The 51621-nt window shown below is 33.5% G+C and carries 49 protein-coding genes, 1 rRNA gene and 1 pseudogene; 19 read left to right on the top strand and 32 right to left on the bottom strand.

Translation table 11 applies throughout. The features are described from left to right. Together IM755_RS12420 and IM755_RS12425 are read right to left on the bottom strand one after the other, a co-directional pair. The coding region (locus IM755_RS12420; RefSeq protein WP_194097367.1) for a choice-of-anchor L domain-containing protein at positions 1 to 2235 on the bottom strand (2235 nt) is incomplete at its 3' end. Between the two features lie 3 nt (positions 2236 to 2238). Then, on the bottom strand, positions 2239 to 5595 hold the full coding sequence (locus IM755_RS12425) for a T9SS type A sorting domain-containing protein (RefSeq protein WP_194097369.1): 3357 nt from the start codon (positions 5593 to 5595) through the stop codon (positions 2239 to 2241). A gap of 168 nt (positions 5596 to 5763) precedes the next feature. Here IM755_RS12425 and IM755_RS12430 point away from each other — a divergent pair, with 168 nt between their 5' ends. The 10 genes from IM755_RS12430 (at position 5764) to IM755_RS12475 (ending at position 15884) form a co-directional block, all read left to right on the top strand. After that, complete coding sequence (locus IM755_RS12430) at positions 5764 to 7203, top strand: hypothetical protein (protein WP_194097371.1); 1440 nt, start codon at positions 5764 to 5766, stop codon at positions 7201 to 7203. Positions 7204 to 7688: 485 nt separating this feature from the next. Beyond that, positions 7689 to 9806 (top strand): ribonucleoside triphosphate reductase, encoded by a 2118-nt coding sequence (locus IM755_RS12435; RefSeq protein WP_194097372.1) that lies wholly within the window; start codon positions 7689 to 7691, stop codon positions 9804 to 9806. Next, on the top strand, positions 9787 to 9951 hold the full coding sequence (nrdD, locus tag IM755_RS12870) for an anaerobic ribonucleoside-triphosphate reductase (RefSeq protein WP_111567273.1): 165 nt from the start codon (positions 9787 to 9789) through the stop codon (positions 9949 to 9951). Before IM755_RS12435 ends, nrdD begins: the two co-directional genes overlap by 20 nt. Beyond that, on the top strand, positions 9908 to 10630 hold the full coding sequence (locus IM755_RS12445) for an anaerobic ribonucleoside-triphosphate reductase activating protein (RefSeq protein ID WP_317172461.1): 723 nt from the start codon (positions 9908 to 9910) through the stop codon (positions 10628 to 10630). The genes nrdD and IM755_RS12445 overlap by 44 nt, the downstream gene beginning before the upstream one ends. Positions 10631 to 10663: 33 nt before the next feature. Beyond that, on the top strand, positions 10664 to 11098 hold the full coding sequence (locus tag IM755_RS12450; protein WP_111567272.1) for an RrF2 family transcriptional regulator: 435 nt from the start codon (positions 10664 to 10666) through the stop codon (positions 11096 to 11098). Between the two features lie 36 nt (positions 11099 to 11134). After that, positions 11135 to 12070: a quinolinate synthase NadA gene (gene nadA / locus IM755_RS12455; protein ID WP_194097374.1), complete on the top strand. Its 936-nt coding sequence runs from the start codon at positions 11135 to 11137 to the stop codon at positions 12068 to 12070. A 6-nt stretch (positions 12071 to 12076) separates the two neighbouring features. After that, on the top strand, positions 12077 to 13600 hold the full coding sequence (gene nadB / locus IM755_RS12460; RefSeq protein WP_194097376.1) for an L-aspartate oxidase: 1524 nt from the start codon (positions 12077 to 12079) through the stop codon (positions 13598 to 13600). Continuing rightward, entirely contained in the window at positions 13600 to 14031 is a 432-nt protein-coding gene (locus tag IM755_RS12465) for a c-type cytochrome (RefSeq protein WP_194097378.1), read from the top strand. The genes nadB and IM755_RS12465 overlap by 1 nt, the downstream gene beginning before the upstream one ends. Then, complete coding sequence (locus IM755_RS12470; protein WP_194097381.1) at positions 14028 to 15353, top strand: cbb3-type cytochrome c oxidase subunit I; 1326 nt, start codon at positions 14028 to 14030, stop codon at positions 15351 to 15353. The genes IM755_RS12465 and IM755_RS12470 overlap by 4 nt, the downstream gene beginning before the upstream one ends. Positions 15354 to 15446: 93 nt before the next feature. Next, on the top strand, positions 15447 to 15884 hold the full coding sequence (locus tag IM755_RS12475) for an RrF2 family transcriptional regulator (protein ID WP_194097383.1): 438 nt from the start codon (positions 15447 to 15449) through the stop codon (positions 15882 to 15884). Between the two features lie 27 nt (positions 15885 to 15911). Here the strand turns inward: IM755_RS12475 and IM755_RS12480 are convergent, their stop codons facing one another. The 3 genes from IM755_RS12480 to IM755_RS12490 all read right to left on the bottom strand — a co-directional run bounded on the left by IM755_RS12480 (position 15912) and on the right by IM755_RS12490 (position 19296). After that, positions 15912 to 17897: a TonB-dependent receptor plug domain-containing protein gene (locus tag IM755_RS12480; protein WP_194097385.1), complete on the bottom strand. Its 1986-nt coding sequence runs from the start codon at positions 17895 to 17897 to the stop codon at positions 15912 to 15914. A gap of 61 nt (positions 17898 to 17958) precedes the next feature. Then, complete coding sequence (locus tag IM755_RS12485; RefSeq protein ID WP_194097387.1) at positions 17959 to 18804, bottom strand: hypothetical protein; 846 nt, start codon at positions 18802 to 18804, stop codon at positions 17959 to 17961. A 117-nt stretch (positions 18805 to 18921) separates the two neighbouring features. Further along, positions 18922 to 19296: a hypothetical protein gene (locus IM755_RS12490; RefSeq protein WP_228063946.1), complete on the bottom strand. Its 375-nt coding sequence runs from the start codon at positions 19294 to 19296 to the stop codon at positions 18922 to 18924. Between the two features lie 121 nt (positions 19297 to 19417). Here IM755_RS12490 and IM755_RS12495 point away from each other — a divergent pair, with 121 nt between their 5' ends. From IM755_RS12495 to IM755_RS12505, 3 genes are all read left to right on the top strand, one after another. Then, positions 19418 to 20005, top strand: coding sequence for a Crp/Fnr family transcriptional regulator (locus IM755_RS12495; protein WP_194097389.1), 588 nt, complete (start codon positions 19418 to 19420; stop codon positions 20003 to 20005). After that, positions 20005 to 21222: a hypothetical protein gene (locus IM755_RS12500; protein WP_194097391.1), complete on the top strand. Its 1218-nt coding sequence runs from the start codon at positions 20005 to 20007 to the stop codon at positions 21220 to 21222. The genes IM755_RS12495 and IM755_RS12500 overlap by 1 nt, the downstream gene beginning before the upstream one ends. A 79-nt stretch (positions 21223 to 21301) precedes the next feature. Further along, positions 21302 to 21856 carry a fasciclin domain-containing protein gene (locus IM755_RS12505; RefSeq protein WP_194097393.1) on the top strand — a complete coding sequence of 185 codons (555 nt, stop codon included), beginning with the start codon at positions 21302 to 21304 and terminating at the stop codon, positions 21854 to 21856. A 68-nt stretch (positions 21857 to 21924) separates the two neighbouring features. Here the strand turns inward: IM755_RS12505 and IM755_RS12510 are convergent, their stop codons facing one another. The 18 genes from IM755_RS12510 to IM755_RS12595 form a co-directional block, all read right to left on the bottom strand. Further along, complete coding sequence (locus tag IM755_RS12510; protein WP_026726055.1) at positions 21925 to 22368, bottom strand: copper resistance protein CopD; 444 nt, start codon at positions 22366 to 22368, stop codon at positions 21925 to 21927. Further along, entirely contained in the window at positions 22368 to 22739 is a 372-nt protein-coding gene (locus IM755_RS12515; RefSeq protein WP_111567259.1) for a group III truncated hemoglobin, read from the bottom strand. The genes IM755_RS12510 and IM755_RS12515 overlap by 1 nt, the downstream gene beginning before the upstream one ends. 23 nt (positions 22740 to 22762) lie before the next feature. After that, positions 22763 to 23530 (bottom strand): ABC transporter permease subunit, encoded by a 768-nt coding sequence (locus IM755_RS12520; protein WP_194097395.1) that lies wholly within the window; start codon positions 23528 to 23530, stop codon positions 22763 to 22765. Continuing rightward, positions 23514 to 24236 (bottom strand): ABC transporter ATP-binding protein, encoded by a 723-nt coding sequence (locus IM755_RS12525; protein WP_194097397.1) that lies wholly within the window; start codon positions 24234 to 24236, stop codon positions 23514 to 23516. Before IM755_RS12525 ends, IM755_RS12520 begins: the two co-directional genes overlap by 17 nt. Continuing rightward, positions 24233 to 25465, bottom strand: a complete 1233-nt coding sequence (locus IM755_RS12530; protein WP_194097399.1) for a nitrous oxide reductase family maturation protein NosD — start codon at positions 25463 to 25465, stop codon at positions 24233 to 24235. The genes IM755_RS12525 and IM755_RS12530 overlap by 4 nt, the downstream gene beginning before the upstream one ends. Next, positions 25465 to 25890 carry a nitrous oxide reductase accessory protein NosL gene (locus IM755_RS12535; RefSeq protein WP_194097401.1) on the bottom strand — a complete coding sequence of 142 codons (426 nt, stop codon included), beginning with the start codon at positions 25888 to 25890 and terminating at the stop codon, positions 25465 to 25467. Before IM755_RS12535 ends, IM755_RS12530 begins: the two co-directional genes overlap by 1 nt. A gap of 2 nt (positions 25891 to 25892) precedes the next feature. Continuing rightward, complete coding sequence (locus IM755_RS12540) at positions 25893 to 26486, bottom strand: hypothetical protein (protein ID WP_194097403.1); 594 nt, start codon at positions 26484 to 26486, stop codon at positions 25893 to 25895. A gap of 53 nt (positions 26487 to 26539) precedes the next feature. Next, positions 26540 to 28519: a Sec-dependent nitrous-oxide reductase gene (nosZ, locus tag IM755_RS12545; protein ID WP_194097405.1), complete on the bottom strand. Its 1980-nt coding sequence runs from the start codon at positions 28517 to 28519 to the stop codon at positions 26540 to 26542. A gap of 61 nt (positions 28520 to 28580) precedes the next feature. Further along, positions 28581 to 29063, bottom strand: a complete 483-nt coding sequence (locus tag IM755_RS12550; protein ID WP_194097407.1) for a c-type cytochrome — start codon at positions 29061 to 29063, stop codon at positions 28581 to 28583. Positions 29064 to 29265: 202 nt separating this feature from the next. After that, the gene (locus tag IM755_RS12555; protein ID WP_194097409.1) at positions 29266 to 31056 is read right to left on the bottom strand and encodes a hypothetical protein; all 1791 of its coding nucleotides are present in this window, start codon (positions 31054 to 31056) and stop codon (positions 29266 to 29268) included. 121 nt (positions 31057 to 31177) lie between these two features. Continuing rightward, entirely contained in the window at positions 31178 to 31417 is a 240-nt protein-coding gene (locus IM755_RS12560) for a cytochrome C oxidase subunit IV family protein (protein WP_194097411.1), read from the bottom strand. A 10-nt stretch (positions 31418 to 31427) separates the two neighbouring features. Continuing rightward, a complete protein-coding gene (locus IM755_RS12565) occupies positions 31428 to 31997 on the bottom strand; it encodes a cytochrome c oxidase subunit 3 (protein ID WP_194097414.1) in 570 nt (189 codons plus the stop codon). Further along, positions 31994 to 32656, bottom strand: a complete 663-nt coding sequence (locus IM755_RS12570) for a carbonic anhydrase (protein ID WP_051604450.1) — start codon at positions 32654 to 32656, stop codon at positions 31994 to 31996. The genes IM755_RS12565 and IM755_RS12570 overlap by 4 nt, the downstream gene beginning before the upstream one ends. An 11-nt stretch (positions 32657 to 32667) precedes the next feature. Then, on the bottom strand, positions 32668 to 33639 hold the full coding sequence (locus tag IM755_RS12575) for a DUF438 domain-containing protein (protein ID WP_194097416.1): 972 nt from the start codon (positions 33637 to 33639) through the stop codon (positions 32668 to 32670). Position 33640: 1 nt separating this feature from the next. After that, a complete protein-coding gene (locus IM755_RS12580; RefSeq protein WP_194097418.1) occupies positions 33641 to 35407 on the bottom strand; it encodes a nitric oxide reductase activation protein NorD in 1767 nt (588 codons plus the stop codon). Between the two features lie 11 nt (positions 35408 to 35418). Further along, positions 35419 to 36204 carry a CbbQ/NirQ/NorQ/GpvN family protein gene (locus tag IM755_RS12585; RefSeq protein ID WP_026726068.1) on the bottom strand — a complete coding sequence of 262 codons (786 nt, stop codon included), beginning with the start codon at positions 36202 to 36204 and terminating at the stop codon, positions 35419 to 35421. Between the two features lie 108 nt (positions 36205 to 36312). Beyond that, the gene (locus tag IM755_RS12590) at positions 36313 to 37647 is read right to left on the bottom strand and encodes a cbb3-type cytochrome c oxidase subunit I (protein ID WP_194097421.1); all 1335 of its coding nucleotides are present in this window, start codon (positions 37645 to 37647) and stop codon (positions 36313 to 36315) included. Positions 37648 to 37663: 16 nt separating this feature from the next. Beyond that, entirely contained in the window at positions 37664 to 38095 is a 432-nt protein-coding gene (locus tag IM755_RS12595; protein ID WP_194097423.1) for a c-type cytochrome, read from the bottom strand. A gap of 153 nt (positions 38096 to 38248) precedes the next feature. On the opposite strand from IM755_RS12595, the gene ric reads away from it, so the two are divergent. Then, positions 38249 to 38971: an iron-sulfur cluster repair di-iron protein gene (gene ric, locus IM755_RS12600; protein ID WP_194097425.1), complete on the top strand. Its 723-nt coding sequence runs from the start codon at positions 38249 to 38251 to the stop codon at positions 38969 to 38971. A 120-nt stretch (positions 38972 to 39091) separates the two neighbouring features. On the opposite strand, the gene IM755_RS12605 is transcribed toward ric, so the two are convergent. From IM755_RS12605 to nirK, 5 genes and pseudogenes are all read right to left on the bottom strand, one after another. Next, positions 39092 to 40369, bottom strand: a complete 1278-nt coding sequence (locus IM755_RS12605; RefSeq protein WP_228063947.1) for an alginate export family protein — start codon at positions 40367 to 40369, stop codon at positions 39092 to 39094. 28 nt (positions 40370 to 40397) lie between these two features. Next, positions 40398 to 40991, bottom strand: a complete 594-nt coding sequence (locus tag IM755_RS12610; protein ID WP_194097427.1) for an SCO family protein — start codon at positions 40989 to 40991, stop codon at positions 40398 to 40400. A 23-nt stretch (positions 40992 to 41014) separates the two neighbouring features. Beyond that, positions 41015 to 41800 carry a formylglycine-generating enzyme family protein gene (locus IM755_RS12615; RefSeq protein ID WP_228063948.1) on the bottom strand — a complete coding sequence of 262 codons (786 nt, stop codon included), beginning with the start codon at positions 41798 to 41800 and terminating at the stop codon, positions 41015 to 41017. A 25-nt stretch (positions 41801 to 41825) separates the two neighbouring features. Next, positions 41826 to 42137 (bottom strand): annotated as a pseudogene (locus IM755_RS12620) (c-type cytochrome); the annotation flags it as partial. Positions 42138 to 42277: 140 nt separating this feature from the next. Next, positions 42278 to 43747: a copper-containing nitrite reductase gene (gene nirK, locus IM755_RS12625; RefSeq protein ID WP_194097432.1), complete on the bottom strand. Its 1470-nt coding sequence runs from the start codon at positions 43745 to 43747 to the stop codon at positions 42278 to 42280. 496 nt (positions 43748 to 44243) lie between these two features. Between nirK and IM755_RS12630 the strand changes: the two genes are divergently transcribed. Further along, positions 44244 to 44801 (top strand): 2'-5' RNA ligase family protein, encoded by a 558-nt coding sequence (locus IM755_RS12630; protein WP_194097434.1) that lies wholly within the window; start codon positions 44244 to 44246, stop codon positions 44799 to 44801. On the opposite strand, the gene IM755_RS12635 is transcribed toward IM755_RS12630, so the two are convergent. Genes IM755_RS12635 through IM755_RS12645 form a run of 3 tightly spaced genes read right to left on the bottom strand, consistent with a single transcriptional unit; the run spans position 44802 to position 47226 of the window. After that, the gene (locus tag IM755_RS12635) at positions 44802 to 45020 is read right to left on the bottom strand and encodes a hypothetical protein (RefSeq protein WP_026726077.1); all 219 of its coding nucleotides are present in this window, start codon (positions 45018 to 45020) and stop codon (positions 44802 to 44804) included. It abuts the gene before it with no gap. 7 nt (positions 45021 to 45027) lie between these two features. Beyond that, positions 45028 to 46635 (bottom strand): class I SAM-dependent methyltransferase, encoded by a 1608-nt coding sequence (locus tag IM755_RS12640; protein WP_194097436.1) that lies wholly within the window; start codon positions 46633 to 46635, stop codon positions 45028 to 45030. A 45-nt stretch (positions 46636 to 46680) separates the two neighbouring features. Next, positions 46681 to 47226 carry a hypothetical protein gene (locus IM755_RS12645; protein ID WP_228063949.1) on the bottom strand — a complete coding sequence of 182 codons (546 nt, stop codon included), beginning with the start codon at positions 47224 to 47226 and terminating at the stop codon, positions 46681 to 46683. An 84-nt stretch (positions 47227 to 47310) separates the two neighbouring features. Between IM755_RS12645 and IM755_RS12650 the strand changes: the two genes are divergently transcribed. The 4 genes from IM755_RS12650 (at position 47311) to IM755_RS12665 (ending at position 51253) form a co-directional block, all read left to right on the top strand. Further along, positions 47311 to 47943 (top strand): Crp/Fnr family transcriptional regulator, encoded by a 633-nt coding sequence (locus IM755_RS12650; protein WP_026726080.1) that lies wholly within the window; start codon positions 47311 to 47313, stop codon positions 47941 to 47943. Further along, positions 47943 to 48719, top strand: coding sequence for a sulfite exporter TauE/SafE family protein (locus IM755_RS12655; RefSeq protein ID WP_194097437.1), 777 nt, complete (start codon positions 47943 to 47945; stop codon positions 48717 to 48719). Before IM755_RS12650 ends, IM755_RS12655 begins: the two co-directional genes overlap by 1 nt. Before the next feature lie 62 nt (positions 48720 to 48781). Further along, positions 48782 to 50191, top strand: coding sequence for an MBL fold metallo-hydrolase (locus tag IM755_RS12660; protein WP_194097439.1), 1410 nt, complete (start codon positions 48782 to 48784; stop codon positions 50189 to 50191). 183 nt (positions 50192 to 50374) lie between these two features. Next, positions 50375 to 51253: a hypothetical protein gene (locus tag IM755_RS12665; RefSeq protein ID WP_194097441.1), complete on the top strand. Its 879-nt coding sequence runs from the start codon at positions 50375 to 50377 to the stop codon at positions 51251 to 51253. A gap of 282 nt (positions 51254 to 51535) precedes the next feature. Here the strand turns inward: IM755_RS12665 and rrf are convergent. Then, positions 51536 to 51621 (bottom strand): 5S ribosomal RNA (rrf, locus tag IM755_RS12670); the annotation flags it as partial.

Here is a 51621-nt window from a genome sequence, read left to right on the forward strand (position 1 = left end):
ATTCGCTGCATTATATCCTGTGATTTGAAAACTTCCTGTTGCAACTGAACATGTTGGTTGCGTTACTGCCCCAACTGTTGGCGCTACTGGTGTTGTTGGCTGCGCATTTACCACAATATTTGCTGATACAGTTGAAGTACAACCCGATGCATTCGTTACGGTAAAAGTATACGTTCCTGAGTTAGCGGTTACTAATCCTGCTGCTGAAATACTCACAACACTTGGTGTGAAAGTATACGTATTCGCTGCATTGTATCCTGTGATTTGGAAACTTCCTGTTGCTACTGAACAAGTCGGTTGCGTTACTGCTCCAACTGTTGGCGCTGTAGGTGTTGTTGGTTGAGCATTTACCACAATATTTGCTGATGCAGTTGAAGTACAACCTGATGCATTCGTTACGGTAAAAGTATACGTTCCTGCGTTAGCGGTTACCAATCCTGTTCCTGAGATACTCACAACACTTGGTGTAAAAGTATACGTATTCGCTGCATTATATCCTGTGATTTGAAAACTTCCTGTTGCAACTGAACAAGTCGGTTGCGTTACTGCTCCAACTGTTGGCGCTGCTGGTGTTGTTGGTTGCGGATTTACCACAATATTTGCTGACGCTATAGAAGTACAACCTGATGCATTCGTTACTGTAAAAGTATACGTTCCTGCGTTAGCGGTTACTAATCCTGCTGCTGAAATACTTACTACACTTGGTGTGAAAGTATACGTATTCGCTGCATTATATCCTGTGATTTGAAAACTTCCTGTTGCAACTGAACATGTTGGTTGCGTTACTGCCCCAACTGTTGGCGCTACTGGTGTTGTTGGCTGCGCATTTACCACAATATTTGCTGATGCTGTTGAAGTACAACCTGATGCATTCGTTACGGTGAAAGTATAGGTTCCTGCGTTAGCGGTTACCAATCCTGTTCCTGAAATACTTACTACACTTGGTGTGAAAGTATACGTATTCGCTGCATTATATCCTGTGATTTGAAAACTTCCTGTTGCTACTGAACATGTTGGATGCGTTACTGCTCCAACTGTTGGCGCTGCTGGTGAAGTGCCTACAGTAATTGTTATTTCATCAAAACATGATAAATCTGAAGCTGTCCATCTCAATACATTTGTACCTAAAGCTAAACCATTAACTGTAGTCGATGGATTTGTTGCAGAAACAAAGGTTCCAGAACCTGATTGTACAGACCATGTACCCGTTGCTGGTGATGTAGCTGCTAAAGTTGCGGATGTTGTGTCGCACAAACTTTGATTTGACCCAGCGTCACAAGTAGATTCTGTTGTAAAACTTCCTGCTTCTAAATAAACAACACTATCATAAGTTCCATCATTTACATCTGTAACAATTAATTTTATATGATAAGTTTGACCAGGAGTTAAACCTGTTTGTGTAGCTGTTAAAATTCTTGTATTACCATTAAGTTGAGTTCCATCAATAATTCCTAAGTATTCAGGTGTTGGGGTGTTTAGAACCCAACTTCCATTTGCAGCAATACAATTAGCAGAACTTGGAGCACCTCCACTTGATCCAACAACTCCATTATTTACAGAATTGATAGACACTTCTGAACCATTTGATAAACGAGCAATATTTCTGGCATTATTAGTAAAACCTTGACCTCCAGCAATTCCTGGACCGCTAATTAAAAAACCAAATTTATCATTATAAGACGAACACTGATAATTGATAAAGCCACTATTGTCAGTATATTCCTCTGAACCAAAAACATATCTAAAAGAAACCGAATTTTCAACAGGAACAAAGTCAAACTCCAAAACAGCTGCATTGAAATAATTTTGTGCACCAGCTAAAACATCTAAATCATTAATTCCGGCAGGACAAGTACCGCCTTGTCTAATTTCGCCTGTTGTACATGATGAATAGCTTGTTGCCATCTGTCCAACAGAACCTGGATGAACTCCTAATGTTAATGGAATTGTAGAGGTGTGACCTGTAGTTAAAACAACTCCATTTGTGAAGCCTAATTGCGCTAAAGTAGTAGTTGCTGTTGAAAAATATCCAACCTGATAGCGTCCAGCATCATTATAAACACCTCTAAATACAACATTTGAAATTGTTGTTCCACTACCTGTAGGCACTAAAACACCATTCACCAATTGAGTTGGAGTATATAATGTATTATTAATTGTAATTTGAGAATAAGCTGGTAATAATGCAAAAAGAAAAATTATTATTAGTATTATCGATTTGAGAAACTTTTTCATATTCTAATTTTGATTTAAAATTTTTATTGTCTTTTTTACTCCATTTGCACAAGTGATATTCACAATATAAACACCAGATGCTAGATCAATATTTTTATTAAAAGTTAAAACTTCTTCTTTAATCAAAGTATTAACAATCAATCTTCCATTAATATCATATAATTCGATTTTTAAAAGTGGCGTATTACTCAATACTTCGAATTCTGAATTTAATATTGAGGCTTGAACAGTAGTTACAACTTCATCAATCTCATCGTTTTCTCCATTTAATTTGTAAATTATTTCAAATCTATTCTGTGTATCATCAGGATAAAAGAAGTAATTTGCTTGACTTAAATCGTGATAAAAATTTAATTTTTTATCATGTAAATAAATACTTTGCGTATTGAAAACACCCTCTTTTTTACTTAAACTAATAGTTAACATTGATGATGGATTTTGTAACGAATAATCCAATGCAACTTTATCTGTTAATTGAAATGCCTCTCTTCCTTGGATAACTAATTTTTCATCCCCTAAAACCGAATAAAATTTAACTGGTGACAACGAATTAATTGGTCCATCGTATGCTTCATCAAAATCATTAGTTGCTCCCGATATGTAACCTACTAACAATTCATTATATCTTCCCTCTGCATCAGCTAAACGCAACCAATATCTATCTTTTTCATCATTTGCCCCTTTGTAAAATTGGTTGTTACTTGGAATGTCTTTTGTTCTCTGTTTATTAGTGAACAACACAGTTCCATTGACTTTAGGACGTACCATAAATCCTTGAGCAGAAGCAATATATCCATTTGGCAAAATACCATTTGGTGATTGAGTGGTAGCACTTGGAACCCCAACTCCCCCTGTTAAATTAAAGGACGCATAGTCAGCTTGCTGATAAAGTCCACTCCCCGGATAAGGTGTATTAGCCGACCATAAATAAACCGTACCATAAATTTTATCACTATTTTCATTATAAAAATCTTCAAATTTAATTGCTCCAGGATATGGATTTCCTAACAAAGTGAAATTTCTAAATGCATTATGTTCATTATCATAATACTTTACAGTTGCATTATAATTTCCGTTATTAGATGTACCTGAATAATTTAAAGTTATATTGGCTGGAGTTGTTCCAACACTTGTTTTTACTCTTGTAATGAAACCAGTTGCAACTGTTGGCTCACTTACTAGCGACCTCCAACCTTGATAACTAAAATTCACTCCATTAACACAAAAATCAGGATCCCAATAATATTTAATATCAAAGTTTGTATTAAACACAGGAAGAATGGCATTACTCACTGGCTTACTCCAATAAACATAATCCCAACGAATTTTATTCCCTGTATCTTTAGTAAAGTTTATATTGGGCGTTACGATAGATTCGTTATTTAAATCTAACGGATAGTTTACCTGAACTAAATTACCTCTACTCTTTACGTTTATTATACCATTATTAAAAATGGAATTTACTACATAAACATAAGTACCTAATTCATCTGCACCTACATTTGATTTACTATCGTTATCAATTACAAGTGTTTTTCCCGTTTTTACAGTCATAACACAAGCGTCAATATTACCATAAGTTGATGTATTATAGTCGTAATCAATGATTACATGTTCATCAACTGTTGGAATTGTTTTTCTTGACCATCCAATAGGTGTACCTTTTGTAAATGTTCCTAAAACTGTAGTAGTTCCTGGGTTTGTTGTTTTAGCAACTCTAAAAGTTCCGGTTGTAGGAACAGCTGTAACTTTATAATATCCATTATATCCTGCCGGTGTAAATCCTTCAATTACAACCCAATTGCCGACAACTAAACCATGAGTAGCTTTTGTAAAGGTAATTACAGAAGTAGCCCATGTTGCTGCTGTAATGGCATTTGGTAGATTTGCTCCCTTATCGAAAGTTATTACATCTGCATCTGTGGCAGTTGTGGTTACATCTCCCCATGTATTCAATGTTGAACAAATAAATGTTGCTGAAGCAGCACCACAAGTACCTGTGAAACGATCGTTACAAATGGTTAGCGGTAAGCTAGATGGAAGTGCTGTAGAATTTTCCGTATATCCCGGAGCTGCTACTATGGTAGTATCTGCACCAAATTCAGGTTTACTAACTGACACTCCTAAGCCATCTGCAACCATATCACCATTACCACCAATTCCTGCACCTAAATCATTTATTTTAATTGAATTCTTAGGAATATCTTTATTATAAAGATTTACTTGAGTACCTGAATAAACTGAATTAAATGTATTATTTTCTAAAACTACATCGAAAACAGGCGCAGTACTACCCTTATCAAAACTGATATCTTCACCTTTATCAACAGCATTATTATTTGTAAATGAACATGATTTTATATTAATATTAGATGTAACATCGCTTGAGTTAGTTATTGTAATAGCGCCACCATCGGAAGAGGCTGCTGTTGTGGAATTATTAGAAAAACTACAATTAGATATAGTTACATTTGAATCTACAGAAGGGTTAATTATAATAGCCCCTCCTCCAAAGGCACTCCCTCCTCCAGCAGTAATATTACTATCAAAACATGAATTCAATATTGTTAACGTACCCCCTTTATGAGCAATTGCGCCTCCAGTTGTAGCACCATTTGCATCAAAAGTAGAATTTGTGATAGTTACATTTGCAGAGGCTCCTTGAATTAAAATTGCTCCTCCATCTAAAGCACTTATCACATTATTATTCATGCTACAATTTTCAATATTAACAGTAGCATTATTTATTTTTAATGCACCTCCATAATTTGCTGAAGCAACTCTATTACAGGGTAAAGAAGAATTCTTAATTGTAACACTTGTAGTTGAACCTGAAATATATAACGAACCTTGACCTCCAGACCCAACATTAGCATAAATAATGACTTGATCAAAAATTATACCTGTTCCAGAAGAAATTGTCATAGCTATTCCATCAGATGCACAGTCATATTTTGTTATTTGAATTCCTTTGAAAACCGCATTATTTGCAGTAAGATTTCCCCATCTAACAGTACCAGTTACAGAACCAGATTCAAAAATTGTGTTTGCAGCTCCTGCGCCTATAATTTGAATATTATTTTTATTAAATGCAATTGTTCCTGTACTAATATATGTTCCTGAATCAACATAAATAATATCACCACTAGTTGCAATTGCGTAAGCAGCAGCAAGTGTTAATTTAGGAGAACCTGCTGTTAATCCTGAATTTGCATCATTTCCAAAAGCAGAACAATAAACATCGTTGAGAGCTGAACCATCATTTACATATATATTGGCTGAAAACACATCAGAACAGAAAAAGAAAGCTACAATGAATACAATGATTCTAAATCTAAATAAATAGTAATTTTTATTCATATGGTGTTCAGATTAATTTATTAGCAATTATTTAACGTGCTGTTAATCATTTGTTCAAAAGTAAGTAAACATGATTCACGTAATAATAAAAAAAATAACTATTTTTGGATTTTAGAACATATACATATGATTATAGACGAAAGCAAAAAACTCATAGAATCAATGTCTATGAACGAAAAAAGGTATTTTAAAATATTTATAAATAAAAATATTTTTGGAAGTCAGAATAAATACCTATTACTTTTTGATATTATCAACAGTAACACAACAATCACTGAAGATACTTTAAAAAAACATGTAAAAGAACAAGATTATTCGGATAAAAATATTTCTTATGATATTAATTATTTAAACAAAATCATACTACGCTCTTTAAATGAATTTCATCACGAGAAAACGATTAGTCTTAAACTTCAAAACCATATCAAATCGGTTGAAATTTTATTCTATAAAGGATTATATGATGAATGCTTAAAAATTATTAGAAAAGCAAAAAAACTAAGTCTCAAAAATGAAAATGAAATCTTAATTCTTGAATTATTGAATTGGGAAAAAAAATGCATGGGATATTCAAAAGGATTCTACGGTGCTATGTCGGTTAATGAAAAAATAGATAATTACTTTAATTACATAAAAGAAAACAGAGAAATTACCGATTTATATTATCACAGTTATTTCTTAAAAAACAACGTTGGAAAAATACCTTTCGAGGGAATTCTTGAAGAATTCAATAAAATTATTGGAAATGCTATTTTTAAGAGAGATGGATCGAGCCTGCATTCAGTTCAATCTAAAATATTTTATTTTTTAACAATAGCAAATTACTTTCACGTTATTAATAAAAAAGAAAAAGAACTACTTAACCTAGAAAAAACGATTGATGTTTTCGACAACAACCCTTTTTATAAAGAAGAAAACCCATTAGACTATATTTCTGTTTATACGCGAATTATTGACATCTATAAAAAAAGTGACGATACAACTTTTCATAACAAAATCGAAGCTTTACGTGGATTTGAAAACATTTTAGATTTTCAAAAAAGTGTAGCACAAGAGCGTATTTTCTTTCACACCAATCAAGCTGAATTAGAATTTTTAATTTTTAATAATAATTTTGAAGAGGGTTTAAGAATGATGCAAATAGTAGCAAAATCTTTGAAGGAAAACAAATTCAATATTGAACCCTACTATTTCATTGGGATGTATTATCAGTTTGCTTGTATATTACTAATCAATAAAAACCTATCACAAAGCTTAAAATACATTAACTTAATTCTGAATGAATTCAAGTTGGAAGATCGACCAAAAACATTTATCAAAACGGAGATTATAAATCTCATCATTCACTACGAATTGAAAAACTATAAATTAGTACTTCACAATCACAGTACTTTTAATAAAAAATACAAGCGTGTTTTTAAACTAAACTTTATTGAGAAAAATATAATACAAGCAATTATTCAAATTTCTGAAAATCCCTTTAGTACTAATGAAACAGTAGAATTCAAAAAATTACATACCAAAATTCAGAAAAAAAATGATTTAGAGGATAACATTTCAAATAAAATTTATAGAAAATACATAGACTCAAAATTAAATCGCAACTGATTAAAACTAATTAATACTTTTGCAAAAAAACATTTATTAATCAAGTTCTATTCCTGAACACGAAATTGAACACGATTTTATAAAAAACTAGTAAATTTTGGTCTCGGAAGCCCAGTAAATACGTTTAAAATTTACTGATTGCCGAATTCATAACCCTGAGGTCACGGGTTCAACTCCCGTCTTCGCTACGAAAAGTAAAACCCTAAACAGCAATTGTTTAGGGTTTTTTTATTGCTTTTTAGTTCTTAAAAATCTTAGACCTCAAACTCTTGGAGTGAGGAATTTTTAAAGTTAGAAACCAAACCTCCTTTAGATTTTTAATTTATATAATTTTTCAAAACTGTATTAATCATTATTATTACTTACAAAATCAAACTTATCAACAAAAATACATTATAATTTGTTGATTACTATTTATTCAAACAAGACCAAAAAGTCTTTTTAATATTTAAATTTGTTCCATACCACAATAAAAATTCTACAATATGGACAAATTTGTAATAAAACGAAATGGCACGTATTTACCATTTGAACCTTTCAAAATAGAAGAAGCCATTACAAAAGCTTTTGCCAGTGTAAGTGAAACTTTAAATCCAAAAGTAATTGAAACCGTATTCCAATTGTTATCACACGAAGACACTTGGGCAGTTGAAGATATACAAGATAAGATTGAAAAAACGCTTTATGAATATGGTCATTATGAAGTGATGCGTTCCTTCATGTTGTTCCGTCACACCCGAAAACTGCAGCGCGAGCACGTTTTAGGATTAAATGATGACACCACTTATGTCGATAGCACCCAAACCATAGAAGAATACACCAACCAAACCGATTGGCGCATCAATGCCAACGCCAATACTTCGTATTCGAATGCAGGTTTAGTGAATAATGTCGCTGGAAAAATCATTGCAAATTATTGGTTAGACAAAGTTTATTCGAAAGAAGAAGGTTATGCACACCGTAATGGAGATATTCACATTCACGATTTAGATTGCTTAACGGGTTATTGTGCGGGTTGGAGTTTACGTGTTCTATTAAATGAAGGTTTTAACGGCGTTCGTGGTCGAGTAGAAAGTCGTCCTCCGAATCATTTTAGAGAAGCATTAGGACAAATGGCGAATTTCCTTGGGATTTTACAAAGCGAATGGGCAGGAGCTCAAGCGTTTAGTTCGTTTGATACGTATTTGGCTCCTTATGTTTTCAAGGATAATTTATCGTATGAAGATGTTTTAAAAGCAATTCGAAGTTTCGTCTACAATTTGAATGTGCCTGCACGATGGGGACAATCTCCGTTTACGAATATTACATTGGATTGGGTGGTTCCAGATGATTTGAAAGAGCAAATCCCAACACGAAATGAACAGCATCTTTTTAAAGGAATCACTTCAGAAGATTTTATAAAAAGAGCTAAAGAAAGAGGCGTTTCAGACATAACCGAAATGCGTTACGAACATTTTCAAAAAGAAATGAATCTCATCAACAAAGCGTATTACACTGTCATGACCGAAGGCGATGCGCATGGAAAGCCGTTCACCTTCCCTATTCCAACAGTTAACATTACCGAAGAGTTTGATTGGTACGGAGAAAACACCAATATTCTTTTTGAAAATACAGCTAAAATTGGTTCGTCTTACTTCCAAAATTTCATTGGAAGTCAATATACATATGATGAAAACGGCAATAAAGTTGAAAATCCAAATGCCTACAAACCGAATGCCGTACGAAGTATGTGCTGCCGTTTACAACTCGATTTACGCGAATTATTAAAAAGAGGAAATGGCTTATTCGGTAGTGCGGAAATGACGGGAAGTATCGGTGTCGTAACTATTAATATGGCGCGTTTGGGTTATTTGAACAAAGGCAATAAAGCCAAATTATATTCCGATTTAGATCGTTTGTTAGAAATTTCGAAAGCAACTTTAGAGAAAAAACGCGTTTTCATTCAGGAAATGTATGATAGAGGATTATTTCCGTATACCAAACGTTATTTGCCTCATTTTAGAAATCACTTTTCTACAATTGGTGTGAACGGAATTAACGAAATGATTCAAAATTTCACCGACAAAAAAGAAGACATCGTTTCGGATTACGGAATGGCTTTCGCTACCGAAATTTTGGAACACATTCGAACCAAAATGAGAGCTTATCAAGAAGAAACTGGCAATTTATACAACTTAGAAGCCACTCCTGCAGAAGGCACGACGTATCGTTTTGCTAAAGAAGATAAAAAACGTTATTCCGATATTATTCAAGCAGGTGAAGGCGAAAATATTTACTACACGAACAGTTCGCAATTACCAGTAGATTACACCGAAGATCCGTTTGAAGCTTTGTTGTTACAAGACAATTTACAATGTCAATACACTGGAGGAACGGTTTTGCACTTGTATATGAACGAAAAACTAAGTTCGGCAGAAGCGTGTCGTAATTTCATTAAAAAAGTAATTACGAATTTCAAATTACCTTACATCACAGTGACTCCAGTTTTCAGCGTTTGTCCGAAACATGGCTATTTGAATGGCGAACACGAATATTGTCCAAAATGTGATGAAGAATTATTAGCAACCTTAAATACAACCTCTTATGCAAACACAAACCACTGAAGCTCTGCTTCAACACAATGAAAAAAGAACCAAATGTTTGGTTTATACACGAGTAATGGGCTATCACAGACCCGTAGAAAGTTTTAATATTGGAAAAAAAGGTGAACATAAACAACGAACCCACTTTAGAGAATGTAAATCTTGATTTTCTAAACAAAAAAGCCATTCATAGCTTTACACCCTTCACACTGTTAGATTATCCCGATAAATCGGCTTGTATCTTATGGTTTGCAGGGTGTAATATGAAATGTGATTATTGTTACAATCCCGAAATAGTTTTCGGAAAAGGGGCTTTTTACTTTTCCGAAATTGTTTCATTTTTAAAATCGAGAAGAAATTTGTTGGATGCTGTAGTTTTTAGCGGTGGCGAATGTTTGATTCACAAAAACATTATCCCATTCATCAAATTAGTAAAAAGTTTAGGATTTTTAATCAAAGTAGATACGAATGGAAGTCAGCCCAAAGTACTCGAAAAACTAATAGAAGAACAGCTAATCGATTATGTGGCTTTGGATTTTAAAGGTCCTAAAGAAAAATTCTTTACGATTACAAAATCGGATTTTTATGCTCAATTTTTAAATTGTTTTGAATTGCTTCAATCGAGTTCCATTCCATTTGAAGTCCGAACCACTTATCATTCTTCATTATTGAATCCAGAGGATATTGTTACAATGCAAAACGTTTTATTGGAATTAGGCTACGATAGAAACTATTACATTCAAAATTTTAGAAATTATCAAAACACGATTGCACCACTACCCGATTCGCAATCCATTTCGGAAAAGGATATCCACCAGAATATGACTAAAATCATATTTCGATGATTTAAAATCCCTAACTTTGTGTAAATTTTATCTATGTTTTCAAAAACCTGTGAATATGCCATACGAGCTACCATTTACATTGCCTCAGAATCGTCTGCTGGCAAGCGTTGCGGTATTCGAGACATTGCCAGAAAAATAGAATCGCCAGAACCTTTTACAGCTAAGATTTTACAACGTTTGGTAAAAGCCGACATCATAAAATCGATTAAAGGAAATGGCGGTGGTTTTGAAATCGAAAAGGTACAATTGAAACACATCAAATTAGAACAGCTTGTAAAAGCTATCGACGGAAATGACTTATTTGACCGATGCAGTTTAGGACTTCATGATTGTTCCGACAAACAACCGTGTCCTTTTCATCATAAGTACAAGCCATTACGTGAAAATTTGAAGAAAACGCTGAAAGAAACCTCTCTTTTGGATTTAATTAGTGAATTCAACACTGGAGAGACTTTCCTTAAGCTTTAAAAAATTTAATTAAATAAAAGATAAAAATATCCTCTAATGAAAACAACTTCGGATTTAAAAGAGAAAATTCTTGAATTGAAAAAAAGAAAAAATGCGGTAATTCTAGCGCATTATTATCAAGAAGAAGCTATTCAAGAGATTGCTGATTTTGTGGGTGATAGTTTAGAATTATCGAGAAAAGCATCGCAAGTTGATGCCGATATTATCGTTTTTGCAGGCGTTTATTTCATGGCAGAAACAGCTAAAATTGTCAATCCAAATAAAAAAGTAATCGTTCCCGATGTAAAAGCAGGTTGTTCCCTTGCCGATGGTTGTCCGCCAGATGAATTCAAGAATTTCTTAGAAAAATATCCGAATCATACCGTTGTTACTTACATCAATTGCACAGCAGAAGTTAAAACCTTTACCGATATTGTTTGTACTTCTTCCAATGCAAAAAAAGTAATTGCATCCATTCCAGAAGACCAACCTATTGTGTTTGCTCCTGATAAAAATTTAGGCAAATATTTAATTGCTGAAACAGGTCGTGATATGGTTTTATGGGAAGGTTCTTGCATTGTTCACGAAGCGTTTTCTTTAGAAAAATTAATCGATTTATATAAAAAACATCCAACCGCTAACATCATCGCGCATCCTGAATCGGAAACGCATATTTTGAAAGTAGCGCATTACATTGGTTCGACTTCAGGCATGTTGAATCATGTAAAAAACAGTCCAAACGACACTTTCATCGTAGCCACAGAAGCGGGAATTTTACACCAAATGCAATTGAATAATCCAACCAAGACATTAATTCCAGCGCCTTCAAAAGAAGACAATACTTGTGCGTGCAGCGAGTGTGCGTTTATGAAAGTCAACACCTTAGAAAAACTCTATCAATGTTTACAAGATGAAAGTCCGGAAGTGCATTTGGACAACGAAATCATCGAAAAAGCTTTACTTCCAATTCAAAGAATGTTAGCGCTAAACTAAAACATCATGCAAAATTTAGAAACCGATATACTCATAGTAGGCACAGGATTAGCGGGATTATCTCTAGCGAAATATCTCAGCGAGCAAAATCCGAACCTACAAATTACCTTACTTAGCAAAACTTCCATTGACGAGTGTAATACCTATTACGCTCAAGGAGGAATTGCCGTAGTACACGATTTTATCAAAGACAGTTACCAACAACATATTCAAGACACTTTACTTGCTGGAAAAGGCATTTGCGATAAAAAAGTAGTCGAACACGTAATTACAGAAGCTCCTGCCCGATTACAAGAATTGATTCAATGGGGCGTGGAATTAGACAAGAATAATTCAGGCGAATTGGATTTAGGTTTAGAAGGTGGTCACTCCCAAAATCGCATTGTACACCACAAAGACAAAACAGGATTAGAAATTGAAACCAAGTTGATTCAAGTCGTTCAGAATTTACCGAATGTTACTATCAGAACTTCCTTTTTTGCCACAGACTTATTATTAGACAATCAAAAATGCATCGGAATCATAGGATTTGATGAAAAAAGCGAAGTGACTTCCATCGTAGCAAAAGCAACCGTTTTAGCTACTGGCGGTTCGGGACAAGTGTTTGGTGTGACATCAAATCCTTTTGTTTCTACGGGTGATGGTGTGGCAATGGCATATCGAGCGGGAGCAAAATTGGAAAAAATGAAATACATTCAATTTCATCCCACAGCGCTTTACGAACCTAAAAAAAGTCAAGCGTTTTTAATTACCGAAGCGATTCGAGGTTTTGGAGCTCATATTTTGAATCAAAAAATGGAACGTTTTGTTTTTCAATATCATCCTGATGGCGAATTAGCAACTCGCGATATCGTTTCGAAAGCCATTTCGGATCAAATGAAAAAAGAACATTCGCAACACGTTTGGCTGGATGTTAGACATTTGCCAATAGAAACATTTAAAACAAAATTTCCAAAAGTTTATAACTATTGTTTTGAAAATGGCATTGATGTTTCCAAAGATTTAATTCCGATAACTCCTGCTGCACATTATCAATGTGGTGGAATTGTCGTGGATGAAATGGGTGCTACTTCTATCAAACAATTGTTCGCTATAGGAGAATGTTCGCACACCGGACTTCATGGTGCCAATCGATTGGCTTCGAATTCATTATTAGAAGCGATTGTTTATGCTCATGATTTGGCAAATCATCTGATTTCATCAGTAGATGCGATTAAATTGAATAAGTCTGAAATTACGCCCATTCGTTATAAAAACATTCATCACGATCAAATTTTGCAATTCAAAAACCAACTGCAACATTTCATGAAATACGATGCTTTGTACGCTTCGGGAAAAAACACTGAAAAAGTATATGAAATGGTCACCGAGATGAGCAAACGCTTCAAAATGAAGTTCAAATTTTATAATTCGCATCCGTTTTTATGTGAAACTTATAATTTGATTCAAACCGCAGAAATTATTTTAAAAGATTGTTTACCAAAAAGATATCGTGTAAAATCGGTTAAAAAAGAAAAAACTATTTCGTAATGCTGAATCTATTTGCCCATCCAAAACGCATTTTTTTTGTGCTTTTCGTTTGTTTTCTAGCGTTTAGCATTTGGATTTATGCCATTCCGCTTTTTAGCCCAACTCCTTATTCTGAAAAAGAACTTCATTTAGTAGCCGAAGGTCGATTGGTTTGGCAAAAACACAACTGTCATACGTGTCATCAATTGTATGGTTTAGGCGGTTATTTGGGTCCGGATTTAACGAATGTGTATTCGAGAACTGCGAATAACGAAGCATATATCAAAGGCATAATAAAATCGGGAGTAAAACAAATGCCTGCTTTTAAAATTTCGGATGACGAAATGAAAGCGCTTTTACACTTTTTAAAAAATGTAGATGCCACAGGAACATCAAATCCGCAAGATTACCAACCTGAAATAATAGGAACTTTTAGTTTAGAAAAGAAATGAAGAATTTTGGAATTTGGCTCATCAGAATAGCCCTTGTGTTGTTTGTTTTAGGTTTGTTTTTTGGACATTTGGCTTCCGAAAGTTACCGCATTACCCAACCAAAATCGGGTGTTATGGGATTTTTATCGCTTCGTCCGCTTCATGTGAGTAGCGCATATTTGGGCATCATAACTGCTGGATTAGGTTTTGTAACACTGATTATTGCGAAAATGAAAACCACACGTTTTGGTACTTTTTTACAATATCTTCATTTTTCACTTTGGTTAATTGCTTTGCTGGGAATTTTCTACAGCTATTTTACAGGTGATTTTGGAGGAAGAGAATATTGGGAATTCAATCCCGTTTGGGCTTTACCGATATTTATTTCTTTTATTGTCTTCTTAGTTTTCTATCTGCATCAAATTGGTTTTTCGATAAAATGGCCTGTTTATTACTGGATGTGGCTAACCGGATTGGTATTCTTCATTTTTACTTTCATTGAAAATTATTTGTGGATTTTTCCTTATTTCAGAGAGCATTTTATTGCCGATATGACGATTCAGTGGAAAGTAAATGGTTCGCTAGTAGGTGCTATAAATCAAATCATTTATGGTGTTGCATTTTACTTGATGGAAAAAATTAGTAGCGATGAAAAATCGTCCTATCAAAAACTTTCCTTTGCGATGTATTTTTTGGGAATGTTTAATTTGATGTTCAATTGGGGACATCATATTTACTTACTTCCAACCGAAAAATACATTCATTACATCGCCTACGTAGTAAGCATGACCGAATGGATTATTTTAATTCGTATTTTCTACAAATGGAGTCAACAAATCAAAGAAAACAAACAATTTTACTACTTTTTCCCTTATCGCTTTTTAATGGCTTCTGATTATTGGGTAACGCTAAACTTAACCCTCGCCTTATTCATGTCGATTCCAGCCATCAACTTATATACGCACGGAACGCATATCACGGTGGCGCATGCTATGGGAACTACCATTGGGATTAACACGATGATTATTTTGGCAGGTGTTTTCTACTTTATTAAACCAACTTTCAACTCGGCAAAATGGCGATTGTATGGAAGTATTGCATTTTGGATAGTACAAGTTACCTTATTACTTTTTCTAATTTCCTTAATTGGAATGGGCGTTCAACGTGCAATTTGGCAAGCTGGATTAACTTCGGAAAGCTTCAGAAAAATGATTAGTTCTAGTGGGAATTGGGTTTTACTTTTCATCATTTTGGGAACGATTTTAATGTTCAGTATGGCGAGTTTTTTTATATATCTGTTTATTCAATCTTGGAAGAAAAATAAATTGAATATTGAAGAATAAATTTATCCTAAAAATACGATGATAAAAATCAGGTGAAATTTGATAATTCCATTGTATATTTGGCCCTTAATTCTTTCAAATTTATCATTGCTTATGTTTTCAAAATCATGCAATTATGCTATAAAAGCCACCATATTTATTGCTAAACATTCCTTAGAAGAAAAAAAGGTAGGTTTTGTTGACATCTCCAAAGAAATCGATTCGCCACAAGCGTTTACAGCTAAAATATTACAAATACTAGTAAAAGCTGGAATTATTGAATCGGTAAAAGGCGTAAATGGTGGATTTTATATTCCGAAAAAGAGAATTAAAAAAACTTTCTTAGTTGAAATTGTTGATGCTATTGATGGCGATGCCGTTTTTCATGGTTGTGGATTAGGTTTATCTCATTGCTCAGAAACACATCCTTGTCCGGTGCATGATAAATTCAAAAGTATTCGTGATGAATTAGCGCATATGCTAGAAACTACGAATTTAGAAGAATTAGCTTTAGGAATTAAATCAGGAGAAACTTTCTTGAAATCGCTATAAAACCAATTCTTCTAATTTGTAGTATTTTTAAAACTGAAACATCAAATTAATAAAGATATTTCGTCCCATTCTTGGAAGATTTTTCCAATCGGTGTAAGTAGTATAATTGGCATCGAACATGTTTTCAACACCTGTATTTAGTATCATTTTTGATTTTTCAAAAGTGAATTTATAACCTAAATTAGCATTTACAATTGCATAATCTGGTGTTTTGTCTTCACCATAAAAAGCGTTGTATTCGGTTTGTGTGGCATTTCCTTTTAGTTGTAATTCCGAACTGAATTTTCCAGGTCTAAAGCCTAAAGAAGTCATGTAATTAAACGGACTCATAAAAGGCAAACCGTTATTCTCATTGTCTTTTCCTAAGTTATAGACGAATTGTCCTTTCCAAATCCAAAAATCTGATAATTGATAGCTTATGGTAAAATCAGAAGATAAAATAGTCGCATAATCTAACGCGGTATACACTTTTATTCCATTAGCACCAATAGTCATAGGCGCTACCGAAGCATCAGGAATTCCGATGATATAATCGTAAATGTGAAAATACGATGCTGATATTTTGGTTTGCCATTTCGCATTTTTGAAACCAATATTGGCATTTCCTTCTAATGATTTTTCGTTTTTTAAATTGAGGTTACCAATGTAATCAAATCCATCAAAACTGTTGTACAAATAAAACCCATAACCTTCTGAAACTGATGGAGCGCGTTCGCCATACCCCATTCCGAATCCATATGAAATTCCGTCTTTGTTGTAGAAATAATTAGTAGAAAAACTTTTTAGGAATCGAGATTTTGACGCTTTCATTTCAGGATAGAAAATCTGTAAACTTTGTAAACCGAAATCACTCGCAACGTTGTTATTATGAAAACCTAAATTGGTGGTGAATTTCAAATTAGAATGACAATTGATTTCGAAATTATGTTCCAAATAAATTCCAGCATACAACGTACGAACATCAGGCCAAGTGTACATAAACATTAAGTTTTCGTTTGGATCAGACGGATACATCGTCATTTCGGCAACAGAACGATTGTAAAACGAATTCAAATTGGCTAAAAATTGATGCTTTTTGTATTTTCCATTTACTTTGGAATAAAAACCATAGGTATCGCTCCAACCTGGCATATCCATATGAATAGGAACAACAGGACGTTTTGTATCGTCCATAGTGTGCGTAATCGTATTGAAATAGAGTTTGGTTTCCCAATTATCGATTTGCTCCAAATTAGGTTTGTAATTGAATTTTACTGAAGTAATCAAAGCTTCCGCCAACGAAACATCCATTGGTAACGCAGGATAACCAACATCGGTAGCTCTATCAAAAATTACAGAAGCTTCAATGTTTTTATTAGGCGCCAATCGGTAACCCGAAGTTGCAGATAAATTCAATTTTCTGAACTGTGAAAATTGAATTTCTTTGTTATTTCCTGCTTTGTAATTTTCGGCATCGCGAAACATCACATCGGTATCTACATAAAATAAACTATCCGCATAATTGATGGCAGAACCTATGATTTTCTGGCGATTATTCGTTTCATAACCTGAATTCACGAAGAATTCCCAACCCGCATTGGTAAATTGACGTTGGCTTCTTTTTAAATCGATCGAACCTCCAATCGTATTGCCATGACAACTGCCTTGTTGTCCAGAAGAAATCGTAGCTTCTGATAAATTAGATACTTCAACATAGGAAGTCACTGGGTCCATTTTATCGGTACAAGCCCCAAAGATTCGCATTCCGTCGATGGTAACTACGGTTCGCTCAGTTGCCATTCCGTTGATGATGGGTTCCCAAGCATAAGCACCTCTTTTAATTAAATCTACTTTGGTTGATTTTTGCAGAAATTCGTCTAAAGTAGCAAGTGTTTTAGTTTGTTTTTCGTGCAAAGTTGCTTTTGTTCCTACCACTAAAACTTCTTTAAGTTCTTTGGTTTTAATAGAATCCGCTTCTTGACTAAAAGTAAAACAAAACGAAAGTGACAGAAAAAATACTATTAATTTTTTCATGATATAAAAGTTTTAAAAAAGGTCATTATAATGTCATAATGACCTTTTTTATAAGTAAAAATTAAAATTCGATTTCGAAGAAAATACTACTAGCAGTAACTGTTTCTGTGATTTCTTCTCCTTTTAAGATAGTTCCTTCTGCGTCAGCTAATTGTAAGTTAATTTTCCAATAACCTGTCATGGTTAACGATAATTTCCCATCGTATAATCCACCAGCTAAAGTTTGAGTCGCATGAATGTTATTTGGAGAGGTATGATTTCCCATGCTTGGCATTCTTGGGTCGATTTTTACGGTGTAACCATCCACAACTGGAAAAGTCATCATGTTTTGCATTTTCCAAACGCCAACTTTCATATCGTTAAGCGCTACTTTTGGATGATGAGGCTCAATGTAAGCCACTAAATACTTAACACCATCCGAACCTGTGAATGTATTTACTTTACGTTTTGCAGAAGCAGGCACATCAATTACATCTGTAGCAGTGTAATCTACTCCATTAATTGTGTAATCGATTTTTAAATCCCAATATTCCGTATCATTCTGAGCCATTTGGAACATGATATATCCTTCATATAAAGTTCCGTTTTCAGTTACTTTTTCTACTGCTGAATAAGGACATGAATGCGTCATCATAGCCATATGCATTAATGGAGACCAACTCACTTCGGCATTTTTAATGTATTTATCTGTGGTGTTGTCTTTAATTCTTAAGCTAATTTCGTTGTATCCTTGTTCTAAACTTCCCATGTGAGAATACAATTCAATAGTATGAGTATCGTTAGTGATTTCTTTAAATTTAGTAATTCCGTCTAATTCATTTACAGTAGTTTCATCATCGTTTGAACAAGACACGAAAGTTAAGGCCATAGCAAAAATGGCTACAATATATTTTATTGAAGTTTTCATTATATTTTTTAATTAAAGTGATTGTAATTCCATCTGAAATGTGATTTTTTCAGAGAAATTATGATATAAGTTGAGTGGGTTAATTCAGTAAATGAACTAACAAAAACCAATATTTAATTAAGAAATAAATGTGGGTGGATGAAAAAAGGCACAATCATTCAAGTGAAAGTAAAGGTTAGAATAATTGTTACCAATAGAAGTTTTATTTAAAAAATAAATTTGTCTAATTTCTATAGGTTGAATTTCCTGAAAAAATACAATTTCAGTATGTTCGAAAGATATTTTTTTATCAGAAGAATTTTCAGAATTACTTTCGGAAGCTTTTGCCAATTGTTTTGCCAAGTGACACTTTCCGTTACATTTTAATTCGGGTTTGGATTTGTTCTCACAAAGGTTGTTTACAATGTAATCATAATTCACGGCATACTCTAAAACCGGGAGTATTGGCTTCAGGAACATTAGCGCGGTTAATATGATTAGTAATTGTTTCATGGGACAAATTTACAAGAAATAAATTAGGGTTTAGTATGATTTCAGTCATATTTTTATTACTTTTATTGAAATTAATTTGTGCTTTATCTAAAATAACTGAAGCCTATAACATAACCCCCTTATGCAGATAGATTTAGATTTATTATTTACTTGGGGCGCTATTGCCAAAGAGTACAAGAAAAATGAAATTATTTTTCATGAAGAGGAATCAGCGAATTTTTATTATCAAATTATCGATGGTTGCGTAAGAATGTACAATTCCAATGACGAAGGAAAAGAGTTTACTCAAGGCTATTTTAAAAATGGTCAGAGTTTTGGAGAACCGCCTTTATTTATTGACGAAGTGTATCCTTCAACTGCCGTAGCCTTTAGAGATTCCAAAATAATAAAAATTTCGAAGGAGAAGTTTTTAAAGATTTTAGAGGAATATCCTTTTATTCAGAAGCAATTCTTGAATTTAATGGCAAATCGAATTCACACCAAAGCCAAAACCACAAAAGACATTGTAAATCAAAAACCGGAGTTTCGAATTTTAGCTTTTTTAAATGCTCACAAAAACCCAGATTGTCCTAAAAGAGAACTGGTTGCGTTTACAAGACAAGAAATTGCCAATTTTACAGGTTTACGAGTGGAAACAGTGATTCGAGAACTTTCAAGAATGAGCAAAACGAATAAAGTGGAAATTATTAATCACAAATTATATTACTGATGTCGTTTAAAACAACTTTTTGGATTCGATTTTCGATTTTTAATCTGATGCTTGTTGCATTATTAGGACTTTTAATGCGTTATAAAATTCTGTTTGAATTTCCGCTTCTCGACCAAAAAAGTGTACAACATTCCCATTCTCATTTTGCTTTTGCAGGTTGGGTTACGCATACTTTAATGACGTTGCTCATTTCTTTTTTACAAAAACACGACACACTCAATAAAATCGCATTTAAAAAATACAATCTTGTTTTAATTGGGAATTTAATTTGCTCTTATGTAATGCTGATTTCCTTTATTATGCAAGGTTATGGTGCGATTTCGATTACTTTTTCAACCCTTTCTATTTTTGTTTCTTATTGGTTTTCATATTCTTTCTTTAAAGATTGTAAACAACTTGAAACAACTTCTATAGCAACAAAATGGTTCAAAGCAGCTTTGTTTTTTAATGTGATTTCGTCCTTAGGAACTTTTGCTTTGGCTTATATGATGGCAACTAAAAACATTCATCAAAATGAATATTTAGCTTCCATTTATTACTATTTGCATTTTCAATATAATGGTTGGTTTTTCTTTGCTTGCATGGGATTGTTGTTGGATTATTTAAAAGTAACATCAAACTCAAATCGCATTTATTCACAATCGTTTGCTTGGTTATTTTGGTCCTGTATTGCAGGGTATTTTCTATCAACGCTTTGGTTAGATTTACCACTATTAATTTATATTTTAACTGCTATTTCGGCTATTGTTCAAGTAGTTATTTGGTATTTATTATTCAAAACTATTTTTAAAGAGAATAAATCCATCATCGTTACTCTTCCAAACTATTTAAAATATTTGATTGCTTTTATCAGTTTCGCTTTGAGTGCGAAGTTCTTATTACAATTAGGTTCCACCGTTCCTGCTATTAGTAAGTTGGCATTTGGATTTAGACCGATTGTGATTGCGTATTTACACTTGATTTTATTGGCAATTATTTCGCTTTTTCTATTATTTTACATTTATGTGAATGATTTTATTGCCGTGAATAAAAAAACCATTTTAGGATTAGTCTTATTTAGCATTGGAGTTGTGTTGAATGAAGTTGTTCTAGGAATTCAAGGAATAGCATCATTAAGTTATACTTTAATTCCTAATATTAATGAAGCTTTGTTTGTAATTGCCATACTACTTTACGCAAGTATTTTATGGACGAATTTATTTGCAAAAAAAGGATAAAAAAGTATTTTTTATGATTCAACGCATAAAATAATGAGCAGATAATCAGGTACTTTGTATATATAAATATTATACAAATATGAAAAATTCCATTAAAACTTTATTGTTAGCCAGTTTACTAATCACATTTGGATGTAAACAAGGCGAAGAAACGGCATCAGAACCAACATCTGAAACTACAGAAGTATCATCTGGAGGACAAGAAAATGTAGTGGATGCAACATCAAATCCAAACATTGTGCAAACAGCAATTGGAAGTAAAGATCACACTACTTTAGTTACCGCTGTAAAAGCTGCAGGATTAGTAACATCTTTAAGTAATGCTGGACCATTTACTGTATTTGCACCAACTAATGCTGCTTTTGATAAATTACCTGCTGGAACCGTAGAAGGATTATTAAAACCTGAGAAAAAAGGCGATTTAGAAAACATTTTAGGCTATCATACGTATGTAGGTTCGTTAAAAGCGGAATATATGCAAGACGGACAAGAATTTGATATGGTATTTGGTGGAAAAGTAAAAATCACTAAAAAAGACGGAAAAACTTTCGTAAACGGTTCTGAAATTGTAGCTTCCATTGAAACATCAAACGGAATTATCCATGTAATTGGTGACGTTTTACTTCCAAAATAAAAAACAATTATTAATTCATCTTTTATAAAGGTAAAAAGCGTAGACTTCAACAGTTTACGCTTTTTATTTTATATGCCTCCTAATCGAATTAAGGAACCTAAAATCAACATCGAAATAGCGATAAGTGTCACTACCACAATAAGAATCGTAACGTAATGATATTTTTTAGGCGTAAGTTTTGGGAAAATAAAAAGTTGGGCTGAAATGGCTAATGCTAACGAAGTAATAAACAAAATAAGTTTGATGGAAATTACTTTTTCGATTCCATTTGAGAAAGAAAACCATTTGGTAAAAGTAACATCATAATCGTACGCCATTAAAATTCCGGTAATCACAAGCGTAATTAAAGAAGGCATTCCGATAGGTTCAAACTTATCTTTGAAAGCTTTTAACTTTTCTAAATCCTTAGTTTTTATCGCTTCAGGTAAATAGCGAGTAGCCAAAATAAGATGACCACCAATCCAAACGGTTGCCGCCAATAAATGAATGACTAATAAAAAATGATGATACATTACGCTAACGTTTTATACATGATAACATTGGCTATATTGAGTGCTCTTTCTTTGATTTCAATGGCTTTTTCGCCTTCAAATAATTCATCAACGGTTGTGGTGAATACGATTACCCAATGTTGAAAATGTTCTGGATTCATAGGACATTTACTGTGTAAATCTTTGTGGACTTGCATGGGACTTCCGTTGTAATTTCCGGTATAGAACAAAATGTTTTCCCAAAAATCGTACATTCTAGGCAAATGAGTTTCCCAATTCACCTGGGCAATTTCGGTAAACAGAAAACCGATAACTGCATCGGTTTTGATTTTATCATAAAAGGTATCGACTAAAAGTTCAATATCCTTTCTATTTCTAATATCTGTTTTCATTTTGTAATTTGATTAAATAACAATTACAAGTCTTTTTTATTGAATTTTCGCATAGAAATGAAAAACGGAATAATCGCCCACAAACTCAACAACACGAATGAAACTAATAACCCAACTGAAGTTCCAAAAAAATCTTTAAAAATAGCTCCAGTATATCCCATCATGGCGGAAACATCTAAATGCAAGAGAATTTGAATTCGAGCTAAGTCAATCGGACTAAAAGCAGTGATACCAACCATCATATTCTCAATTGGATATTCGGCTAATTGGAAGAGTAAAAACAAAACCATTCCGTCGAATAATAGAGCGAAATACAACCAAATCATAATAGCTAAACCAATTCCTTTTGCTTTATCTCGGGTTAAAATCGAACTCAAAAATGCCAATGCAACAAAGATGACTGAAATCAAACAACCATTGAGCAACATCATAAAACCGATACTATCAGGCGAATTGACTAACAACGGAATTCCTGCCCCAATAAAAAACGCCAAAACCATCGCCGTGGATAATCCGAAAAATAAACTCAACCAAATTTTTCTTCTTTTGATGGGTTGACTTAGTAAAAGTTCAATAAATTCGGCACTGTTGTACAAATAAATCGTAGCAAATAAAATGGAAACTAACGGAACTGTGAATAAAATTACATTCAAAATCGTTAGTAAACCTTTTGCCGAATTATCTTCCAAAGCAAAAGAACTCCAAGATAAAATAGACAAAATCAGCGTGTAAGCTAAAACAATCTTGTTTCGGATAATGTCGGATAATATAATTTTAATGATTCGGTTCATTTTGTTTGTTTTTTAAAATTTTAGCAATTGCTTTTGAAATCTTCTCTTCGCCAGTAGTCGTTTTTAATTCTTCCACTTTTTGATGAAAATGTACTTTCCCTTCTTGCATAAAAATGATTTCGGTAATTAAATCGTCCAATTCACTTAGTAAATGCGACGTAATCAAAATCAATTTTCCTTTTTCTTTTTCTTTTATGATTTTTTCTTTTAAAACCTCAGCCGCTAAAGGATCTAAACCAGCAGTAGGTTCGTCTAAAATCAATGCATCTGGATTAAAAAGAAAAGCTAAAACAGCACTTACTTTTTGGGTTGTTCCACCAGATAAAGTGCGCATTTGCTTGTCGAACATTTTTTCTAATTCGAAAGCGTGCAACAAATCTTCATCCAAATCATCTGATGAATTTCGAATCTTTTTAATCATTTCGATAATTTGACCAATTGTCATATTATCAGGATATCTTCCAATTTGTGGCATGTATCCAATTTTTTCGCGATACAAATACTCACCTAAAACGGAATTTCCATTAAAATGAATCGTACCCGAATCTGGCAATACCATTCCTAAAACCGATTTTATCAAAGTGGTTTTTCCACAACCATTCGGACCAATTAAAGCGATACATTCTCCTTTTTTACAAGAAAGATTAATGTTCTTTAAAACTTCAAATTTTCCAAACTTTTTCTGCAATTCTTTTATCTCAATCATAGCGGCAGTGACTTCATTAAAGGCTTATTATCTACAAAATTATCAGGTGTTATACTGGGTAATACTTTTTCAGACTTATCTAACAGTGTAATCATAAAACTTCGATATAACAACATAGAAGAAGGCGTATTTTCGGTAAGCACGGCAAATAAACTCAGTGGATGATACGGAACATCTCCCATTCCATCTTTGTCCAAATCGTAGCCTTCGTATTTGTCCCAATAATTTTCATTGAACGTATTTAAAACCAAACTTCCATTGGTACTGATATCGAAAGTGTTTTTTAGAAAATTATTGTTTACGATTTCGTTTTCCATACAACTCGCTTGGATTTTCATACCCCAACCGTTCGATTCGAAACTGTTTTTTTCAACTTTAATTCGAGAAGTTCCTTCCATGTAAATTCCTGAGGTATTTCGAGCAAAACGATTATTAAAAATATAACTATCCGAAATTTCTTTTAGCAATAATCCGTAAGCCGAATCGCCCCAATTTTCCTCAAAATAATTATTAAACATTTTCACGTTTTTGGTAAACATTACGGCTACTCCTGCTCCATTGTTCTTGAAAACATTGGTTATGTAAGCATCATCATTGGAAAACATGAAATGCAATCCGTAACGAACGTTATTGTTAGAGATGTTTCTCCAAATTACAGATTGCGTTACAAATTCGAAATAAATGCCGTCACGATGACCTGTAATTTTATTTCCGATGATTTGTAAATTATTGCTTTTCCAACAGTGAATTCCGTTTCCGATTAACTGCTCGGCTTTACCGTAAGCTCTGACAATATTATTTTTTACGATACAATTGTTACTGTTTTGAAGATAAATTCCGAAGAAGTTATTATCGAGAATATTCCCTTGAATTGTGACATTATTTTTATCGTAAACGCGAATTCCACAAGGATCATTTAAAGCAGCGTGACCCGAATTAATTACTTTAAATCCTTTTACCACCACATCATTGGCATTGATAGATAATACTTCTTTTTTATTCTGGCCATCTAAAACAGGGAAGTTCTTACCAATAAAGTAAATCTTTTTATTGATTAAAATCGTTCCCTCTTTATAGATGCCCGAATGTACAAGAATCGTATCGCCATCTTTTGCTAATGCAAGGGCTTGCTTGATTTTCTTCACTGGAAAGTTGGGACCTACCTGAATAGTAGCTGCTTTCCCAATTGAAAAAAACAATAGGAATACTATGAAACTAATTTTTTTCATTAATACATTGTGAAAACTTGTTCCCAAGTTAACGTTTTGGCATTAAGTTGCTTTTGAAAATCATCTTGGTCTTTATCGGATGCAAAAGCGGCAAAATTACCTCGCATTGGAGAATTAATCGAACCTCCATGCAAATAAAAACATTGCTCGGCTGGAATTAGAGTATTATCTTTTGCGTAATCGTTTACAAAGAAAGATTGCACTTGAACATTCGTATTTTCTTTCGTATAGTGCATCATACAAGACAAATCGTCAAACTTGTAGTAACGTCCTTTTTTAGTTAATAACTCAGCTCCAAATTTTCCGTTTGAAATGGTCATTTTGCAGAATTCACAAGAATCTACATTCAATTTGATAGGTCTCGGTTCGTTTGAAACACAAGCAATCATAAAAAGCGACGAAAATAAAAGTACAATCTTTTTCATAACTAAATAGTTTGTTTTCTTTTGAATAAATTGAATTCTTTAAATACAATGTAAAATAACATGACACCAGCTGCAATTAAATACCATCCTCCAATATCAGGAACGGAATAGGCTCCAAAATTCAATAATTGTTTGTATCCAATTAATGGAGGTTGATAGGCCATTCCAGGCACTTTAATAGCGGCATTCGGATCTAAATTGTGTCCGTATTCGTAATTCCAGCGGTAAAAATCTAGTCCAGCTAAGATAACGAAAAGTATAAAGGTTCCGAAAAATGCTAGTACGAATTTTCTGTTATTGATAAAAATTAAGGCAATAGAAATTAATGAAAAAGCACCAACAATATAAGGCAAGATTTTGAATTCGATAAAATTCTCGGTATGCAAAGTTGCCATTCCGATGTAGTGATTTAAACCGTTAATGATTTCTACGTCACCACCAATTTTATTAGCATGTAATTTTAAAACCAATCCTTCAGGATATTGAGGCGCATCTAAATCGATTTGCCACATAGGCACAAATAAAGAACTTATAAATAATCCTGCAATAATAAATAAAAGGATTTTTGAAACTAAAGCAAGTTTTGTAGTTTCCATACAATTGAGTTTAAAAAAGGGACAAAAGTTACTTTGCCCCTTTTGTTAAAAATTTATTTTGTAGCTGGTACGTTTGTTCCTAAACTAAATTGTAATGGAACATTTGACCCTTTTGGAGATACTCTAATATATCCTTGCATTTCTTGGTGTAACGCACTACAGAAGTCAGTACAGTAGAATGGGAACGTTCCTACTCTATCTGGAACCCATTTTAATGTAGTAGTTTCTCCAGGCATGATTAATAATTCACCATTATTAGCACCTTTCACAGCAAATCCGTGTGGTACATCCCAATCTTGTTCTAAGTTGGTTACGTGGAAATATACTTCATCACCTAATTTGACTCCTTCAATATTATCAGGAGCAAAGTGAGATCGGATAGAGGTCATGTACACATGCACTTTGTTTCCTTCTCTAACCACTTTGGCTTCTTTTTCGCCTTTTGCAGCATAAGGATGCTTGTTATCATCTAATTTATAGAATTTCAACTGCCCATTGTTTCGAATTAAATCTGCCGGAGCTGCTTGTGCATAATGCGGCTCTCCAATGGTTGGGAAATCTAAAATTAGCTTCATTTTATCTCCACTAATATCAAATATTTGTGCTGATTGCGCTAACTCAGGACCTGTTGGTAAATAACGGTCTTTTGTAATTTTGTTATAAGCAACTAAGTATTTTCCAAATGGTTTTTTACTATCTCCTCCAGGAATACATAAGTGACCTACTGAGTAATATGTTGGAACACGATCTAATACTTTTAACGTTTTAATATCCCATTTCACCACTTCAGAAGAAACGAAGAAAGTGGTGTAAGCATTTCCTTTTCCGTCAAATTCAGTGTGTAATGGACCTAAACCTGGTTTTTGAACTTCACCATGTAAAGCTGCTTCATATTTCACAACTGGTATTCCTCCATAGTCGCCTTCAAATTTTTTCCCTTTGATAGCTGATTGTAATTTATCAAAACTAAATACAGGAATTAAAGCTGCTAATTTACCAGAACCTACGATAAATTCACCTGTTGGATCAACATCACATCCGTGAGGCGATTTTGGACAAGGAATCATATAACAAATATCTTTTAATTCAGAAGCATCTAAAACCAATACTTCATCTTTCATAGTAGATTTTGCAGAGTGCGTATGCTCATCCCAAGTGTTATGCGCATATTTCACTTTTTGTTTTTTACCTTTTCCAGCTTTGATATATTCTTCCGCTTTTTTCCAGTTCACTGCCATGATAAAGTCTTTATCTTTTTGAGAAGCATTTACTTCTAACAATGTGTTGGCTTGTTCTGTGTTGTAGCACGAGAAGAAGAACCATCCGTGCGATTTTCCTTTACCAGCGTGAGAAAGGTCAAAATTTACACCCGGAGTTACAATTTGGAAAGCCAAATCCATTTCTCCCGATTTTTTATCAACACTTACAAAACTGATATGTCCTTTGTAATTCTCTTTATAAGTATTGATTGGAACATCTCCATTAGAATAATCGGCAGGAACACTAAAACGAGTACCCGCTACCACATATTCTGTATTTTCAGTAATGAATGGAGAAGAGTGATTACCTCCACTGTTCGGAAGTTCGATAATTTCAGCTGTTTTGAATGTTTTTAAATCAATTCTAGCAATACGCGGGGTATTATTAGCATTCCCAAAAACCCAACGACCATCGACTTCACCGTTAGTTTGAGACATTTCAGTGTGATGTAAATCATCCCAAGGCACAAATCCGTGAGAGGTATTCAACATTGGTTTTGTTTCTTCGCTGTATCCCCAACCTTTTTCTGGGTCAACCGAAAATACAGGAATAACTCGGAATAAACGTCCGCTTGGTAATCCGTAAACACTTAATTGTCCACTAAAACCACCTGAAACGAAATTGTAAAACTCATCGTATTTTCCTGGTGCAACATACGCCTTCTCAGCAGCATCGCCACTTACAGCATCTCCTGAGCTTTTTGGTTTACAGGAAGTCACCAAAGCACTTCCTAGGGCAATTACTAAAACTGCCTGTACAAATTTATTTTTCATGATATATGTAGTTAAATTAAGGTATCGTATTACTTTCACTTAACACAATACCCTTTTATGTTTATTTCACACCGTCATTTTTACGCATATACTCAAGAATTCCTCTAGCTTCGTCATCAGAAACACCTTGGTTAGGCATACGAACTAAACAAATTTCCAATTGCGCTTGTACTTCAGGATCTTTGTCAATCATTGGATCAGGATTAGTAATGAAGTTCATAATCCATTGTGGTGTTCTTCTTTCAGTTACACCTTTCCATCCTGGCCCTACTAATTTTTCATCTGTTGTTTTGTGACATGATGCACATTTTACACCTGCTACTTCTTCCCCTTTTGTAGCCATAGCTTGATCTAATGTTGCACCTAATTCAACTGTGTCGTATTTTCCTTCACCACGTTTTGGATCATACGAAGCCGGATCAGCGGCAGCTTCTGTTGTTGCTTCACCTCCACCAGGCTGATAATTATCTTCAGCAGATGCTTCTTTTTTACCACATGCTACAGCTAAAGCAAGAGATAAAACAAGTAAAATTGATTTGTTCATGATATTTTAATATTAAAATTATTACTACAAATTTCTGAAATTGAGCGCTTTAAAAGTATGATTACAATCATAAAAAAGGATATTTTTGTCTTTATTATTAACAATTGTTGAACAAAAAAGGCTGTTTCCAAAAAATGGAAACAGCCTTTTGCAAAAACCTACTTATAAAATTAAATAACCCTCATTATTAAGTAATTATATTTTAAACAGAAATTGTATTAAATTCTAATTTGTTTAATTGCGATTCTAATTTGGTAATATCATTTTGAATATTTGAATTCTTTTCTTGGAAAATCGATTTGTAATACTCAATTCCGTTTAAAAGATTCGCTTTAAATGTCTCCCATTTTTTTATTTGTTGGGGAGTTATCTCGAAAGCTTCATTTATTTGATTGGACAAATACAAAACATACAAGCCCAATTCTTTCACAAACATATTAGGTCTATCGACATGATTTTCGATTTCTTTTTTGCCGTAAATGTGTTGAATCATTTCTTTTAATGAAAATTCTCTAGAAAAATAAGCCATGTTTGGGCCAGGACAAACCACAACACCTTGCGCTTGACCTTTGATTGGAATTCCTAATTCGATATGACTTGCATTTGCTAATCCCACGCACAAACATGATTTTTCTGTGATTGAATTGTATTCTTTCGTGTAAGTTTCGAACGAAATGAAATCACGTTTTGCTTCTAATTCTTCCAATTTCTTGTCTTGATGTTTTTTTGAAGCGGTACAAGTGCCTTCTTTTTTGTATTCTTTACTTAACGCTAAATATTTCTTTGGACAAGAACTTCCAGCTTTTCCCGAAGCGATGCGTTGGCTTTTAAAGAAATCATTCGTCATTCCTTTAATTGTGTTGAACGGAACTCCAAGCGGTGAAATATTACTCAAATACAAATCTTTTTCTTTAGCATCAGCCAATAATTTTCTAGTTTCAGCATCAACTGAAGTAGCTTCTGGAACCAAAAGAAACGGTGAACCCCAACCCACAGCATCTACTTGATAATGGTCTAATAAAAACTGATGTTCTTCTGCTGTTCCTACTCCACCTTGCACAGTGATTTTTAAAACAGGAGGTTCGTTTGGAACTATTTTATTTTTTGATGCTAAAGCATTTGTAAATAGCGAATAGGCCGATTGAATCAACTCGCCTTTCTTTTTTTTGAATTCTTCTAGAATTGGACCTAATAAAAAACCATCTGTTGCGAACGCGTGTCCGCCGCAATTTAAACCTGATTCAATTCGATATTCGGAAACCCAAAGTCCTTTTTTAGCTAGAAAATTTCCTTGAATCATCGCCGAGCGAAAATCACTCACTTTCAAAATGATTTTCTTCTGAAATTGTCCGTTTGCATTGGGATAAAAAGCATCGAAAGTTTCCATGTAACTGTACAATCTTGGATTCATTCCAGCAGAAAAAACTACGGATGAATTTGTGGTACTGTTTACAAAACCCCTTAAAGCTGCATGCGCATCGTTGTACATTACTGGTAATTGTTCGTCATCATTAAAATTATCTTTGTCGATTTTCGTCATGATATTCACATCGATGCTTCCTGCTGCAAAATGATGGTCAAGAATCGATTTTAATTCCATCATATTGTTTTTTCCTGAATCAATTAAATGTTCTAATTTGATTTTTAATTCGGAAGTTGTTGGCAAAATGGAGATAAAATCTTCTAATTGTGTTCTTTTTTCAATCAATTCCGATTTGAAACTTTCGAATTTTTGAGTAACAACTGTATCGAGTAAATTCAAATAATTGGTGATTCTTTTGGCTCTAAAATCTTCTACTTTTTGTGAAATTTCTTCATAAGGTTGCTTGAATTTTTCGGCATAAAAAGCGGTCATTTTTTCAATTAAATCGTCATCCATAATCGAAATTACAGAATCAATTCCGTATTGCGCCACTCGCACTGGGCTATCAATAGTGAACGCCAATCCCATAATAGGAATGTGAAAAGTGTGTACGTTTTTTTGTAAAGTCATATTGTTTTCTTGGTTAATTTTTGCATTCCATTTATCTCTTAACAAAATAAATAGTGACAAATAAAATACAATCCTTCAGATTAATATATGATTATTATCATGCTTTGAAAATTGGTAGAATTTAAAGTAAAATCACTAAAATAATTCCCATTAAACCACCAAAACCTAATATCAAATATTTCCAAAAAGGATGCGCTTTTTTTAATTCCATAAACTGAAAAGCTACCAACCAAAACTTAATTAAAGCCAAAGTCACAACCGTTGTTGCCATAATTTCTGCACTTACATTTAATGCTAAAAAAGCAGCAATTATAGTCAGTGCCAACAACAAAATAAACGTAGAAGAAATAGTGTCTTTCATGATCTTACATTTAAAAAAGTAAATAAAGTACTGGGAATAAAAGCAACCAAATTAAATCGCACATGTGCCAAAAACTGGCACTAGCTTCAATGTCTTCAAAGGATGCTTTGGTTTGTTTTTTCTTGATGGAAAATGTAATTACTAATAAAATTACTAATCCCACCAAAACATGTATAAAATGAAAACCCGTTAATAACCAATAAAATCTAAAAAACGAATTGTAATCCATGTGCAATCCGGCTTCTAATTTTTCGTAATATTCAAATGATTTTAGAACCAAGAATCCGAAACCTCCAAGCATTGCCCAATTGAAATAAAACAACGCTTTTTTGATGTTAGCGGCTTTAAAAAAATAGATTCCTTTGGCTACAAAAAATCCGCTGGTTAACAACAAAATCGTGTTTATAGTTCCAATTGTTTTATTCAGTTTTAAACTACTGTTGTGAAACAATTCGCGTTCTTCTGAACCGTAATAAGCTAATGCTAAAATCGCCATTCCGAAAGTGATGAGTTCCAAATAAATAATAATCCAAATTAAAATGCCTCCTGGCGGATAATATATTGATTTTGTATTGTTCATGATTGTAATAATTCAACTTTACCTGTGTGTAAATCGTAAAATGTTCCTACTATTTTTATTTTCTTTTGATGGACCAAATCTCTAATAATTTTGCTCGAAGAGAGAATGTGATCTATGGTGGATAGCACGTTTAATCGACCTGTTTCATCTGATAAATGTTCGGGTAATGGATACGTTCTATGATGACTAAATGCCACTTTTATTTGATTGGTTAATTGTGTTAAATGTCCTAAATTCACATTATCAATTGCACCTTGAACCGCACCACAATTGGAATGTCCTAACACAACCAACAATTTTGTTCCTTTTACTTTAACGGCATATTCCATACTTCCTAAAATGTTTGGATCTTCGATATTTCCTGCTACCCGAGCAACAAATAAATTTCCAATTCCTTGGTCAAAAACAATTTCTGGCGGCACACGAGAATCGATACAAGACAACACAAAAGTGTGCGGATGTTGGTCTTTTTCAGAATAGTGAGCTTCATCAATGAAATCATGATGCATCGGTACATTATTAACATAACGCTGGTTTCCTTCCATCAATTCTCTCAAAGCTTCATTTGCCGTTTTTGGAACATGATGATGCTCGACAGTTTCACACGAAAAAATAAAGATGATAAAAATGCTGAATAAAATCGTACCTATAATTCTCATAACTCTTTCTATTAATTATTCCATTCTAACAATCGTTTTTCGCCGTTAATTTGTTTGATATCTGTAATATCTTGTGACATTTCGATTACGCCTTTATATCTTTTTTGAGTATCTCTAACTGCAAAATAGCGAATGTAAATCAGACGTTCTTTGTAGTTAATCCAGAAAGAAGCTTCGTTTTGCTCGCCTTTTCTAAACGCTTCTAAAATTTGCAAAACGGTATCCACACTTTTAGGCGGATGACAAAAACGAACTTCTCTACCAATAATTCCGGCACTTCTTGGAAACACGCGTTCTTCGCCTCGATTGTAGAAAATTACTTTATCGTTTTCATCAACATAAGTTAAATCGATGGGTAACGTTTTGAAAAGTAAGTTTACTTGTTCAATTGTCATGAAACCTTCATCATAATGCGCTGCATTTTCGTTGAAAACCACATCGGTTCTGCGTTCTGTATCTTGAGAAGGATGAATGTATTCTGATTCTTTGGGGAATTTTGGTGGCGCTTCTGATAACATCCAACCAATTTCGTCTTCTCCTTTTCGCATTTTAATCCAATCCTCTTCTGATAGCATTTCTAAAGCATTTGGAAACAACACGTTTTCTTCTACTTCTAGTAATCGATATAAATTTTGAGAGATTAAATTGGTATTATGCTTGGCTGAAGTGAAATCTTGGTCTTCTAAATTTTTTCTAACAATGCGAAACATTTCTCTAATGGTATCGTGAAACGACCACATATTGCGAGAAGGTCCTGTCCAACCTTTTTGTTCTAAAAACGGAAATAATTGATTTTCTTTTCGTTCAAAACGTTTTTCAACAGTTGCTAAATGATTGAATACATTGTAAAATTTCTGAAATTCCTCTTTTGGATTTATGCTATTCAATTCTTCCAATAATTGAAGAATCAAATCGGTTTCTACGAAATAAGTATGAATGGGATGTCCTTCAATCACGTTTGTATGTGTTTCTGATATTGCCATTTTATTGGTGTTTGATTTTCTCATAAAGTTTTACCAATGATTTTAGTAAAGCTTCGGGAGAGGTTAATATTTGATAATGATTTTGACCGAACATTTGCGGTAAATAATATTTGGCTTGCGCTTCGATGGCTAAAGCATACGAATTGATTTTTCGTTCGTTCAGTTCTCGCAACGCTTGTTTGATGTCTTGAATTCCGTGTTGTCCTTCGTATTTATCGTAATCGTTTGGTTTTCCATCGGAAAGCACGATAATCCATTTGTTTTTGGCATCCAATTGATCCATTCGTGCGCCAGCGTGACGTAATGCGGGACCAATTCGAGTATAACCATTAGGCTCAACAGCTCCGATTTTATGTTTGGCTTTGTTCCAACTTTCGTTGAAATCTTTCAAAGTGAGATAAGTTGTGAAATTTCTGGTTTTGGAATAAAATCCATCAATCGCAAAATCGATGTCGAACTCATGTAGTATTTCGCCAAATAAAATAGAAACTTCTTTTTCTACATCAATCACTCGATTTCCAGCGGCATAACCATCACTTGAAAGACTAATGTCTAACAAAACCAAAATCGCAATGTCTTTGTTTTTCTTTCTTTGCGATAAATAAATGCGTTCGTCTGGCGATTTTCCAGAATGAATGTCGGTATATAAATCGGTTAACGCGTCTAAATCGAAAGCGTCACCTTGTAATTGTCTTCGTTGTTGTTGCATTTTATTATTTACGCTGGTAAGCATTTTTCGTAAACCATTTAAAGTGGTTTTGTACTTCGCCATCGTATTTTTATAATAAGTCGCGTGAGTTTTGAGTTGGGTTTTTGGATACACTTTACAGAAATTAGTCAAGTAATTTCGTTTTTTAAAATCCCATTCGTCATATTTTAAATGAAACCCTTTTTCATCAACCTCAGCACTTTCGGCAATGGAAGTATTTTCAACAAAATCGGCTTGATATACAGAATGTACCATATCATCCACACGAACCGTAAACTTCATGTTCATTTCTTCCAAGGCTTCTTGATGGTCTTTTAAGTCGTCTTTTCCATCAAAATCGCGCCAATTTCCGTTGAATTCTTCTGCGGTTTCAATTTTCTCGAAACTGTGCATTAACACATAATCTTCTTGTTGTTTTTTGTCGATAGTAAGTGATTCTATTTCTTCAACAGCTTTCGCATGAAGCGTAGTTTCGGCTACGACATTATTTTTTATTTTCTTAGTATTGTCATCGAAATTTTGCAATACATTTTGGTCTTCAATTTCGGGTGTGTTTTTCATCCATTTTCCATACAACCAAGAGTAATCAATGGATTGGTCTTTTTTATTAACGGGTAATTTTGGCACCGCATCATAATAAAACTCTTGCATGGATGGATAATTTTCAAACATTTTTCCAATGACTAATGGCGCTGTTTCAAAGGCTTTTTCCAAAGAAAGTTCTGGTGAATTATCTTGGTTATCCCAATTCAAATTCAGTTGTTTTTGAATACTCAAATACACCGTTCTGAAAAAATAGAATTTCAGATTTTCTTCTTTTGTTGGGAAAAGCGAACAATTTATTGGAAGAAAAAAGTTTTTGTTTTTGTAACCGCCTTCTCGTTCGGCTGGAAAAATTTCGATTGGCGCACCACAAATCGCTCTCGCAAAAAGAGTCAATCGCGGTTTGATATCAGATAAGTTGATTTGACGGCTCAGAATTTCGGCATCATTGAGTCGTTTATTTTTAAAGTACTTGAGTACTTTTTTATAGATAATTTCGTCTAATTCTAAGCCCATAACTCCAATCTTTAAATCATTAAATCGCACAAATCGTTTAAAGCTTGAATGGTTTCTTGCTCATCTGTTAAAGGTTCAACAACGGCAACGTGAACGGCTAATCGTTTTGGTAATCCGTTATTTATAAGTTTCGCGGCGTCCACTAATAAACGGGTAGAAACGGTTTCTGTTAGCCCTAATTCGGTTAGATTTCTAATTTTTGTTCCAATAGTGACTAACTTTTGAGCGATATCGGCTTGAATTCCGGTTTCATTAATTAAAATTTCGGCTTCTATTTTTGGATTTGGATAATCGAATGAAAGTGCTACAAATCGTTGACGAGTAGAAGGTTTTAATTCTTTGAATCCTTTTTGATATCCTGGATTAAACGAAGCTACCAAAAGAAAATCGGGATGCGCTTTGATGGTTTCTCCTAATTTATCAATGAAAAGTTCTCTTCTATGATCGGTTAAGGAGTGAATGGCTACGATGACATCTGGACGTGCTTCGGCAACCTCATCTAAATATAAAATATATCCGTTTTTTACTGCTATGGATAAAGGTCCGTCAATCCAAATGGTTTCGGCTCCTTTGATGATGAAACGTCCAATTAAATCGGTTGCTGAAGTTTCTTCGTGACAACTTACGGTGACTAATGTTTTGTTAACTTCATTCGCCATATATTCGATAAAACGGGACTTTCCAGAGCCTGTTGGACCTTTCAATAATAAAGGCAATCGCAATTGGTTGATTTGATTGAAAATTTCAATTTCAGAACCTACTGCTTTATAAAATATGGTTTTTTCTGCTACTATCATGGCAATTTATTTTTGAAAAAACCGAAACCAAAAGCGGGCAGCGACAACTCTGGGCAATTGGTCTCGGCTGGTTATTAATTGTATAATTCTAACCTAAATAATTAATAACTATTCTTTTACAAGAGCTTCATCTGTTGGTTTACCGTATTTGATAAACTCTAGAATATATAAGGTAATTCCGGTTGTAAATAATGTGGCACAAAGCAACAATACGACAAAGTGAATACTGATTTCGTTTTGAACATCCATGAAATCCATTTTCATTTTACGTTCCATGTACACTTGGGCAACACCTGCTACACCGAAAGCTACTGTCATTCCTAACATTCCGATATTAGACAACCAAAATGCCATGTGACCTCTTGTACTGTCGTATAATTTTCTTCCAGTAATGTTTGGTAAGGCATAGCTAATAATAGCTAAAACAATCATCGCGTAAGCTCCCCAGAATGCATAGTGGCCGTGCATGGCTGTTACTAAAGTTCCGTGCGTGTAAATGTTGGTTTGTGGTAAAGTGTGTGCAAATCCTAATAATCCAGCTCCAATGAAAGATACAATAGAAGCTCCGATCGTCCAGAATAACGCAATTTTGTTTGGATGAGATTTTTCTCCTTTTCGATACATGTACACTGCGAATAATGCCATTGCTAAGAATGCTAATGGTTCTAATGCTGAGAAAATTCCACCTACTATTAACCAAATTTTATTTACTCCGATGTAGTAGTAATGGTGACCTGTTCCTAATAAACCTGAAAGGAATGTCAAACCAACAATTACATATAACCATTTCTCGATAACTTCTCGGTCAACACCTGTAAGTTTGATTAATAAGTATGATAAAATACCGCCCATGATTAGTTCCCATACTCCTTCAACCCATAAATGCACTACCCACCAACGGAAGAATGAATCCGTAACTTGGCTATCGAACCAAATCATACCCGGTAAGTATAATAAAGCAGCAAAAACCAATCCCATTGTTAAAACTAATGAAGTTGTTGTTCGTCTTTCTGCTTTGAATAAAGTGGTGAGGATTAATCCTAAGAACAATAAGACATTGATTACTACTAAAACATCTAATTCTCTTGGAATTTCAAGGAATTTTCGACCTTCCCAAATATTAAAGTGATAGCCAACAATTGCTAAAACTCCAACTACAGCTAAGGAAATCAACTGTACATAAGCCAATTTGACATTAACTAATTCTCTTTGTGCTTCTTCAGGAATGATATAATAAGCGGCTCCCATGAAACCAGTTAATAACCAAACTACTAATAAATTCGTGTGAACAGCTCTTGCTGTATTGAACGGAATAAAATCGTGAAGACCATCCATTCCAATTCGGGCAAAGCCCATAATAAAACCATAGATAATTTGTAATGCAAATAATAACATGCATAATCCAAAGAACCAATACGCTACTTTTTGTGATTTATATTTCATGATACTAAATTTTGGATTATTCTTCTTTAGCTAAAGGGGAAACCACGCGATCAAAACCATTCAAATCAATGTTTCCAATCCATTTGAAGTAAGCAATCATGGCTTCGGCATCGGCGTCGTTCATTTCATATTTTACCATTTTTCTGCCTTTTGGTCCCCAAGGAACTGGCGATTGTAAAACAGCTTTTACGTAGCCTTCTCCTCTTCTTTCGATTACTTTGGTAAGTTCTGGAGCGTAGTAGCCTCCTTCACCCAGTATGGTATGACAACCCATACAATTATTCGATTCCCAGATTTCCTTTCCTCGAATAACTTTTGCATCAATCTTATCATGATAAGTTTGATCATTTTTAGGCATGAACGAGTAAATAGTTAAGCCAATAAAGACCAAAAAGGTTACTACGGTTCCACCTAAAAAAAATGCTCGTGCTTGTGATTTTGATAACATATTTTAGATATTAGTTAGAAATTATAAAGGATATTTTTATCCTTTAACTAAGTACAAAATAACTGCCAAAAAAAAACATTCGTTATGATTCAAATCATAGTATGAAAATTAAATTAAGGATAAATTTGTCTTTTATTAAAACAATATAGTATTATGGTTATAGATTCAAACAAAACAGTGGGAAACATAGTAGCAGATGATTATAGAACTGCAGGAGTTTTCAGTCAACTAGGTATCGATTTTTGTTGTAAAGGAAACCGAACAATCGATGAAGTATGTGCAAAAAAAAGCATTGATAAATATGCGCTTTTAGACGAATTAGAACGTGTTACGGCAAACAACAACAATCAAGGAATCGATTTTAAATCTTGGGAATTAGATTTATTGATTGATTATATTGAGAAAAAACACCATCGTTATGTGGAAGAAAAAATTCCGCAATTGGTATCGTTTTTAATTAAGTTGGAACAAGTACATGGCGCTCAACATCCAGAACTTTTTGAAATTAAAAAATTATTCAAAAGAAGCGCCGACGAATTAACGCAACACATGAAAAAAGAAGAGTTAATTCTGTTTCCTTTTATCAAAAAAATGGTAGAGGCTAGTCGAAATAATACACCAATCAACAATCCCGGATTTGGTTCTGTTGCCAATCCTATTGCGATGATGATGGAAGAACATGAAAATGAAGGTGAACGATTTGAAAAAATTGTAGAATTATCAAACAACTACACACCACCGGCAGATGCTTGCAACACATACAAAGTAACCTATCAAATGTTACAAGAATTTGAAGCGGATTTACATGCGCACATTCATTTAGAAAATAATATTTTGTTTCCAAGTGCCATTGTTTTACAAGATAAGTTTTATTAGTTAATTAGGTTTTTAAACGGAGTCGTTTTAGTAAACAGAGCGACTCTTTTTAAAGTAAAAGGACTGCTAATGTATTTTAGCAGTCCTTTTTTAATTAAATATAACCCATTTATAATTAATCTATTTTTTATGAGTAAACAATTGCGGATTAAATGAAACCATTACCCATGCCCAATTGTTACCATTTGAATTGTTTCCACCTTTTAAAATTTCCATAGTGTCGCTGGCAAACATTTTAGAAACACCTCCAGAAATTACAAAGTTTTTATCTAATTTGTATGTTGCAGTTAAATCGATTTCAGTACCTAAATAACTATCTTGTTCTTCTAAAGTCGTCATATTATAAACCGATGCAGCGCTATAAAATAAATGAGGTGATAATGTTACTTGCCATTTATTCTTGTCGTAAATGAATTTGGTATAAAAATCTTGTAATCCTACCGAATTCTTATGATTCCCAACGTAGAAATAATCCATTAAACCATTGAATCCATGATTGGTTCCAAATAAAGGCGTGAACGATTTTATTTTAGTATCGGAATCATTTTGATCTTTTCCGGATAAATATTCGAAACCTAATTCGGCTTTGAAAGGATTGGTGAATTTATATCCCAAATTAAATCCCGCATAATACGCACCAACATCTACTTTATCATTAGCTACAGCAGCTTCACCTGTTTGAGCATACAAACCGAAATCTCCATAAAATTTTGAAACATCCCATTTTCCATATGTTCCAATAGTTTGCAAATAGGCAACTTGGAATTTATTTTCAGTTAAATTTTCATATTGGTAGCCATTATTCAATGCTAAAAAGCTCAAACTTACTTTTGAAAATTTCTGATTGAACCAAATAAACTGCATGTTTTTATAGTTCGTTACATAAGCGGATTCGTATAAGGCTTCGTTGTTATTATTTAACGCTGCACCAAAATCCAATTGGTAGCCATTTTTCTTATTGGTAACCAAAACGGCATCGTGACTTTGACCTTGTTGCAACCAATCGATTCCGCCCATAATTCTTTGATTATCGTAAGAAAGTACTTGTCGCCCGAATTTTGCTGTCCAATTCGTATTGAAATCATACGAAATCCAAGATTCGAATAACGCTACTCCGTTTTTATCCGATGGAGAAGTGGTTGCTACATCGCCCCAAACTCTGACATTTTGAAACGATACATTGGCTTTAAATTTTTCTTGCTTGTAGAAGAAATTCATTCTTGAGCGTTGGGAAACAAATGAAGTGGGATAAAAATCGTCTTTCATTAATTCTTTGAAACCATTTCGGTATTCAAATCGTGGTCTTAGTTGTAGGTTGACTTCTAACTCTTGGGCAAAAGAACCTACGGTTGAAATTGCAAAAGCAACTGCAACAAACATTTTATTTTGAAGTTTCATGTTGTATTGGATTTATATTGGGAAGCCACTACTCTATTTTAGCCGCTTCTTCTATGATTTTTGAAACCGTTTTATCGTAACTAACTCCTAAGCCTTCTTGTTGGAATGCCAATTCGCCTTCTGCATTAAATACACTGATAATATTGGAATGTGAGAAATCTATCGGAGATATTTTTTTATAATTTACGGCTAGAACTGCTGCGAATTCTCTGGTATTTTCTTCATTTGAACGTAAGAAAACCCATTGATTTCCTGTCATTTTATTTTCGATAGAGAAATCTTTTAATCTTTTTGGAGTATCCACCGTTGGATCAATACTTACTAAAACCAATTGGACTTTGTCTTTGTATTCTTCTGGGATTTTAGCTTCAATATTTCGCATATCAGCAACTAATCTTGGACAAGCTGATTTACAAGAAGTATAAATCATCACCATAACAAGAACTTTTCCTCTTAATTCTTTTAGTTCAATATCTTTTCCGTCTTGATTGGTCCATTTTTCAGGCAAGTTGTAAATTGATAAATCGGTTATTGGTTTATCTTTTATATCTTGTTTTTCCTCTTTTGCATTGCACCCGATTAATAAAAGGGAAGCAATTACGAATAAAATTATCTTTTTCATGACTCATTTTTTTAATTGAAAACTCAATTAGCGATGTTTTTGGCACATCGGAAACCTAAATTTTTTGTAGTATAGTTTGCTTTTATACTGCCTCTGAAAGCGTAACGCATAAAAGCGGCATAATTCATTAAATCAGTGGCGTTGACAGAACCGCTTCCGCAGAACAAATCTTTATCGGTATCTTTATCTTTTCTGGATTCTCCTGATAAAAAGATACTATTGAAATCGAAAGTCCATTCCCAAACTAATCCGTGCATATCGTAAACGCCCCAGTAATTCTTGAATGTTTTCCCTACAGAATTGTTGTAGGTTTTGTTTTTTTCGTACCAACTCAAGATATATTTATTGAATTCTTCTCTTGAACGAGCGTCTTTTCGTTTTTCATCTGCCATGGCTACATATTCCCATTCATCTAAAGTGGCTAATCTTTTACCTTGACATTCGCAGTATTCTTTTGCAGCAAACCATGAAATATTAGTCACTGGCGAATTGGCATTTAATTGTCCGAAACTTAAGTCGCCACTCCATTCTGATAAATAAGTTGTATTGGCAAAAAGGCGTTTGATTTTTGATTTTCTGTAATTCGGATTTTTTTTCAAAAATTCTAAATATTGTTGATTCGTAACCGGATATACATCCAACAAAAAGGATTTAATGAACACTGGTTTCTTATCTGTTGTTCCATATAACGGAACGTAACTCCCTGCTCCAATGGTTACCATATCTTTGGGTACCTGAGAAAAAGAAATGGAAACCCAAGATAATAAAATTAGGCAGTAGTGAAATCGTTTAATAAATTGAGCTTCCATTCTTCAGTTTGTTTATTGTTTATACTTATTTTTTACCTCTTTGTGCTTTTACCATAGCAGGAGTAACTTTTGTATTGTTATTTCCCCAACTGCTGTAAACATAAGTCAGTACATCCGCTACTTGTTGGTCGCTTAATCCTTGACTAGTCATAGCACTATTGAATTTTTTACCATTTACAGTAACAGGTCCGCTTAATCCGTTTAGTACCACTTTAATGGCTCTGTTTACATCTTTATTTAAGTAATCAGATTTTGCTAAAGGAGGAAATGCATTTGGAATTCCTTGTCCGTTTGCCTGATGGCATGCGATACATGTTTTACTGTAAATTGCTTTTCCTTTATTTGCATCCTGAAATGCCACTACTTCAGATGTTTTGGTTGTTGGTAATTTAAAACTAATTAAAGTTCCAGTTACGATAAGCGCTATAGCACTCAATACTATTTTTTTCATTTTTATTTACTCTATTTATTTGATTATTATTCGTGCATATCTTTTGCTTTTGGAGCTGGTTTTGCTCTTTGTGTTTTAACCATTTCTGGGGTTACTTTGGTTTTATTGTTACCCCAACTGTTATACACATAAGTTAAAACATCTGAAATTTCTTGATCCGTAAGGTTTTGACTAGTCATTACTGAATTGAATTTTTTACCATTTACTGTAATTTCACCACTTAATCCATGAAGAACTGCATTAACTGCTCTATTTGGATCTGCGTTTAAGAAATCAGATTTTGCTAATGGAGGGAAAGCACCCGGAATACCTTGACCTTCTGATTGGTGACAAGCGAAACAAGTTCTTCCATAAATATTTTTACCATCGGCTATTTGTTGGTCTAATGTTTTGTTTACCACTACTTCTTTTCCATTACCTGATTTTGGCATCGTTTGAATAGTTCCTCCTTCTGGGTGATAAATACCTTCTTGTGTTGTACCTGAGTAAATTTTAGCGTTTTCAGCACCTTCTACTTTTAACATTCCTAATGCTCCTTTATTGAACGCTCTGAATATTGAGTGATCTACCAAAATGAAAGTTCCTGGAACATCCACTTTGAATTCTACAATTGCAGAACCACCAGCCGGAATTAATGTTGTTTGAACATTTTTATTGATAGCATCGCCACCTTCAATATGAACTCTGTCGAAAATCTCTCCAATAACGTGGAACGAAGAAACTAAATTTGGTCCACCGTTACCCATATAAATTCTAACGGTTTCTCCTACTTTAGCTGTTAAGGCTTTGTCTCCTGTTAAAGCCCCAACTTTCCCATTAAAAACTACATAATCAGGATGTTCATCAACAGCTTTTGTCATATCGAAAGGTTGCATTCCAGGTTCTCCATTTTTTCCTTTGGTATAAAAATCACCTTGCATTACGTAGTATTCTTTATCTACTGGAGGTAAACCACCTTCTGGTTCTACCAAAATTAATCCGTACATTCCGTTTGCAATGTGCATCCCTACAGGAGCTGTAGCACAGTGGTACACATATAATCCTGGATTGATACATTTGAAATTAAAAGTTTTTTCATGTCCTGGTGCTACTAATGAAGAAGCAGCTCCACCACCTGGCCCCGTAACGGCGTGTAAATCGATGTTGTGAGGCAATTTGTTGTCTGGGTGATTTTTCAAAGTAAATTGTACTTCATCACCTACTCTAGTTCTAATAAAACTTCCTGGAACACTACCTCCAAAAGTCCAGTAAACATACTTAACACCGTCGGCCATTTCCCCTTCGATTTCTTTAATTTCCATGTTTACAATTAATTTTTTAGCAGGACGATCTCCAACAGGTTTTGGTACGAATGGAGGCGCTGTCAATTCTGCAATCATTTCATCACCAACAGAGATATCAGCATAGTTGGTTGTTGAGTCACCGTTCTGTTTACATGCGATACTTGCTGCACAAGCCACACATAGTACAAGAACTTTTTTAATAAAATTACTCATGGTAGAAAAAATTAGTTTTAAATATTGGTTTCAATAATAGTTTCGTTACTATCATTTTATAGGTCAAAATTAAAGGACAAAAACATCCTTTAATATGATAAAAATCATGTTTCGAAAAAAAGTTTAGAAATCACTATTAAATAGAAACAAAGTATTGAAGATAATATTTGACTAAATCAATCAAAATATAAAAATTGAGAGCCTATACTTTAACTTTCAATTTCTATAAAGTGTCAAACTATTGGCTTGATATTTACAAATCCTAAGAAAAACAATGTCTAAATAATTTATTAAAAATAAAGTTAATAGATATCGTTTTGAATCTGAAGACAATTCCTTCTCATTAAATTTTATTTTCAGAGAGTTTATAATTTTTATCTTAACAAAAAAACTTTACAACATAATCATATTATACACTAAAAACTAAGGAATAAATTAAAAAGAGGTAAATTTGTAATTCATTTAAAAAAGATTCATATTCCATAAATAAAATGATATGGCAAAATATTCGGTAGTTTTTCATCCTTCTGAAACCGTTATTGAAGCGGTCAAAGAACTCAAAGAACAATTGAGTGCTAAAATTGGATGGTATCCGAGTAAGAATTCTTTAGCTCACGTTACTATTTGTGAATTTGAATATGAAGATGAAACATATGAAAATATAAAATCGAGAATCGCCAATTACTGTCGTTATCAAAATCCTTTTGAAGTTACGTTTAATGAGTTTGACAATTATACAAATGGTGCTTTTTTTATTGCTCCCAAAGCCGAAAGCAAAACCAAAATGGCTGAAATCATGAAGGAAATTCCGAAACAAATTCAATTTCCAGTGAGTCATAAAAGTACGGAACCACATATTTCAATTGGAAGACAACTTACTGAATCCCAACTCAAAATAGCCTATAGTTTATTTGAAACTGTAGATTTGAATTTCATTTGCGAAGGCATCACCATCCGAATTTTCAATCCCGAAAGAAAACAATATGATGTGCTTGAAACAATCCCTTTTCTGAGTGAAATGGAACCTGAAAAAGAACAATTAACCTTGTTTTAATTATTCTTTCGTACTCATTTTAATCTGCAAATGATTCAACAACACTTGGTATTTACTGATTTCTCGCAACACCATTTCGTCATCAGTAGCGTCCATCATATCGTCTAAATCATCACTCACTTCAATTAATTTAATACTGGCTTCCGAAAAATTCTTTATCGCCATGTTATCAATAATCAATTGAATGTTTTTTTTTATTTCTGAAAATCTATCTTCCATTTTAATTTTATTTTCCTCGCAACAAATTAATACTTACTGTTGCATAATCGGTTTCGGGATATTTTTTAAAGTAATCAGCATCCGAATGTAATCCAGCTTCTGCCGCTATTTTTTGCAACACTTCGATTTCTACGATAAACTGATCTGAAAAACCGTGTGTAGCATCGTAAGCCGTTGCAGCTGTTTTTCCTAGATTTTGAGCAGTTAATTCTGGCGCTACCGTATGCAATTCAATAATTAAAAGGCCAAATTTACGAACATACGGACTCCATTTCATAAAATGTTCTAATAAATTATCTTCGACATCATTGTTGGAAATGTGAACGCCTCGATGCGCAAAAGCTCCGGTGGAAGTACTCACTCTATCTTTTGTTTTATTTTTCGGGTCTTCCCAAATGCGATTATGATCTAAGAACGTACGTACATTCAACAAATCTTTCAAATCGATGTTGTAATTCTCTTGCAAATCACTATTCAATAAATCCGGATTTCCAATGTCGCCCCAAATAACTTTTGCCCAAATATCGGCTTTAATCAAATTCGCTCTCGTAACTTTCAACGCCGCTTGATTATAATCAGCACCAACTAAAAATAGTGGATAATCATCTAACATTTTCCCGCGCAAGGTTTGTCGTTCGATGACTTCAAAAATATGTTGTAAAAAAGCGCCATTTCCGCAACCCATATCTAAAATTCCTTTTGGTTGTTCGGCGATGGGTTTATTAAAAAGTTCGATGATAATATCGTCAATTACTTTGAAATACGTCGCGTGCGCACCACCGCTTCCCCAGACATTCATTTCGCGATTGACGTGAATTTCATCTTCGTTTTTAGCGATATTTCGCAATTCACTTGCATTTCCAAACAACAAACTGTCAATATGTTTAAACATCGGAAGATATGAAACCGTCACACCATAAGCAGAAGCTCGTTTGGCAAAGAAAAAGCCGTCTTCTGTAAATTGATAATTGTCGTTTTTCTTGGAAAACCAACCCAAATGCACAAAGAAATCCAGAATTTTAGCAAACGCTTCTGGATGTTTATGAAATTCATCCGCTCGAAACGAACTTTCCATAAAATACTTGTGAAACATGCCCGTCATTCCTAAGTTGACTACAATTGGGCCAACCAAATAACCTTCAATATGTGTCAACATTTGCTCTTGAATAGCTCGCAAATTCACATCTTCTTCAAAATGAATATGATAATTTTCGGTGAATTTCTTTAAAATAGGCTCCAATAATGCAATGGAATCCACATCCATTTTATTAGCTGTAAAAACCGAAGATTGAGTTAACAAATGAAATGTATCTTCATACATGGGAACAAGTGAAAACGCAAATTCACTAATAGGTAAAGAAGTAATTGTAACATTTCCCGAAACATTATCGACTTCGTATTTTAGAAAACCTTGCGATGCCAAAACGCGTAATGCTACATTCAAATAGCCTTCATTAGCATGAAATTCATTTGTAATTTGAGCTAAAGTTGTGGATTTTTCCTTTAAAAGATTCGCTAAAATCCCTTTCTTGAACAAAGAATAAGCGACAGGAACAACAACTAATCCATCTAAATGTCTAAAAATAGCTTCGCGTAATTGGTTTCGTTTCATCATAAATTGAGTGGTTTATTCTCAAATTTATGAAAATTATGATTCACTTTACAATAAACTTCTTTTTATCTCGGCAAAAGAAGTGGAAGTTTGGATAAGTTTTGTGATGATTTCTTTTCGAAGTTGTTCCAAATCATCAAAATCTAAATATTTCGCCCAAGTATCCGATTCTAAAATTTCTTTTATTTGTCGGATGATTTTTGCAGTTTCGGAAGCATTTCGCAAAACGGCTTTTTCATCGTAGTTTGGATTGTTTTTGTGTTGAAAGTTTACTTCCTTAGTATCGAATTTTACTTCTACATAAAAAAAGTTTTCGGTTTCATTATTAGGATAAAAATCAGTCCATTTTGCATAACCAATTCGTTCTTTCTGATTTGGATTTTTAATTTCTGAAATTAATCTCCATCTACAATTTGCAGCTCTTCCCCAGTGATTGGAAATACGATAAACGCCTTCCTCAGTAAAACAATAACCACTACCCGATTTACTTTTGTAATGCCACTCGATATTTGGAATCACATTCGTATCGACTTCAATAAACTCACAAAAAGTGTGCTTATGGAAATTGGTTTTATTGTATTTTTTTAAGGTCATAAAATGTCAATTCGATTTCTTTGTAACAAAAGTAACATTTGATTTTTAAAGAATCGTCGTATCTTTACAAAAAAAGGATTACAAATGAGAGCTATTTTAGATCAAGCCTACAGTTATATTTTTGAGGAAGCTTTATTGGACGAAATTGCAAAAGTGGCAATTTACAAGGAATTTAAAGCCGATGATTACCTAATTGAAATTGGGGATTATATCAAAACAATGCCGCTTTTATTAACTGGCGCGATTAAAATATTGAGAGAAGATGAAAATGGCGATGAATTATTGTTGTATTTCCTAGAACGTGGCGATACTTGTGCCATGACCTTAACCTGTTGCATGGGACAATCAAAAAGTCGTATTCGTGCTATTGCCGAAACCGATGGCGCGATGTTAATGATTCCTGTAGAAAAAATGGAAGAATGGTTGACCAAATACAAAACATGGAGAAACTTCGTATTTGATAGCTACAATGTCCGTTTAAACGAAATGTTAGAAGCAATTGACACTTTAGCTTTCATGAATTTAGACGAACGTTTGTACAAATATTTAACTGATAAAGCGAAAGTTATTGGCGATACCGAAATCAAAAATACGCATCAAGAAATCGCTTACGAAATGCATACATCGAGAGTTGTAATTTCACGTTTGTTGAAAGCATTAGAATTGCAAGGCAAAATCAAATTACACCGAAATAAAATCGAAATTCTTCAATTCTAATGGAGATTTTAGGCTATGTTGGGGCTTTGTTCATTGGATTGGTCTTAGGACTAACAGGCGGTGGTGGCTCTATTTTAACCGTACCAATTTTGGTCTATTTGATGAGTATAAATCCCGTTACAGCAACCGCTTATTCCTTATTTATTGTTGGAACAACATCTACTTTTGGCGCGATTCAAAACTACCGAAAAAATTTAGTTGATATCAAAAACGGATTTATTTTTGCTATTCCGTCTTTTGTAGCGGTTTACTTAACCCGAAAATTTATAGTTCCGAGAATTCCTGAAATCATCATTGAATCACCCATTCTCATAACAAAAGACACCTTTTTGATGTTGTTTTTCGCTGTGATTATGGTTTTTGGAGCACTTTCAGTATTAAAAAAGAAAAGTCAAAATACCAATAACGAAGAAAAAAGAAATCTTATTCTAATCGGAATTCAAACTTTTACAATCGGAATCATTATTGGATTAGTCGGAGCAGGTGGCGGATTTTTAATTATTCCATCATTAATTTTGTTTGCTAAATTACCGATGAAGAAAGCCGTTGGAACTTCCCTATTTATAATTGCCATGAACTCATTGGTAGGATTTATCGGTGATGTGCAAAATTTGGAAATCGATTGGCTATTTTTGTTAACGTTTTCGGCTATTTCGGTTGTTGGAATATTTATTGGAATGTACCTCACAAAATACACAAATGAAAGCCAATTAAAGAAGATTTTTGCTTACTTTGTACTACTCATGGCTGCGATTATCGTGTTAAAAGAAATGTAAATGTAACTTTGAGCACAGAGGAATTAAAAATTAGAAAGTAAATTTGTAAAAAATAAGATATTATGAAAATCGAACAAATATATACAGGATGTATTGCTCATGCCGCATATTACATCGAAAGCAATGGAGAAGCAGCAATTGTTGACCCATTAAGAGAAGTACAACCTTATATCGAAAAAGCAAATAAAGACAACGCTAAAATCAAATACATTTTTGAAACGCATTTTCATGCCGATTTCGTTTCAGGACATTTAGATTTGGCTAAGAAAACAGGAGCTTCTATCGTTTATGGCCCAACAGCAAAGCCAAATTTTGAGTGTATAATAGCCATTGATGGACAAGAATTTAAAGTTGGCGATGTTACGATTAAAGCCATTCATACACCAGGACATACGTTAGAAAGTACGTGTTATTTAATTACCGATGAAACTGGAAAACAACACGGAATCATCACGGGAGATACTTTATTTATTGGCGATGTGGGTCGTCCAGATTTAGCTCAAGAATTAGTAGAAGATTTAACACAAGAAATTTTAGCGGGTCATTTATATGATTCTTTACGCAATAAAATCATGCCGTTAAGTGATGATTTAATTGTATATCCAAATCACGGTGCTGGAAGTGCTTGTGGGAAAAACATGAGTAAAGAAACAACGGATACTTTAGGCAATCAAAAGAAAGTCAACTACGCTTTAAGAGCCGATATGACGAAAGAAGAATTCATCAAAGAATTATTAGACGGATTAACGCCTCCTCCGGCTTATTTTCCTCAAAATGTATTGATGAACATTCAAGGCTATGAAAGTTTAGATGCGGTGATGTCAAAAGCTGAAACGCCTTTACATCCAAAAGAATTTGAAGCGGTTGCAAATCAAACGGATGCTTTAATTTTAGATGTTCGAAATGAGAATGATTTCGTAAAAGAACACATTCCAGGTTCGATTTTTATTGGTTTACATGGACAATTTGCGCCTTGGGTTGGTGCTCTAATTAGAGATACAAAACAACCAATATTATTAATTACACCAGAAGGAAAAGAAGTAGAAACCATCACCAGATTATCTCGTGTAGGTTTTGATAATACATTAGGTTTCTTATTAGGTGGAATTGAAGCATGGAAAGCCGCAGGTTACGAAACCGATAATATTGAATCCATTTCGCCAGAAGTTTTCGCAGCACAATACGAAACCGCTCCAGTTATCGACTCAAGAAAACCGGGAGAATTCACAGCCGAACATGTAGTAAATGCTAAAAATATTCCATTAGATTACGTAAACGAACAATTAGCTGAAGTACCAAAAGACGAAAAATTCTTCATTCATTGTGCGGGTGGTTATCGTTCGGTAATCATGTCATCAATCTTAAAAGCAAGAGGCTACCACAACATGATTAACGTAGAAAAAGGAATGGCAGGCATTAGAACTACTGATGTTCCATTAACAGCTTATGTTTGTCCGAGTACATTGAAATAAAATAATTTGTAGATAAAATACGAAATCCGACTTTAGAAGAGTCGGATTTTTTTTATGAAAAAATGAACCTAAAAGTATTTTTTTTAAGATAACAATTAAAAAGTAAAAAATTAATCAATAAATATAAAATTCAAAATATTAATAAATATTTTATATTTGTTAAACTAAATAATAAAAATAAATATGAAAAACAACAAAATATTCTTATTTATAAAAGGATTTGCAATCTACTATATCGCTTTCATATTAATTATTTTTGCTTTTCCTAAATTTTATAATGGTCAGTTTCAAATTTATAATTTTTCAGGTTATTTACCTTTAAATTCTATTTCTCCTTTCACACATGCATGGTCATTTTTTGGCAGATCTTATAATTATAATTTATTTCTTGGTATAATTGAATTCTTAACTGCTATCTTAATTTTATTCAATAGAACACGATTAATTGGATTATTAATAGCTTTTGGATTATTTCTTAATATTTTAATTATTGATATTGAGTTTGAAGTTGTTGATGCTCTAACTCATGTAATTATAGAATTCATTTTAGTTACCCTATTATTGTTTCCATACATAAAAGATTTGAAAAAGTTTTTTTGGAACATGAAAGGTCGTTTTACAAATAATGAATCTAACTTAAGTAACTTTACATCAATTTATTTTCCTTTAATTTTTATAACATTTTTGAGTATTGCTCTTTTATTTGAATCAAAATACTTCATAAAAGAACAAAATAAAAACATAGCTAAATTTGAAATTAATGATATAAAAATTAGTAATATTAGTTTGAAAATATCTAAAGGTGAATTTACACCAAAACCCATGTTATTTTTAGAATTTGGAAATACTTTTATCCTTTCAATTAATAATAAAACACTTTGGGGAACTTATCAATTAAATGATAATAAGATCGAACTAGTTTTTGATAAATCTTTTGGAAACCTAAAAAAAATTGAAGGTATAATTAATAAAAATAAAACTTTCATAAAAGGACTAACAAACAATAAAGAAGAAATTTTTATTGACCTAAAAAAAGACTACTCAAAACTTTATAAAAAATAGTATTTAATTTAAAGTTTGTTCTTGAACAACAAAAAACACCTCATTGAGTTATCCTATCGGGACGCTATATTGGTAACCAAAAAGCCTTACCAAAACTGATAGGGCTTTTCAAAAAACTTGAGGACTATGTCCGACTGAGCAAAGTTAAAGACGGCGACATACTCTCCCAGATAACTGCAATACCATTTGACGTCTCAAAGTTTCGGGATTAACTTATCCGTTCGTTTTTTAAAATTATACATAACAAAAAACCCCTCATCGATAGATGAAGGGTTTTCAAAAGAAAGGCGGCGACATACTCTCCCACATAACTGCAGTACCATCTGCGCAGTCGGGCTTAACTTCTCTGTTCGGAATGGGAAGAGGTG

It is taken from the genome of Flavobacterium proteolyticum, from assembly GCF_015223105.1.
GTDB classification, from domain to species: Bacteria; Bacteroidota; Bacteroidia; order Flavobacteriales; family Flavobacteriaceae; genus Flavobacterium; species Flavobacterium proteolyticum.

What these genes read in the sequence shown, in the direction of transcription:
- IM755_RS12425 (WP_194097369.1), bottom strand. Translation starts at nt 5,595, where the DNA reads ATGAATAAAAATTACTATTTATTTAGATTTAGAATCATTGTATTCATT.
- IM755_RS12430 (WP_194097371.1), top strand. Translation starts at nt 5,764, where the DNA reads ATGAACGAAAAAAGGTATTTTAAAATATTTATAAATAAAAATATTTTT.
- IM755_RS12435 (WP_194097372.1), top strand. Translation starts at nt 7,689, where the DNA reads ATGGACAAATTTGTAATAAAACGAAATGGCACGTATTTACCATTTGAA.
- nrdD (WP_111567273.1), top strand. Translation starts at nt 9,787, where the DNA reads ATGCAAACACAAACCACTGAAGCTCTGCTTCAACACAATGAAAAAAGA.
- IM755_RS12450 (WP_111567272.1), top strand. Translation starts at nt 10,664, where the DNA reads ATGTTTTCAAAAACCTGTGAATATGCCATACGAGCTACCATTTACATT.
- nadA (WP_194097374.1), top strand. Translation starts at nt 11,135, where the DNA reads ATGAAAACAACTTCGGATTTAAAAGAGAAAATTCTTGAATTGAAAAAA.
- nadB (WP_194097376.1), top strand. Translation starts at nt 12,077, where the DNA reads ATGCAAAATTTAGAAACCGATATACTCATAGTAGGCACAGGATTAGCG.
- IM755_RS12465 (WP_194097378.1), top strand. Translation starts at nt 13,600, where the DNA reads ATGCTGAATCTATTTGCCCATCCAAAACGCATTTTTTTTGTGCTTTTC.
- IM755_RS12470 (WP_194097381.1), top strand. Translation starts at nt 14,028, where the DNA reads ATGAAGAATTTTGGAATTTGGCTCATCAGAATAGCCCTTGTGTTGTTT.
- IM755_RS12475 (WP_194097383.1), top strand. Translation starts at nt 15,447, where the DNA reads ATGTTTTCAAAATCATGCAATTATGCTATAAAAGCCACCATATTTATT.
- IM755_RS12480 (WP_194097385.1), bottom strand. Translation starts at nt 17,897, where the DNA reads ATGAAAAAATTAATAGTATTTTTTCTGTCACTTTCGTTTTGTTTTACT.
- IM755_RS12485 (WP_194097387.1), bottom strand. Translation starts at nt 18,804, where the DNA reads ATGAAAACTTCAATAAAATATATTGTAGCCATTTTTGCTATGGCCTTA.
- IM755_RS12490 (WP_228063946.1), bottom strand. Translation starts at nt 19,296, where the DNA reads ATGAAACAATTACTAATCATATTAACCGCGCTAATGTTCCTGAAGCCA.
- IM755_RS12495 (WP_194097389.1), top strand. Translation starts at nt 19,418, where the DNA reads ATGCAGATAGATTTAGATTTATTATTTACTTGGGGCGCTATTGCCAAA.
- IM755_RS12500 (WP_194097391.1), top strand. Translation starts at nt 20,005, where the DNA reads ATGTCGTTTAAAACAACTTTTTGGATTCGATTTTCGATTTTTAATCTG.
- IM755_RS12505 (WP_194097393.1), top strand. Translation starts at nt 21,302, where the DNA reads ATGAAAAATTCCATTAAAACTTTATTGTTAGCCAGTTTACTAATCACA.
- IM755_RS12510 (WP_026726055.1), bottom strand. Translation starts at nt 22,368, where the DNA reads ATGTATCATCATTTTTTATTAGTCATTCATTTATTGGCGGCAACCGTT.
- IM755_RS12515 (WP_111567259.1), bottom strand. Translation starts at nt 22,739, where the DNA reads ATGAAAACAGATATTAGAAATAGAAAGGATATTGAACTTTTAGTCGAT.
- IM755_RS12520 (WP_194097395.1), bottom strand. Translation starts at nt 23,530, where the DNA reads ATGAACCGAATCATTAAAATTATATTATCCGACATTATCCGAAACAAG.
- IM755_RS12525 (WP_194097397.1), bottom strand. Translation starts at nt 24,236, where the DNA reads ATGATTGAGATAAAAGAATTGCAGAAAAAGTTTGGAAAATTTGAAGTT.
- IM755_RS12530 (WP_194097399.1), bottom strand. Translation starts at nt 25,465, where the DNA reads ATGAAAAAAATTAGTTTCATAGTATTCCTATTGTTTTTTTCAATTGGG.
- IM755_RS12535 (WP_194097401.1), bottom strand. Translation starts at nt 25,890, where the DNA reads ATGAAAAAGATTGTACTTTTATTTTCGTCGCTTTTTATGATTGCTTGT.
- IM755_RS12540 (WP_194097403.1), bottom strand. Translation starts at nt 26,486, where the DNA reads ATGGAAACTACAAAACTTGCTTTAGTTTCAAAAATCCTTTTATTTATT.
- nosZ (WP_194097405.1), bottom strand. Translation starts at nt 28,519, where the DNA reads ATGAAAAATAAATTTGTACAGGCAGTTTTAGTAATTGCCCTAGGAAGT.
- IM755_RS12550 (WP_194097407.1), bottom strand. Translation starts at nt 29,063, where the DNA reads ATGAACAAATCAATTTTACTTGTTTTATCTCTTGCTTTAGCTGTAGCA.
- IM755_RS12555 (WP_194097409.1), bottom strand. Translation starts at nt 31,056, where the DNA reads ATGACTTTACAAAAAAACGTACACACTTTTCACATTCCTATTATGGGA.
- IM755_RS12560 (WP_194097411.1), bottom strand. Translation starts at nt 31,417, where the DNA reads ATGAAAGACACTATTTCTTCTACGTTTATTTTGTTGTTGGCACTGACT.
- IM755_RS12565 (WP_194097414.1), bottom strand. Translation starts at nt 31,997, where the DNA reads ATGAACAATACAAAATCAATATATTATCCGCCAGGAGGCATTTTAATT.
- IM755_RS12570 (WP_051604450.1), bottom strand. Translation starts at nt 32,656, where the DNA reads ATGAGAATTATAGGTACGATTTTATTCAGCATTTTTATCATCTTTATT.
- IM755_RS12575 (WP_194097416.1), bottom strand. Translation starts at nt 33,639, where the DNA reads ATGGCAATATCAGAAACACATACAAACGTGATTGAAGGACATCCCATT.
- IM755_RS12580 (WP_194097418.1), bottom strand. Translation starts at nt 35,407, where the DNA reads ATGGGCTTAGAATTAGACGAAATTATCTATAAAAAAGTACTCAAGTAC.
- IM755_RS12585 (WP_026726068.1), bottom strand. Translation starts at nt 36,204, where the DNA reads ATGATAGTAGCAGAAAAAACCATATTTTATAAAGCAGTAGGTTCTGAA.
- IM755_RS12590 (WP_194097421.1), bottom strand. Translation starts at nt 37,647, where the DNA reads ATGAAATATAAATCACAAAAAGTAGCGTATTGGTTCTTTGGATTATGC.
- IM755_RS12595 (WP_194097423.1), bottom strand. Translation starts at nt 38,095, where the DNA reads ATGTTATCAAAATCACAAGCACGAGCATTTTTTTTAGGTGGAACCGTA.
- ric (WP_194097425.1), top strand. Translation starts at nt 38,249, where the DNA reads ATGGTTATAGATTCAAACAAAACAGTGGGAAACATAGTAGCAGATGAT.
- IM755_RS12605 (WP_228063947.1), bottom strand. Translation starts at nt 40,369, where the DNA reads ATGAAACTTCAAAATAAAATGTTTGTTGCAGTTGCTTTTGCAATTTCA.
- IM755_RS12610 (WP_194097427.1), bottom strand. Translation starts at nt 40,991, where the DNA reads ATGAAAAAGATAATTTTATTCGTAATTGCTTCCCTTTTATTAATCGGG.
- IM755_RS12615 (WP_228063948.1), bottom strand. Translation starts at nt 41,800, where the DNA reads ATGGAAGCTCAATTTATTAAACGATTTCACTACTGCCTAATTTTATTA.
- nirK (WP_194097432.1), bottom strand. Translation starts at nt 43,747, where the DNA reads ATGAGTAATTTTATTAAAAAAGTTCTTGTACTATGTGTGGCTTGTGCA.
- IM755_RS12630 (WP_194097434.1), top strand. Translation starts at nt 44,244, where the DNA reads ATGGCAAAATATTCGGTAGTTTTTCATCCTTCTGAAACCGTTATTGAA.
- IM755_RS12635 (WP_026726077.1), bottom strand. Translation starts at nt 45,020, where the DNA reads ATGGAAGATAGATTTTCAGAAATAAAAAAAAACATTCAATTGATTATT.
- IM755_RS12640 (WP_194097436.1), bottom strand. Translation starts at nt 46,635, where the DNA reads ATGATGAAACGAAACCAATTACGCGAAGCTATTTTTAGACATTTAGAT.
- IM755_RS12645 (WP_228063949.1), bottom strand. Translation starts at nt 47,226, where the DNA reads ATGACCTTAAAAAAATACAATAAAACCAATTTCCATAAGCACACTTTT.
- IM755_RS12650 (WP_026726080.1), top strand. Translation starts at nt 47,311, where the DNA reads ATGAGAGCTATTTTAGATCAAGCCTACAGTTATATTTTTGAGGAAGCT.
- IM755_RS12655 (WP_194097437.1), top strand. Translation starts at nt 47,943, where the DNA reads ATGGAGATTTTAGGCTATGTTGGGGCTTTGTTCATTGGATTGGTCTTA.
- IM755_RS12660 (WP_194097439.1), top strand. Translation starts at nt 48,782, where the DNA reads ATGAAAATCGAACAAATATATACAGGATGTATTGCTCATGCCGCATAT.
- IM755_RS12665 (WP_194097441.1), top strand. Translation starts at nt 50,375, where the DNA reads ATGAAAAACAACAAAATATTCTTATTTATAAAAGGATTTGCAATCTAC.